This window comes from Streptomyces sp. NBC_00704, assembly GCF_036226605.1.
Classification (GTDB): domain Bacteria; phylum Actinomycetota; class Actinomycetes; order Streptomycetales; family Streptomycetaceae; genus Streptomyces.
In genome coordinates this window covers 2,188,831-2,244,914 of record NZ_CP109000.1, presented here as the reverse complement: position 1 = coordinate 2,244,914, position 56,084 = coordinate 2,188,831, and the positions used below count along the sequence as shown (strand labels likewise).

54 protein-coding genes (2 of these 54 only partly in view) are annotated in these 56,084 nt (G+C 73.3%); 16 read left to right on the top strand and 38 right to left on the bottom strand.

The window, feature by feature from the left end:
- From OG802_RS09945 to OG802_RS09910, 8 genes are all read right to left on the bottom strand, one after another.
- Positions 1-525, bottom strand: the start of a protein-coding gene (locus OG802_RS09945; protein WP_329409196.1) for a DUF1996 domain-containing protein. 1,056 nt of this gene lie to the left of the window's left edge; only the first 525 of its 1,581 coding nucleotides appear in the window; the start codon lies at positions 523-525; its stop codon lies beyond the left edge, outside the window.
- Between the two features lie 176 nt (positions 526-701).
- The gene (locus OG802_RS09940) at positions 702-1,358 is read right to left on the bottom strand and encodes a response regulator transcription factor (RefSeq protein ID WP_329409195.1); all 657 of its coding nucleotides are present in this window, start codon (positions 1,356-1,358) and stop codon (positions 702-704) included.
- Positions 1,343-2,623, bottom strand: coding sequence for a sensor histidine kinase (locus tag OG802_RS09935; RefSeq protein ID WP_329409193.1), 1,281 nt, complete (start codon positions 2,621-2,623; stop codon positions 1,343-1,345). The genes OG802_RS09940 and OG802_RS09935 overlap by 16 nt, the downstream gene beginning before the upstream one ends.
- 52 nt (positions 2,624-2,675) lie before the next feature.
- Positions 2,676-3,719: an NAD-dependent epimerase/dehydratase family protein gene (locus OG802_RS09930; RefSeq protein WP_329409191.1), complete on the bottom strand. Its 1,044-nt coding sequence runs from the start codon at positions 3,717-3,719 to the stop codon at positions 2,676-2,678.
- A gap of 66 nt (positions 3,720-3,785) precedes the next feature.
- Positions 3,786-4,370, bottom strand: a complete 585-nt coding sequence (locus OG802_RS09925) for a winged helix-turn-helix domain-containing protein (RefSeq protein ID WP_329409189.1) — start codon at positions 4,368-4,370, stop codon at positions 3,786-3,788.
- A 116-nt stretch (positions 4,371-4,486) separates the two neighbouring features.
- Entirely contained in the window at positions 4,487-4,609 is a 123-nt protein-coding gene (locus tag OG802_RS09920; protein ID WP_329409187.1) for a hypothetical protein, read from the bottom strand.
- Between the two features lie 144 nt (positions 4,610-4,753).
- Positions 4,754-5,785 (bottom strand): glutamine synthetase, encoded by a 1,032-nt coding sequence (glnII, locus tag OG802_RS09915; protein WP_329409185.1) that lies wholly within the window; start codon positions 5,783-5,785, stop codon positions 4,754-4,756.
- Between the two features lie 213 nt (positions 5,786-5,998).
- Positions 5,999-6,448, bottom strand: a complete 450-nt coding sequence (locus tag OG802_RS09910) for a MarR family winged helix-turn-helix transcriptional regulator (protein ID WP_329409184.1) — start codon at positions 6,446-6,448, stop codon at positions 5,999-6,001.
- A gap of 85 nt (positions 6,449-6,533) precedes the next feature.
- On the opposite strand from OG802_RS09910, the gene OG802_RS09905 reads away from it, so the two are divergent.
- On the top strand, positions 6,534-7,415 hold the full coding sequence (locus OG802_RS09905; protein ID WP_329409182.1) for an alpha/beta fold hydrolase: 882 nt from the start codon (positions 6,534-6,536) through the stop codon (positions 7,413-7,415).
- A gap of 3 nt (positions 7,416-7,418) precedes the next feature.
- On the opposite strand, the gene OG802_RS09900 is transcribed toward OG802_RS09905, so the two are convergent.
- A complete protein-coding gene (locus OG802_RS09900) occupies positions 7,419-8,180 on the bottom strand; it encodes a hypothetical protein (RefSeq protein WP_329409180.1) in 762 nt (253 codons plus the stop codon).
- Positions 8,181-8,385: 205 nt separating this feature from the next.
- On the bottom strand, positions 8,386-8,745 hold the full coding sequence (locus tag OG802_RS09895) for an arsenate reductase family protein (protein WP_329409179.1): 360 nt from the start codon (positions 8,743-8,745) through the stop codon (positions 8,386-8,388).
- A 141-nt stretch (positions 8,746-8,886) separates the two neighbouring features.
- Here OG802_RS09895 and OG802_RS09890 point away from each other — a divergent pair, with 141 nt between their 5' ends.
- Positions 8,887-9,201: a hypothetical protein gene (locus tag OG802_RS09890; protein ID WP_329409177.1), complete on the top strand. Its 315-nt coding sequence runs from the start codon at positions 8,887-8,889 to the stop codon at positions 9,199-9,201.
- A 96-nt stretch (positions 9,202-9,297) separates the two neighbouring features.
- Here the strand turns inward: OG802_RS09890 and OG802_RS09885 are convergent, their stop codons facing one another.
- Entirely contained in the window at positions 9,298-10,482 is a 1,185-nt protein-coding gene (locus tag OG802_RS09885; protein WP_329409176.1) for a winged helix DNA-binding domain-containing protein, read from the bottom strand.
- 365 nt (positions 10,483-10,847) lie between these two features.
- Here OG802_RS09885 and OG802_RS09880 point away from each other — a divergent pair, with 365 nt between their 5' ends.
- Positions 10,848-11,144, top strand: a complete 297-nt coding sequence (locus tag OG802_RS09880) for a hypothetical protein (protein WP_329409175.1) — start codon at positions 10,848-10,850, stop codon at positions 11,142-11,144.
- 69 nt (positions 11,145-11,213) lie between these two features.
- Here the strand turns inward: OG802_RS09880 and pspAB are convergent, their stop codons facing one another.
- From pspAB to OG802_RS09860, 4 genes are all read right to left on the bottom strand, one after another.
- Positions 11,214-11,813, bottom strand: coding sequence for a PspA-associated protein PspAB (pspAB, locus tag OG802_RS09875; RefSeq protein ID WP_329409173.1), 600 nt, complete (start codon positions 11,811-11,813; stop codon positions 11,214-11,216).
- 5 nt (positions 11,814-11,818) lie between these two features.
- Positions 11,819-12,739 carry a zinc metalloprotease HtpX gene (gene htpX, locus OG802_RS09870; RefSeq protein ID WP_329409171.1) on the bottom strand — a complete coding sequence of 307 codons (921 nt, stop codon included), beginning with the start codon at positions 12,737-12,739 and terminating at the stop codon, positions 11,819-11,821.
- 103 nt (positions 12,740-12,842) lie between these two features.
- Entirely contained in the window at positions 12,843-15,953 is a 3,111-nt protein-coding gene (locus tag OG802_RS09865) for a phosphorylase family protein (protein ID WP_329409169.1), read from the bottom strand.
- Positions 15,954-16,098: 145 nt separating this feature from the next.
- Entirely contained in the window at positions 16,099-16,356 is a 258-nt protein-coding gene (locus OG802_RS09860; protein WP_329409167.1) for an SCO2583/SCO2584 N-terminal domain-containing protein, read from the bottom strand.
- A gap of 318 nt (positions 16,357-16,674) precedes the next feature.
- Between OG802_RS09860 and OG802_RS09855 the strand changes: the two genes are divergently transcribed.
- Entirely contained in the window at positions 16,675-17,868 is a 1,194-nt protein-coding gene (locus tag OG802_RS09855) for an IS30 family transposase (protein ID WP_329416962.1), read from the top strand.
- A gap of 79 nt (positions 17,869-17,947) precedes the next feature.
- Here OG802_RS09855 and glnA read toward each other — a convergent pair whose 3' ends face one another.
- Entirely contained in the window at positions 17,948-19,357 is a 1,410-nt protein-coding gene (gene glnA / locus OG802_RS09850; protein WP_329409165.1) for a type I glutamate--ammonia ligase, read from the bottom strand.
- Positions 19,358-19,554: 197 nt separating this feature from the next.
- On the opposite strand from glnA, the gene OG802_RS09845 reads away from it, so the two are divergent.
- Positions 19,555-20,022, top strand: a complete 468-nt coding sequence (locus tag OG802_RS09845; protein WP_329409163.1) for an RDD family protein — start codon at positions 19,555-19,557, stop codon at positions 20,020-20,022.
- 163 nt (positions 20,023-20,185) lie between these two features.
- Here the strand turns inward: OG802_RS09845 and OG802_RS09840 are convergent, their stop codons facing one another.
- From OG802_RS09840 to lipB, 4 genes are all read right to left on the bottom strand, one after another.
- A complete protein-coding gene (locus OG802_RS09840; protein ID WP_329409161.1) occupies positions 20,186-20,890 on the bottom strand; it encodes a DUF4191 domain-containing protein in 705 nt (234 codons plus the stop codon).
- A 109-nt stretch (positions 20,891-20,999) separates the two neighbouring features.
- Entirely contained in the window at positions 21,000-21,200 is a 201-nt protein-coding gene (locus tag OG802_RS09835) for an SCO2195 family GlnR-regulated protein (protein WP_329409160.1), read from the bottom strand.
- Between the two features lie 288 nt (positions 21,201-21,488).
- A complete protein-coding gene (lipA, locus tag OG802_RS09830) occupies positions 21,489-22,454 on the bottom strand; it encodes a lipoyl synthase (RefSeq protein ID WP_329409158.1) in 966 nt (321 codons plus the stop codon).
- 84 nt (positions 22,455-22,538) lie between these two features.
- Complete coding sequence (gene lipB, locus OG802_RS09825; protein WP_329409156.1) at positions 22,539-23,336, bottom strand: lipoyl(octanoyl) transferase LipB; 798 nt, start codon at positions 23,334-23,336, stop codon at positions 22,539-22,541.
- A 243-nt stretch (positions 23,337-23,579) separates the two neighbouring features.
- Between lipB and OG802_RS09820 the strand changes: the two genes are divergently transcribed.
- Positions 23,580-25,139 (top strand): regulator, encoded by a 1,560-nt coding sequence (locus tag OG802_RS09820; protein ID WP_329409154.1) that lies wholly within the window; start codon positions 23,580-23,582, stop codon positions 25,137-25,139.
- A gap of 98 nt (positions 25,140-25,237) precedes the next feature.
- On the opposite strand, the gene OG802_RS09815 is transcribed toward OG802_RS09820, so the two are convergent.
- Entirely contained in the window at positions 25,238-26,653 is a 1,416-nt protein-coding gene (locus OG802_RS09815; protein ID WP_329409152.1) for an NAD(P)/FAD-dependent oxidoreductase, read from the bottom strand.
- Between the two features lie 161 nt (positions 26,654-26,814).
- The gene (locus OG802_RS09810) at positions 26,815-27,708 is read right to left on the bottom strand and encodes a TIGR01777 family oxidoreductase (RefSeq protein WP_329409150.1); all 894 of its coding nucleotides are present in this window, start codon (positions 27,706-27,708) and stop codon (positions 26,815-26,817) included.
- Positions 27,709-27,800: 92 nt separating this feature from the next.
- On the opposite strand from OG802_RS09810, the gene OG802_RS09805 reads away from it, so the two are divergent.
- Entirely contained in the window at positions 27,801-28,301 is a 501-nt protein-coding gene (locus OG802_RS09805; protein WP_329409148.1) for a GNAT family N-acetyltransferase, read from the top strand.
- Between the two features lie 18 nt (positions 28,302-28,319).
- Here OG802_RS09805 and OG802_RS09800 read toward each other — a convergent pair whose 3' ends face one another.
- The gene (locus tag OG802_RS09800; RefSeq protein ID WP_329409146.1) at positions 28,320-29,504 is read right to left on the bottom strand and encodes a MarP family serine protease; all 1,185 of its coding nucleotides are present in this window, start codon (positions 29,502-29,504) and stop codon (positions 28,320-28,322) included.
- A 198-nt stretch (positions 29,505-29,702) separates the two neighbouring features.
- Between OG802_RS09800 and OG802_RS09795 the strand changes: the two genes are divergently transcribed.
- Together OG802_RS09795 and OG802_RS09790 are read left to right on the top strand one after the other, a co-directional pair.
- Positions 29,703-30,554 (top strand): peptidoglycan recognition protein family protein, encoded by an 852-nt coding sequence (locus OG802_RS09795; RefSeq protein ID WP_329409144.1) that lies wholly within the window; start codon positions 29,703-29,705, stop codon positions 30,552-30,554.
- 72 nt (positions 30,555-30,626) lie between these two features.
- Positions 30,627-30,923 (top strand): hypothetical protein, encoded by a 297-nt coding sequence (locus OG802_RS09790; protein WP_329409142.1) that lies wholly within the window; start codon positions 30,627-30,629, stop codon positions 30,921-30,923.
- A gap of 94 nt (positions 30,924-31,017) precedes the next feature.
- Here OG802_RS09790 and OG802_RS09785 read toward each other — a convergent pair whose 3' ends face one another.
- From OG802_RS09785 to OG802_RS09750, 8 genes are all read right to left on the bottom strand, one after another.
- Positions 31,018-31,539: a DUF4240 domain-containing protein gene (locus OG802_RS09785; protein ID WP_329417011.1), complete on the bottom strand. Its 522-nt coding sequence runs from the start codon at positions 31,537-31,539 to the stop codon at positions 31,018-31,020.
- Positions 31,540-31,595: 56 nt separating this feature from the next.
- A complete protein-coding gene (locus OG802_RS09780; RefSeq protein WP_329409140.1) occupies positions 31,596-32,579 on the bottom strand; it encodes a helix-turn-helix transcriptional regulator in 984 nt (327 codons plus the stop codon).
- 161 nt (positions 32,580-32,740) lie between these two features.
- Positions 32,741-35,446, bottom strand: coding sequence for a pyruvate dehydrogenase (acetyl-transferring), homodimeric type (gene aceE / locus OG802_RS09775; protein ID WP_329409138.1), 2,706 nt, complete (start codon positions 35,444-35,446; stop codon positions 32,741-32,743).
- Between the two features lie 585 nt (positions 35,447-36,031).
- Entirely contained in the window at positions 36,032-36,655 is a 624-nt protein-coding gene (locus OG802_RS09770) for a GntR family transcriptional regulator (RefSeq protein WP_329409136.1), read from the bottom strand.
- A 120-nt stretch (positions 36,656-36,775) separates the two neighbouring features.
- The gene (locus tag OG802_RS09765) at positions 36,776-37,036 is read right to left on the bottom strand and encodes a hypothetical protein (protein ID WP_329409134.1); all 261 of its coding nucleotides are present in this window, start codon (positions 37,034-37,036) and stop codon (positions 36,776-36,778) included.
- 97 nt (positions 37,037-37,133) lie between these two features.
- Complete coding sequence (gene sucB, locus OG802_RS09760; protein ID WP_329409132.1) at positions 37,134-38,906, bottom strand: 2-oxoglutarate dehydrogenase, E2 component, dihydrolipoamide succinyltransferase; 1,773 nt, start codon at positions 38,904-38,906, stop codon at positions 37,134-37,136.
- Positions 38,907-38,972: 66 nt separating this feature from the next.
- The gene (gene lpdA, locus OG802_RS09755) at positions 38,973-40,361 is read right to left on the bottom strand and encodes a dihydrolipoyl dehydrogenase (protein WP_329409130.1); all 1,389 of its coding nucleotides are present in this window, start codon (positions 40,359-40,361) and stop codon (positions 38,973-38,975) included.
- A 302-nt stretch (positions 40,362-40,663) separates the two neighbouring features.
- The gene (locus OG802_RS09750) at positions 40,664-42,205 is read right to left on the bottom strand and encodes a leucyl aminopeptidase (RefSeq protein WP_329409128.1); all 1,542 of its coding nucleotides are present in this window, start codon (positions 42,203-42,205) and stop codon (positions 40,664-40,666) included.
- 403 nt (positions 42,206-42,608) lie between these two features.
- Between OG802_RS09750 and OG802_RS09745 the strand changes: the two genes are divergently transcribed.
- Positions 42,609-43,421, top strand: a complete 813-nt coding sequence (locus OG802_RS09745; RefSeq protein WP_329409126.1) for an endo alpha-1,4 polygalactosaminidase — start codon at positions 42,609-42,611, stop codon at positions 43,419-43,421.
- A gap of 16 nt (positions 43,422-43,437) precedes the next feature.
- On the opposite strand, the gene OG802_RS09740 is transcribed toward OG802_RS09745, so the two are convergent.
- Positions 43,438-44,295: an adenosylcobinamide-GDP ribazoletransferase gene (locus OG802_RS09740; RefSeq protein WP_329409124.1), complete on the bottom strand. Its 858-nt coding sequence runs from the start codon at positions 44,293-44,295 to the stop codon at positions 43,438-43,440.
- A 67-nt stretch (positions 44,296-44,362) separates the two neighbouring features.
- On the opposite strand from OG802_RS09740, the gene OG802_RS09735 reads away from it, so the two are divergent.
- On the top strand, positions 44,363-45,127 hold the full coding sequence (locus OG802_RS09735; protein ID WP_329409122.1) for a hypothetical protein: 765 nt from the start codon (positions 44,363-44,365) through the stop codon (positions 45,125-45,127).
- Here the strand turns inward: OG802_RS09735 and OG802_RS09730 are convergent.
- The 3 genes from OG802_RS09730 to cobT all read right to left on the bottom strand — a co-directional run bounded on the left by OG802_RS09730 (position 45,031) and on the right by cobT (position 48,903).
- Positions 45,031-45,771 carry a hypothetical protein gene (locus OG802_RS09730; protein ID WP_329409120.1) on the bottom strand — a complete coding sequence of 247 codons (741 nt, stop codon included), beginning with the start codon at positions 45,769-45,771 and terminating at the stop codon, positions 45,031-45,033. The genes OG802_RS09735 and OG802_RS09730 overlap by 97 nt on opposite strands.
- Positions 45,768-47,660, bottom strand: coding sequence for a phosphatidylglycerol lysyltransferase domain-containing protein (locus OG802_RS09725; protein WP_329409118.1), 1,893 nt, complete (start codon positions 47,658-47,660; stop codon positions 45,768-45,770). Before OG802_RS09725 ends, OG802_RS09730 begins: the two co-directional genes overlap by 4 nt.
- 73 nt (positions 47,661-47,733) lie before the next feature.
- On the bottom strand, positions 47,734-48,903 hold the full coding sequence (gene cobT / locus OG802_RS09720) for a nicotinate-nucleotide--dimethylbenzimidazole phosphoribosyltransferase (protein WP_329409116.1): 1,170 nt from the start codon (positions 48,901-48,903) through the stop codon (positions 47,734-47,736).
- Between the two features lie 164 nt (positions 48,904-49,067).
- Here cobT and OG802_RS09715 point away from each other — a divergent pair, with 164 nt between their 5' ends.
- A complete protein-coding gene (locus OG802_RS09715) occupies positions 49,068-49,967 on the top strand; it encodes a class I SAM-dependent methyltransferase (protein ID WP_329409114.1) in 900 nt (299 codons plus the stop codon).
- 433 nt (positions 49,968-50,400) lie between these two features.
- Here the strand turns inward: OG802_RS09715 and OG802_RS09710 are convergent, their stop codons facing one another.
- A complete protein-coding gene (locus tag OG802_RS09710) occupies positions 50,401-51,609 on the bottom strand; it encodes a bifunctional adenosylcobinamide kinase/adenosylcobinamide-phosphate guanylyltransferase (protein ID WP_329409112.1) in 1,209 nt (402 codons plus the stop codon).
- Positions 51,610-51,723: 114 nt separating this feature from the next.
- Between OG802_RS09710 and OG802_RS09705 the strand changes: the two genes are divergently transcribed.
- Positions 51,724-51,936, top strand: a complete 213-nt coding sequence (locus tag OG802_RS09705) for a hypothetical protein (RefSeq protein ID WP_329409110.1) — start codon at positions 51,724-51,726, stop codon at positions 51,934-51,936.
- A gap of 203 nt (positions 51,937-52,139) precedes the next feature.
- Here the strand turns inward: OG802_RS09705 and OG802_RS09700 are convergent, their stop codons facing one another.
- Positions 52,140-52,841 carry a methyltransferase domain-containing protein gene (locus tag OG802_RS09700; protein ID WP_329409109.1) on the bottom strand — a complete coding sequence of 234 codons (702 nt, stop codon included), beginning with the start codon at positions 52,839-52,841 and terminating at the stop codon, positions 52,140-52,142.
- Positions 52,842-52,924: 83 nt separating this feature from the next.
- Positions 52,925-53,518, bottom strand: a complete 594-nt coding sequence (locus OG802_RS09695; RefSeq protein ID WP_329409106.1) for a DUF3043 domain-containing protein — start codon at positions 53,516-53,518, stop codon at positions 52,925-52,927.
- Positions 53,519-53,818: 300 nt separating this feature from the next.
- On the opposite strand from OG802_RS09695, the gene OG802_RS09690 reads away from it, so the two are divergent.
- The 3 genes from OG802_RS09690 to OG802_RS09680 form a co-directional block, all read left to right on the top strand.
- Positions 53,819-54,616: a PspA/IM30 family protein gene (locus OG802_RS09690; protein ID WP_329409104.1), complete on the top strand. Its 798-nt coding sequence runs from the start codon at positions 53,819-53,821 to the stop codon at positions 54,614-54,616.
- A 34-nt stretch (positions 54,617-54,650) separates the two neighbouring features.
- Positions 54,651-54,929, top strand: coding sequence for a PspA-associated protein PspAA (pspAA, locus tag OG802_RS09685; RefSeq protein WP_329409102.1), 279 nt, complete (start codon positions 54,651-54,653; stop codon positions 54,927-54,929).
- A 104-nt stretch (positions 54,930-55,033) separates the two neighbouring features.
- A protein-coding gene (locus OG802_RS09680) for a sensor histidine kinase (protein ID WP_329409101.1) crosses the window boundary here: on the top strand, positions 55,034-56,084 show its 5' portion. It continues 188 nt past the right edge of the window; only the first 1,051 of its 1,239 coding nucleotides appear in the window; the start codon lies at positions 55,034-55,036; its stop codon lies beyond the right edge, outside the window.

Sequence of the window (56,084 nt, the reverse complement as noted above, 5' to 3'; positions counted from 1 at the left end):
GCCGCCGTTCTGCTGGCCGCCGTTCTGCTGACCGGCGTTCGCGTTGTTCGCCGCCTGCGTGGTGCAGGCCGCGAGCTGGCTCAGCGAGTTGTCGAACTGGCCGCCCGAACGCTGGATGTTGATGCGGATCCGGTCGATCGTCGCGCCCCGCTTCTCCTTGAGGGGGCCGACGATCGCGTTCTGCACGAAGCCGGGGTCACCGGCCTGGGCCTGGCGGGTGGAGGCGAGCCGGGCGTAGGCCTCGGTGATCTGCTTGTCGAGGTTGGCCAGCTCGCTCGCGACGCCCTGCTTGGCCCCGTTGGGCACGCTCGTCAGCTTCTGCCCCACGTCCGGGCAGGAGATGGTGGCGACCTGCACGGCCGCGTTGGCGGCCTTGGTCTCGTTCTGGCCCGAGCTGTTCGACTCGTGCGCCGAAGCGTAGAAGTTCGCCCAGATCAGCCCGCCCCCACCGAGCGCTAGGGCCGCCGATGCTGCCACGGCCTTCGTGGCCATCGACGAACGGCGTTTACGTGTGTTGCGTCCCATGGAACTCCTCTGACTTCCTTGCGGGGCAGCATCGAGGCGCCCGACAGGAGTGAAGCTGAAGCTGCTTCCTCCCTTACGCATCACGCCCCACAGGTGTTCAGCCCGCTCAGAAATTCATGAGAGCCCGCTGCGACAAAACCTCCGCAAACCCCTCACAGCGAGCTGCAGTTGATCACTCACAGACCTCGGTCCAGATAGGCCAGAACCGCCAGCACCCTGCGGTTGTCGTCGTCCGAGACCTCCAGGCCCAGCTTCACGAAAATGTTCGCGGTGTGTTTGGCGACGGCCCGCTCGGTGACCACCAGGCTGCCCGCGATCGCCCCGTTCGACCTGCCCTGCGCCATCAGCTCCAGCACCTCCCGTTCGCGCGGGGTGAGCCGGTCCACCGGCCCGCGGCCGTCGTTGGCCCGCCGCGCCAGCAACTGCTGGATCACCTGCGGGTCCATCGCCGTGCCGCCCGCGGCGACCCGCCGCACCGCGTCCACGAACTGCTCCGCGTCGAAGACCCGGTCCTTCAGCAGGTAGCCGACCCCGCCGCTGCCGTCGGCGAGCAGCTCGCGCGCGTACAGCTGCTCGACGTGCTGGGAGAGCACGAGCACCGGAAGCCCCGGCCGCCTGCGGCGGGCCTCCAGCGCGCACTGAAGCCCCTCGTCCGTGTGCGTGGGCGGGAGCCGGACGTCGACGACGGCGACGTCCGGCTCCAGTTCGGCGAGGGCCCGCTCCAGTTCGGGCCCGGACTCGACGGCGGCGGCGATCTCGAAGTCGTAGGCCTCCAGCAGCCGGACGAGACCGTCCCGCAACAGGAAGAGGTCTTCGGCTAGGACAACACGCAAGGGATCTCCATGGTCACCATGGTGGGACCGCCGGCGGGCGAGCCGACGGCCAGGACACCGTCGAATGTACCGAGCCGCCGTTCGAGTCCGGTCAGGCCCGAGCCCGCCCCGATCACCGCGCCGCCCCTGCCGTTGTCGGTGACCGAGATCCGCAGACTGCCGTCCGAGTGCCGCAGGTCCACCCAGATCCGGTCGGCGCCGGAGTGCTTGACGGCGTTGGTGAGCGCCTCGCTCACCGCGAAGTAGGCGGCCGACTCCACCGGCGCCTGCGCCCGGCCCGGCAGCTCCACCTCGACCTCCGTCGCGATGGGCAGCCGCAGCGCCAGCGCCCGCACCGCGTCGCCCAGTCCGCGCTCGGCCAGCACCGGCGGATGGATGCCGCGCACCAGGTCGCGCAGTTCGCCGAGCGCCTCGGCGGACGACCGGCGGGCCTGCGCGAGGAGTTCCTTGGCCTTCTCGGGGTTCTTGTCGACGAGCATCTCGACGGTTCCGAGATCCATGCCCATCGCCACCAGCCGGGCCTGGGCGCCGTCGTGCAGATCCCGCTCGATGCGACGCAGCTCGGCGGCGGAGGAGTCCACGGCGTCCCGCCGGGTCTCGGTCAACACCCTTACGCGCTCGGTCAGTTCGGCCTGGCTGGGGGCGAGCAAGGACCGGGTGAGGCGGAAGTGGTTCGTCAGCAGGCGCGGGGTGTGGAAGTAGGCGAGCGCCAGGAGCACGCAGGCCAGGGCCGCCGCGCCGAAGGCCGACGCCTGGTCGGTGACCGGCACGAAGCCGTACCAGTAGGTGTCGCCGGTCGCGTTGCGGTACACCCGCCACATCCCCGCCGCCAGCGCGAAGCCCTCCACCGCGTAGAGGGCCAGCGCGGCCGGCAGCAGCGCGGTGAAGTATCCGGCCGTCATGTCGACCAGCAGCCACCGCAGATCACGCCAGGTCGCCGGGTCCCGGAGCATCGCGGACGCGCGCACCCACGGCTTCGCGTCCCGCGGCACCGGCCGGTAGGCGGACGGGATGCGTATGCCGCACCACTTCTCCGCGAGGGCCCGGCGCCGGTCGGCGAAGGACCGCACCCAGGTGAGCGCCCACGGCGTCGTGACCAGCCCGACCCCCACGACCGGGACGAGCGCGATCGAGACGACGGCGACCGTGTAGCACAGGATGGCCTCGGGCAGGCAGACCAGGGCCAGGAGGAGGGACCGGCCGGAGGCGAGCGCCGCCGCCCGGGCCTGCGTGCCCATGCTGCCGCTTTGCGTGTTGGCGTTCATGGCGTCAGTCTCGCGGACCGCCGAGCGGCGGTCACGGGGCCGAGGTCCCCGCTCAGGAGGTGGTGCCAGATACACCCCCCGTGCCCGCGCCGCCGCCCGCCGCGAGGACCTTCGCCTCGACCTCCGGGTCCAGCGTCCTGCGGGGCCGGTCGGGACGCTGGGGCGCGACGCCGCCGATCGACGCCAGCCAGCTCCAGGTGTCGGCGACGGTCTCCCCGACCGGACGGCAGACGAGCCCCGCGGCGACCGCCCGCGAGACGTCGGCCGCGTGCAGGGCGTCGTGCAGGTCGGTGCCCGGCGGCACCCACACGGGCAGCTCGGTCCACGGCTCGATGCCCGCGTCGAGCACGGTCCGCGGCGCCGTCCAGCGCAGTTCGGCGTCCGAGCCGGTGGCCCGCACGCACGCCTCCAGCAGCCCGCCCATCGTCGTGTGGCCCTGCGGGCTCATCAGGTTGTACGGCCCGCTCAGCTCCTGCTCGACCGCGCCCAGGATCCACCCGGCGAGGTCGCGGACGTCGACGTACTGCAGGGGCAGGTCGTGCGGGCCGGGCGCGAGGACCGGGCCGCCGCGGGCGATCCGGGTCAGCCACCAGGGCAGCCGGCCCACGTTCTCGTACGGACCGAGGAGCAGCCCGGCCCGTACGAGGACGCTGTCGCGCTCGCCGAATCCGTCGAGGGCGGCCAGTTCGCCGCCGCGCTTGTCCCGCGCGTAGTCGCTCTGCCCGGCGTCGGGCGCGGCGCCCTCGACGACCGGCGCGTCCTCGGTGTACCCGGCGGGTGGGGCCCACGCGTACACCGAGCAGCTGGAGACGTATACGTACCGGCGGGCGCGGCCGCGCAGCAGCCGCGCCGCCTCGTGCACCGCGCGCGGGGCCGCCGACCACGTGTCGACGACGGCGTCCCAGTCGCCTTCGCCGGGGGCGTCGAGCGCGGCCAGGCCGCCGGGCGCGGTCCGGTCGCCGGTCAGCGACCGGACGCCGGGGGCGGCGGCCTGCCGTCCCCGGTTGAGGACCGTCACGTCCCAGCCGCGTGCGAGGGCCGCCTCCACGACGGCCCGTCCCGCGAACTCCGTTCCGCCCAGCACCAGAAGTCTCATGCCGGTGACTGTGCCCGGTGCGCGCCCGGAAGCCAACCGCCCTCTGCCGTCGGCAGAGGGGGCGGGTCAGCGGGTGACCGGCGGGGTGTACTTGTAGCCGACGCGGCGCACCGTCTGGATGGACTGACGGTGCTGGGCGCCCAGCTTGCGGCGCAGCCGGGCGATGTGGACGTCGACCGTGCGGCCGTCGCCGACGTGGCCGTAGCCCCACACGGTGGTGACGAGCTGGTCGCGGGTGTGCACCCGGTTCGGGTGCGCCACGAGGTGCGCGAGCAGTTCGAACTCCAGGTAGGTGAGGTCGAGTCGGCGCCCGTCCACCTCGGCGGTGCGCTGCACGGTGTCGATCCGCACGAGCGGGTGTCCGTCGGGCCCGGCCTCGTCGGCCGCGGGCCGCTCCGGCACTGCCACGGGCAGGAACGGCGGCTGCCGGTCGGCGGGCACGAGCACCAGGTAGCCGACCATCGGCGGCCGGCCCGGCAGGGCGGGCAGGGTGTGCTGGGGGGCGGGCAGCCAGGTCGCGCCGGGCGGCAGGAAGTCCGCGACGTCGACCACCTCGTCCCGGTCGACGGCGCGCAGCCGGTGACGGGCGGCGCCGGCCGGGGCGGCGGCGGGGAGGGCGGGAGCGGAGGAGAGGGTACGGGTGGTCGCCATGAGACGTCAGCTCTTTCGCGCGAGGAGTTCGTCGGGGAGGACGACGGCCGCGATGCGTGATCGGGCTCGTCGAGGACGTACGTCGTGCGCGCTGGCCGAAGGCCGGGTGTACGGCTTTAGAGGGCCCGCGCGTTCGTCGCGCGGCAACACACCCGGTCGAAGTCGTGGTGCTGACGGGAGGGCCAGAACGGCTCGAGGTCGAGGCGACCCGTCGCGGTGTTCTTCTGGAAGCCGACCATGCCCCCATTGAAGCAGACGCCCGCCCGTCGCAGGAGCCTCCTCTCACAGCGTGGACGCGCCCCCGGCGCGGCGCCGGCCCCGGAGCGACGGCGAGGGGCGCCCGCCGGACAGTCGGCGGGCGCCCCTCGTGACACGTGCGGGGATCAGACCTGGGCGGCCTTCTCCAGCGCGGAGCAGCAGGTGTCCACGATCAGCCGGGTCACCAGGTACGGGTCGACGTTGGCGTTCGGGCGGCGGTCCTCGATGTAGCCCTTGCCGTCCTTCTCGACCTGCCACGGGATGCGCACCGAGGCGCCGCGGTCGGAGACGCCGTAGGAGTACTCGTTCCACGGGGCGGTCTCGTGCAGACCGGTCAGACGGTCGTCGATGCCGGCGCCGTAGTTCTTGACGTGGTCGAGCGGCTTGGAGCCCTCGCCGAGCGACTCGCACGCGGTGATGATCGCGTCGTAGCCCTCGCGCATCGCCTTGGTGGAGAAGTTGGTGTGCGCGCCGGCGCCGTTCCAGTCGCCCTTGACCGGCTTCGGGTCGAGGGTCGCGGCGACGCCGAAGTCCTCGGCGGTGCGGTAGAGCAGCCAGCGGGCCACCCACAGCTGGTCGGAGACCTCCAGCGGGGCCAGCGGACCGACCTGGAACTCCCACTGGCCGGGCATGACCTCGGCGTTGATGCCGGAGATGCCGAGACCGGCGGCGAGGCAGTTGTCGAGGTGCGCCTCGACGACCTCGCGGCCGAAGATCTCGTCCGCGCCCACGCCGCAGTAGTAGCCGCCCTGCGGGGCGGGGAAGCCGCCCTTGGGGAAGCCGAGCGGGTAGCCGTCCTGGAAGAACGTGTACTCCTGCTCGATGCCGAAGATAGGCTCCTGGGCGGCGAACCGCTCGGACACCTCGGCGAGCGCGGCACGGGTGTTGGACTCGTGCGGCGTCATGTCGATGTTGAGGACCTCGCACAGGACGAGGATGTCGTCGCCGCCGCGGACCGGGTCCGGGCAGGTGAAGACCGGCTTGAGGACGCGGTCCGAGGCGTGGCCCTCGGCCTGGTTCGTGGAGGACCCGTCGAAGCCCCAGATCGGCAGCGCGTCGAGACCGGCGGGAGCGCCCTCGATGATCTTCGTCTTGGAACGGAGCTTCGCCGTCGGCTGGGTGCCGTCGATCCAGATGTACTCAGCCTTGAAGGTCACGGGCCACTTCCTTCGGGGTGTGTCTGACGCACGTGCGGGTGCTGCGGCGCTGCGGCACTGGGGCGCCGCCTGTTTGTCCCGAAGCTTGTCAACAGGCGATTTCCCGGTCATTGCTCGAATGTGAACCCCGTGTTACCTGGCGCTGGTGTGGCCGGCCTCACGCGACGGGACGCCGCCGGGGGAGAGGTGGCCCGGGAGAGAACGGTCGGTGTGTCAGCCCGCCTCGGCCGCGGCCCGGCGCACGCCCTCCAGGAAGCCGTGGATCGCGGCCCGCTCGCGCTCGTCGTATTCCTCCAGCAGGCCGGCCACGCGCGCGATGAGCGGACCGAAGAATGCCTGGCCCAGCTCCACCGCGCGCTCGTCGACCTCGACGACGACCCGGCGGCGGTCCGCGGCGCCGCGCACCCGCCGCGCGTGCCCGGCGCGCTCCAGCCGGTCGACGAGGGCCGTCGTGCCCGCCGAGTTCAGGCCGAGCGCGGCCCCGAGCCGCCCCGTCGTCGTCTCCTCGCCGGCCCGGCGCGCGTCCATGAGGACGATCAGCGCGCGCACGTCCGTCGGGTGCATGCCGTTGTGCTGGGCGAACCGGGCGCTGTGCAGCCCGAGTTCGACCGTCGCCGCGCGCAGCAGGTGCACGGTCTCCAGGTGCGGGTCGTCGGACGGCATACCGCGGCGCTCCCTCGGCTATCATCTCGCTCAGCGAGTCTCTCGCTGAGCGAGATGATATCGGAAGGCAGGGGAGCGGGGCTTCATGAACGCGTACGACGACGAGGCTTTCCAGGCGGCCTACGAGACCGTCATGGCCAGATGGCCGGCCGACCGCGAGGCCGTCCGGGTCCCCACCCCGTACGGCGCCGCGTACGTCAACGCCTGTGGCCCGCGCGACGCGCCCCCGGTGCTGCTCCTGCCGGGCGGCGGGGGAGCGACCTCGGCGTCCTGGTACGCCCAGGCGGCCGGTCTCGCGCGGGTGCGGCGGGTGTACGCCCTCGATCTCGTCGGGGCGGCGGGCCGCAGCACCGGCGACGGGGTGCGCACCCTCGCCGACCTCGACGCCTGGCTGGACGCGGTGCTCACCGGCCTCGGCGTCGACCGCGCGGACGTCGGCGGCCACTCCTACGGCGGCTGGCTCGCGCTCCGCCTCGCGCTGCGCGCCCCCGAGCGGGTGCGTCGCCTGTTCCTCCTCGACCCGACCCAGTGCTTCGCCGGGTTCGCGACGACGTACCTGCTGCGCGCCCTGCCGATGCTGGTGCGGCCCACCCCGCGCCGGGTGCGCGCCTTCCTGGAGTGGGAGACCGGCGGGGCGGGACTGGACCCCGACTGTCTGCGGTTGCAGGAGGCGGCCGCCGGATTCCCGGCGCGTCGGCCGGTGACCGGCTCGCGCCCGCGGCCCGAGGCCCTGCGAGGGCTGGACTCGCCGGTCCTGCTGCTCGTGGCCGCGAACAGCAGGACCTCGGCGCGCCCTCGGCTCCTCCCGAGTGGGGCGGACCCCTTCGCATACGGGCCGGCGGCCCGGGCGAGGGCGGCGGTGCGCGATCTGGAGACGGTCGTCGTCCCGGACGTCTCTCACCACGCGCTGCCGTCCGCCCTCCCCGAGGACGCGGCCCGCCGGGTCATCGCCTTCCTCGACGGCTGAGCCTCACCCCACCTTCTCGATCAGGGCCCGCCGGATGAGGAACTTGCCGGGCTCGCGGACCTGTTCGAAGGCCGCGTTGTTGAGCAGGGCGCAACTGCCGGAGACCGAGGTCACCTCGACGGTCGTGGACTTGTTGTTGTCCAGGTTGGTGACCTTCAGCTTGGTCCCGGCCGGGAACTGGTTGCTCGACGCCGCCGGGGCGCCGGCCTCGCCCGACAGGGTGACCGTGGAACCGTTGCAGACCTGGCGGCCGGAGGCGGCGCCACCGTTTCCCGCGGCGCCGTTGTTCCCGGCGTTCCCGGCGTTCCCGGCGTTCCCGGCGTTGCCGCCGTTCCCCGCGGGGGCGGAGGCCGCCTGCGAGGGCTGGGCCTGCCCCCCGCCCTGCTGTGCCCCGCCCTGCTGTGCCCCGCCCGTCTGGGAGCCGCCCGCCTGGGAGTCCTGAGCCGACTCCCCGACGGCGCACCCGGACGCCTTCTGCTGGACCTTGATCTGCGCGATGACCGCCTCGCGGTTGGCGATCCGCGCCTCGGACTGCGCGTCCGGAGCGGCCCGCTGACCGTCGATGAACTTCTGGTTGTTGCCGAGCGCGGTGGCGAGTCCCTGACAGACCGTCGAGTTCGCGGCCGACAGCGGCGTCGCGTTCTGCGGCGTCTGGGCGGCGTTCGAGGTGTTCGCCATCACGAAGGCCCCGGCGCCCGCGACCGCCGCCGCGCTGACGAGCAGCGCGATCTTCTTCTTCGTGGCGACTGTTCTCCTGCGCGACATGCGCGCCTCCTGACGGATAGGGGAGCGTACGCCGCTATGTACGAGATACCGAACGAGGCTGCTCACTTGTCACGAGGGTGTTTCCTGGTGACGTGCGTCACAGCCTCGACTCCCGTCGGACGAGGGGCGGTTGCTCCCGCCGTGAGGGGAAGGCGGTCACTCCGGCCGCTCGGAGGGCGGGTCGGCGCCGGGGCCTCGGGCGGGCTCAGCGGGACAGCGCGTCCCGCACCGCCTCGTCCGTGCGGGCCACGAGTGCGGTGCCGTCGTCCGCCGTGATGATCGGCCGCTGGATGAGCTTCGGGTGCGCGGCCAGGGCGCCGATCCAGCGTCCGCGCGAGCTCGCGTCCCGCGGCCAGTCCTTCAGGCCGAGTTCGCCGGCGGCGGCCTCGCCGGTGCGGACGATGTCCCACGGCTCCAGGCCCAGACGGTCGAGCACCTCCGCGATCTCGGCCTCGCTCGGCACGTCCTCCAGGTAGCGGCGGACGGTGTAGTCGGCGCCCTCCGCGTCGAGGAGCGTGAGGGCGCTGCGGCACTTGGAACAGGCGGGATTGATCCAGATCTCCATGCCCGCCACGGTAGCCCGAAACCGGCCTCAAAGCCCATGTGATCAGGGGCTTTTGTCAGTGGTGGGCAGTAGAATAGAAGCAGTGTTCGAGGGTCCGCCGGAGGCGCCGGACCGGACCCTGACCGCGACAGGAGGATGCCTGTGCCCGCTGCCGCACTGAAGCCGAAGCCGTCCGCGACCCAGTCCACCGCGAAGCGTTCCGTCCCGCTCGACCTGCCCTGCGTGCCCGTCGAGAAGCGGCCGCTGCCCCCCGGCAGGCCTCGCGACTGGTACGTCACGCACAACCGTCGTCTCAAGGCGATGCGTCTCGCCATCGCACTGCTCGACCTCGGCGTCTACATGCCGAACCAGGCCCGCAACGAGAAGATCCGCAGCACGGCGCAACTCATCGGCGTGCACCCGCCGTCGGACACGACCTGCCACATGGTGCGGGCGCTGATGCGCTACAGCCGGTGAGCCGACGGGCCGGCGAGCTGCTGAGCCGTTGAGCGGGGTGCCGGGCGCCGTCGTGCGGACGGCGCCCGGCACTCGGCGCCGCTTACCCGGCGCCTCTCAGCTCGCCAGCTCCTTCTCCAGCGGCGTCCGGAACCTCGGCGTCACCCGGGTCGGGCCGACCCACTGCGCCAGCCGCTCCGCCTCCGCCTCGATCGCCGCCGACGCCTCGCGGCCCACGCCCTCCTGGTCCAGGATCCGCCACACGATCTCCCCGTCGGCGCGCTGAGCCCAGCCGCCGACCACCCGGCCGTCCCACCACACCGTCGGCCCCACGTTGCCGCTGTAGTCGAACAGCGCGGAACGCAACCCGGGCGCCAGATACCAGTCCCGGCCCTGCCAGCCCATCGCCGTCGGGTCCAGCGCCGGCAGCAGGGCCGCCCACGGAGCCGCGGGCGCGGGCGCGTTGTCCGCGTCGCCGTCGACGACGTGTCCCGTGCCCTCGTCGAGGGTCACCGCCTGCGCCCCGATCGCCTTCAGCGCCCGCCGTACGTCCGTCACCCGCCAGCCGGTCCACCATTTCAGGTCGGCCTCCGTGGCCGGGCCGCACGCCGCGAGCCAGCGCCGAAGCAGCTCGGACTGGGCCTGCTCCGGCGGGAGTTCGCGATGCTCGGGGGCGAGGGCCCACCGGAACTGGCTGGACGTCCAGGAGCCCAGCGGACGTCCTCTGACCACCTTGCCCTCGACGCCCAGCACCCTCAGCAGCCGGGACACGACGGTGTGGACGCCCTCGTACGGCTTCCCGGCCGCGTACGCGAACTGCTCGCGCAGCCGCGGCTCCTCGCGGGCCAGTTCGGCGGCCGTCGCCTGTCCGAGCCGGGCCAGGGCGGCCAGCGCGGACTCCTCGACCTCCTTCAGCCAGACCGCGTCCGGGGCCCCCGCCGTCGCCATGTCCTTCACCAGCTTGGCCCGTTCGCGCGCCGCCACCGCGAGGCCCGTCGAGGCGTGCACGACGGCCGTCGACTCCGCCGGGAACACGAAGACCGTGTGCCGCATCCCGTGCATCCGCACCAGGCTGCGGTCCGTGTACAGCGCCCGGTCCGTCTGAGGCACGGTGACCTGCGCGTCGGCGAGGCGGGCGCCGACCGCCAGATAGACCGTCACCGGGTCGGAGCCGTGCAGCGCCACGAGCGAGCCGGCCACCTCCTCGGGCGTCGCGGCCCGCGCCTCGGGGGCGAGCCGGTGCCGCAGGGCCAGCCTCGCCCGCCGTTCCGCCCCGCCGATGTACCGCTGTGCCTCGCCCATCCCGGCCTCCGCCCGCCCTCGCCCGTCGTGTCCAGCCGCCCCGGCGCCCGGCGGGCCCGACCCCGTCGTCCCGTCGTCCGTCATCGGCTCCTGACCGCATCCTCCCCGACCCCGCTGACAACCGCCCTCACGCGCGACGACGTCACCGGCTGCCCAGGGGCCGTACGCGGGGTGCCGCCCGAGCCGCTGCCCGTGCGCCACGGCCGGATGGCCGCCTCGCCCCGCGTCTGAACTCCAGCCGTCGCGCGAACGGGCCCACGGAAAACCAGGTGCACGGTGAGTGACCGTTTCCCTACCCTGGAGGCGCGGCAGCGCCCCTGTCGCAACGCTCGGTCACCGTCCGCCGCCCAGGAAGGAGGCACACCATGGGTACCGTCGTCCTCTCCGCGGCCGTCGTCCTGGTGGTCCTGGGGTTCGGGAACCCGCTGTACTGGCTCGCCGCCGTCGCCGTCCTCTTCCTGTACGTGCGCTACGGCCTCGGGACGTCGGCGACGTCGACGCCGTCCGCCCCGTCCGCGGGACCCGCCCCGAGCGCGGCCCCCGCACCCACCTCGTACAAGGCCTACCGTCAGCGCCGTGACACGCAGGCCAGGTGGGAGCGCCGCTACCGCCGTGAACGCCCCCTGGAGTCCCGCCGCCAGGAGCGCGAACGCGGCACGTGACCCGGCCGCGACCCGCCGGAACCGTCCGCCGGCCCGGTGCGCCCTCAGGGTGCGCCGGGCCCCGGCTGCCTACAGGCCCGGGGCGCCCCACACCGGGAACCAGCGGCTGAGGTCCTGCTCGATCCGCAGGTCGTTCCCGAGCGCCGCCTTCACCTGCAACTCCAGCGCGTTGTCGCGCCGTCGCCCGGTGCCGGGCAGCGGCGCGAACGGGTAGAACGAACCGCGCTTGTACAGGTACACGAGCCCCAGCCGGCGCCCTCCCGCATCGCCCGCGGCCCCGTCCTCGAACCCGGCCAGGGAGCACAGCAGCTGCGGCCCGAAGCCGCCCGCCTCCATCGCGCTGTTCACCGCGTGCAGATCGTTGACCAGCGCCGGCAACTCACCTGGCGCGCGCTGCGAGACGAGCCAGGAGTAGCCGTAGTCGTCCCGCACGAGCCGCACCGCGGGGCCGGTGCGCCCGGTGTCCGCGTCGAGGAGCGCCTGGACCTCGCGGTGCGTCTGCTCGAACGCCGAGCCCTCGACGGTGGCGAAACACACCGCGCCCCGACCGGTCGGCGTGAATCCGGCGGCCGCCTCCAGCGTCACCGCCGCCGACGGCAGCGCGAACAGCCGGTCGAGGTCCGCGGCGACCGGCCTGGTCCGGCCGAGCAGGATGTCCAGCAGCCCCATGCCGTTCAGCCGGCCTTCCCGGGCGCGGCCGGCTCGCCCAGTTCGGCGGAGATCCGCTCCAGCCGGCCGAGGCGCTGCTCCAGGCTCGGGTGGGTCGAGAAGAAGCGCTCGATGCCGGGCTCCCTGCCGGTGGCCGGGGTGAAGTAGAACGCGTTGAAGGCCTGCGCGGTGCGCAGGTCTTCGGTCGGGATGCGGGCGATGTCGCCGGACACCTTGACCAGCGCGGACGCCAGCGCCGACGGCCGTCCGGTGAGCAGGGCGGCGGCGCGGTCGGCGGCCAGCTCCCGGTACCGCGACAGGGACCTGATCAGCAGGAAGCTGAGCGCGTACACGGCGGCCGACACCCCCATCACGGCGGCGAAGACGGCGGCCGTGTTCTGGTCCCGGCGGCCGCCGCCGAAGACCTGCGAGTAGAACGCGAACCGCACGATCAGCCCCGCGATCACCCCCAGGAACGAGGCGACCGTGATCACGGCGACGTCCTTGTGCGCCACGTGCGACAGCTCGTGCGCGAGCACGCCCTCCAGCTCCGCCGGGTCCAGCCGGTCCAGCAGCCCCGTCGTCACGCACACCACGGCCTTGCGAGGACTGCGCCCGGTGGCGAACGCGTTCGGCATGTCCATGGTCGAGACGGCGACGACCGGCCTGGGCATGTCCGACAGGGCGCACAGCCGGTCCACGACGGCGTGCAGCTCGGGATACTCCTCCCGCTCCACGACCCGCCCGCGCATCGCGAACAGGGCGATCCGGTCGGAGAACCAGAACTGCGCCACGAACATGGCGGCGATCAGCACCACGACCAGCAGCCACGACTTCAGCAGCACGATCAGCGCGACGACGAACCCCACGTACAGCAGTCCGAGCAGGAACAGGGTGACCGTCATCCGCACGGTCAGTCCACGGTCGCTCCGGAAACGGCTCCGCATCTGCACCACCCCGCAGTCAGGCACTCGTCCCACCGCCCATTGTGCGCCCGCGCCCGCCATGCGCGGCCCCCGATACCTCCTTCGGGAGGCAAAGGAACACGGGTCAGAAGTTGGAGATCACGCTGGTGATGACCTGGTCGATCGTCTCGGCCCTCTTGGCGTCGTAGTACTTCCCGCCGCCGGCCTTGGCGATCTCCTTCAGCGCGCTGCTGCCCTGCTGGTCCTTGGGGTCGGCCTCGCTGCCGTAGGCGATGGTGAAGACGCGGATCCGCTGCTGCGCCGGATCCTTGATCTCCCGCTCCAGCGCCGCGTCGGACAGGCTGTCGCCGTCCTCGTTGAACCCGTCGGTCAGCAGCACGATCGCGTTGATGGCCCGGGGATCGTAGTGGGCCCGCATGGCCTTGAGCGCGGCGTCGAGGCTGTCGTTGAGACCGGTCGCGCCCTCCGCCGTCAGGTTCTCGACGTTCTCGGCCAGCAGCTCCGCGCGACTGCTCCCCGCCATCCGCGCGCGGTACGGGCCGAGCGGCACCAGTTCCTTGTAGTCGTTGCGGCCGCCGAGCGTGAAGGCGTCCGAGAACTTCCACAGACCCACCCGGTCGGCGGCGGTGAACTCGCCGAACAGCCTGGGCCCGGCCTGCTGGAGGCGCGTCAGCTTGGAGTCGCCGGTCCCCGGGATCACCTTGTTCATCGACTCCGACGTGTCGATGAGGATGCAGACGTTGGCGGGCCGGCGCAGATCGGGCCAGAGCCGCAGCAGACGGGCCAGGACGTCGCCCCTGGGCATCGGCATGTGGGTGAACTCGGCCTCGGGGATGCCGTTGGCCTCCGTGAGCAGCGCGGACTTCGCGGGAACCGCGCCCGTGTGGGTGCGGAAGCCGTAGGGGGCGAACTGCGCGTCGAAGACCGCCGGGCTCTGCAGGTACCGCAGGAAGTCGTCGGCGACCGCCTTGCGGGCCGAGTCCATCCCGTTCAGCTCGATGTACGGGTGGTCGGAGAACGGCACCCCGTCCTTCGGGTAGAAGGAGACCAGCGGGGTGTCCGGCGGCGCCGTCCTGCCGCACTCCTTGTCCGCGCTGAGCGCGCCGCAGGGGTAGCCCGCGTTGTAGGCCGCCACGCTGCTCTCCTCCACCGTGACGGCGGAGATGTACGACATGGCCTTCTGCGGACTGCTCCGGTCCGCCTCACGGAGGTTGGCGAGGAAGGTCAGGGTGGTGTCGCCGTAGTGGACGGCGGCCTGCTCGATGCTCTTGACGAACTTCTGGTTGCCGGCGTTCTCGATGTGCGGGACGCCCAGTTCGCCGCTGGTGCCCGTCTTGGCGTAGAACGCGGCCACGGTCGCGTTGAGCCCCGACGTGGAGTACTTCGGGTTGGTCTTGCCGAGCTTGAACGACCCCCACTCCGGTTTCCCGCGAGCCGCCCAGAACCCGTCGGCGTGCTGCGCCCACTGGGCCAGCTGCCCCCAGGTGAACCGGGCCTCGGGCCAGTTCAGGGCGTCGGCCATGGGCTTGGGCATGGCGACGGTCAGCGGGCTCTGCACGATGGACTGCGCCCGGGCGGGGAACTGCTTCGCGTTCGCCCCCTTCGCGCCGGCCCGCGCCAGCGAGAGCCAGTTGTTCCCGGCGGGCGCCCACACGTCCGGCTTGGTCCCGTCCGACTCGCTCCAGCCGTCGACGAGCGCGCGCATCGCCTCGCCGGAGTTGCGCTCCTCCACCTTCACCGCCAGGCAGGATCCTCCGGCGGCCCGGTTGCCGTAGGTCCGGGCCGCGCGCCGCATGGGCTCCGACTTGTCGGCGGAGGCGGCGACGACCAGCGGAGCGGCGTCCGCCCGCTCACAGGCCGCGAGTGCGGGGACGACGGGCGCGGAGGACTCCTTGCCGTCGTCGGAGCCGGCCGCACCGTTGCCGCACGACTGAAGGACGATCCCGAGCGTGACCGCCACCGCGGCGACCGGGAGCCAGGCGAGCTTCGCCCGCCCCTTGAAACGGCTCGAGCGCGCACCGGACCCCGGCGTCCGAGGCCGGAGCCGGGGCCTCCTCCAGCCGCCCCCGCCCCCGCGGCCCCCCACGCCCCCCACGACAGTGCCCCCGCCCCCGCCACCGGCCTCGCCCCCGCCACCGGCCTCGCCCCCGCCACCGGTCCCGCTGCCGCCACCGGCCTCGCCCCCGCCACCGGTCCTGCTGCCGCCACCGGTCCCGCTGCCGGCTCCGCTTCCGGTGCCGCATCCGTCACCGGTCCCGCTTCCTCCGCCGGTGCCGCTTCCGTCACCGGTTCCGCTTCCTCCGCCGGTGCCGCTTCCGTCACCGGTTCCGCTTCCTCCGCCGGTGCCGCTTCCGTCACCGGTCCCGCTTCCGTCACCGGCTCCGCTCCCGCCACCCGCGCCGCTCCCGCCACCGGCTCCACTTCCGCCCGTGGCGCCGCGGGCGCCTCCGTGTCCGTCGTCGGCATCGCCCCCCGGCGTCGGGCCTCCCCAGGGGGGTGGCGACACCTCGCCGAAGCCCTCCGTCCGGCGCACGCTCTCGGGCTGGTGCTCCAGCAGGACGGCGACGGCCACCTCGGCGGCGCGGGCGGCCGCCGTCTGCTGGCCGCCCCCGGCGTCGGCGGCGCCCTTCCCGCCGTCCGCACGGTCGCTGATCCCGCGGACGACCAGGGCCTCCGTGCGGTGGCGCTGCGCCGCCATGCAGAAACCGAAGCCCTCCATCTCCAGGGCCACGGCGTCCTGGTAGGTGCTCTCGAGCCGGCTGCGGATGTCCCCGTCGCCGGCGTCGAGCACGACGTCCCCCGAGGCGATCGGCTTGAAGTGGCAGACGGCCCCGACCCGCGCGTACAGGGCCGTCTGCTTCAGGGCGTGCGAGGTCTCCACCGCGTCGGGACGCGCGCCTCGGCCCGCCGCCGTCACCTTGGCACCGTGGATCTCGTACACCTTGGTCGCGACCACGACGTCGCCGGGCGGGACGTCCTCCTTGAGGCTGCCGGCTATCCCGACGAGGAGCGCGACGTCCGGGCGCAGCACCTCCAGAAGGCCGTGCGTGCCGAGGGCCGCGACCACGTTCGTCATGCCCACCTGGGCGAGATGCACCGTCCACGAGGCGTAGGCGCCGTCGAGTTCGAACGTCTGCACCACGGTGCTGCCGGCCCTGAGCTGCCCCGTGTGCCGGGCCCCGGCGGCCCCGAGACGGTCCCGCAGCGGGGAGAACTCCACAGGGAGCGCTGTCACGACGACGGCGGTGCGCGCGGGGCGGGCTGTTGTCACCGGACCAACCGTTCTCGATGCCGTCGCGGATACCGACGGTGAGCGAAGGGCCACAAAAATAGCACCGCGCGGCCGACAACCCCGGCGGTATCGGGCATCGCGCGATGTTCTAGTACGGCGCCCGGAAGCGCACCCATCCCAGCAGCACGATCAGCCCCACCACGCACCCCAGCACCAGCGCCGTCGACAGCCACGACGAGCGCCGCCGGGCCACCGGGCCGGGGTCGCCCCGGAAAGGCACCGGCTCAGGCGGGTTCTCCTTCCACCGGGCGGCCAGCATCCGGGCCCGCGCCGAGGGTTCCTTGTGCGGGGCGGAGTCGGCCCACTTGAGGTCGAACTCCCGCTCCGTGTCGTCCTGTTCGGGCATCCCCGTCTCTCCCCGTCACCCGTTCTCGAACAGCCGTGCCCAGAACCATACGACGACGCCCCCGTCCTGAGAAACGGCGGGTTCTATTGATCCCCGCAACACCCTGGAGTTCAGGGAGTTGCGGGGATCGTGGATTTTGAGGTGCTGAAGGCGAAGTTCTTCGAGGCGCTGGATCGGGAGGACGGCGGCATCACCGCTGCCGCTCGCGCAGTCGGAGTGAACCGCAATACGGCGTTCGGATGGGCCCGTCAGGCTGGTGTCCGAGGTCGCGGCAAGCCCGGCACATCCGGGCATCCCGGTCGGGCGGAGTACGAGCGGCTGCGTGCGGCCGGAGTCCATCGCCGCGATGCCGCCGCGCAGGTCGGCGTCCACGAGCGCACCGCTCGGGACTGGGACCAAGGGATCCGGCAGATCGGCCACTCGCGCCTGCATGCAGACGGCCGCCTGATCGACTATACGACCGGTGTGATCACCATCGTTACTGCCGCGTCGAAGCCGTCCGTTGCCGCGGTCGAGGCCGGGCTGCACCCCCGTTTCCTCACCGTGGCCGAGCGGGAGCTGATCGCCGACATGCGCCGTGAGGGCCGCTCGCTGCGCGCGATCGGACGGGCACTCGGCCGGCCGGCCTCCACCGTCAAGCGTGAGATCGACGCCCGTGCGGTCAACGGCGTCTACCGGCCGCACCAAGCCCAGCGGGCATGGGCGAAGAGCCGGTCGCGTCCAAAGGACTCCAAGCTGGCCCGGGAAGGAGCGTTGCGCGACTTCGCTACGGCCAAGCTCCAGGAACGCTGGTCGCCCGAGCAGATCTGCCACGCTCTGCTCATCGAGTTCCCCGACGACGAGAGCATGCGCGTGAGTCCGGAGACGATCTACCAGGCCATCTACGTCCAGGCCCGCGGCGGACTGCGCCGCGAGGTCGCCCTGGCGCTGCGCACCGGACGCACCCGCCGCAAGCCCCACCGCAGCCCGGAGCAGCGCACTCGCCGCTTCGTCGACGAGATGGTGATGATCTCCGAGCGGCCGCCGGAGGTCGAGGACCGGGCTGTTCCTGGCCACTGGGAAGGCGATCTGATCGTCGGCCCCCGCAGCGAGAGCGCGATAGTGACCCTGGTCGAGCGCTCCACCCGCTACGTCCTGCTCGGACATCTGCCCGGCGGGCACACGGCCGAGGAAGTCCGCGATGTGCTGGTGCCGCTGATCCAGACCCTGCCCGAGCACCTGCGTGGCTCGCTGACCTGGGACCAGGGCTGCGAGATGGCCGCGCACAAGCAGTTCACCGTGGCCACCGGCGTGCCAGTCTACTTCTGCGACCCCCACTCGCCCTGGCAGCGCGGATCGAACGAGAACACCAACGGCCTGCTGCGGCAGTACTTCCCCAAAGGCACCGACCTCTCCGCGCACAGTCCCGCAGACCTCGAACACGTTGCCCAGCAACTCAACGGCCGGCCACGCAAAACGCTCGGCTGGAGAACCCCAGCCGAGCGCCTGCGTGATCTACTGACGGCCGCATAAGCCATCAGGTGTTGCGAGGACCCCGAGAATCCGCCAAACAGGACGGGGGCGTCGCGGCGGGCCCGCGGGCCCGGTCCGGTCACACGTCGAAGTACAGCTCGAACTCGTGCGGGTGCGGACGCAGCTGGAGCGGGGCGATCTCGTGCGTGCGCTTGTAGTCGATCCACGTCTCGATCAGGTCGGGCGTGAAGACGTCGCCGGCGAGCAGGAACTCGTGGTCCGCCTCCAGGCGGTCCAGGACGGCCGGGAGCGAGGTCGGGACCTGGGCGACGCCCGCGTGCTCCTCGGGGGCCAGCTCGTAGAGGTCCTTGTCGATCGGCTCGGCCGGCTCGATCTTGTTCTTGATGCCGTCGAGGCCCGCGAGGAGCAGGGCCGAGAAGGCGAGGTACGGGTTGCCGGAGGCGTCGGGCGCGCGGAACTCGACGCGCTTGGCCTTCGGGTTGGAGCCCGTGATCGGGATGCGCATGGCCGCGGAGCGGTTGCGCTGCGAGTACACCAGGTTGACCGGCGCCTCGAAGCCCGGGACCAGGCGGTGGTAGGAGTTCACCGTCGGGTTCGTGAAGGCCAGCAGCGACGGGGCGTGCTTGAGGATGCCGCCGATGTAGTAGCGGGCCGTGTCCGACAGGCCCGCGTAGCCGGCCTCGTCGTAGAACAGCGGGGAGCCGTTGGTCCACAGCGACTGGTGGACGTGCATGCCCGAGCCGTTGTCGCCGAAGATCGGCTTCGGCATGAAGGTGGCGGTCTTGCCGTTGCGCCAGGCGACGTTCTTCACGATGTACTTGAAGAGCTGGAGGTCGTCGGCCGCGGCGAGCAGCGTGTTGAACTTGTAGTTGATCTCGGCCTGGCCGGCGGTGCCCACCTCGTGGTGCTGGCGCTCGACCTGGAGGCCGGACGCGGCCAGCTCCAGGGAGATCTCCGCACGCAGGTCGGCGAAGTGGTCGACCGGCGGGGTCGGGAAGTAGCCGCCCTTGTAGCGGACCTTGTAACCGCGGTTGTCCTCGAGCGCACCGGTGTTCCAGGCGCCGGCCTCGGAGTCGATGTGGTAGAAGGACTCGTTCGCGGACGTCTGGAAGCGCACGCTGTCGAAAACGTAGAACTCGGCCTCGGGGCCGAAGTACGCGGTGTCGGCGATACCGGTCGACGCCAGGTAGGCCTCCGCCTTCTTCGCCACGTTGCGCGGGTCACGGGAGTACTGCTCGCCCGTGATCGGGTCGTGGATGAAGAAGTTGATGTTCAGCGTCTTGTCGCGGCGGAACGGGTCCACGCGCGAGGTCGACAGGTCGGCGCGCAGCGCCATGTCGGACTCGTGGATGGCCTGGAAGCCGCGGATCGACGAGCCGTCGAAGGCCAGCTCCTCGTCCGGGTCGAACGCCTCGACGGGCAGCGTGAAGTGCTGCATGACGCCCGGCAGGTCGCAGAAGCGGACGTCGACGAACTTGACGTCCTCGTCCGCGATGAACTTCTTGGCCTCGTCGGCGTTCTGGAACATCCAGCTCCTCCTACTCCCGGCCGTCGAGCCGGGGTGGTAGTTCGTTCGTGCGGCCAGTGCGGTGGCACACGCTGTCGTCGACCCTAGGGACGGCTGATTTCTCGTGCGTGACCCATTTGTTTCGCACAAGTTAACCGGACCCTGCCCGGTGTACCCCACGTGTCCGTATCGCGAAACGCGCGCAGTACCGTGGACGCGTGGACAACAGGGATGCAATCGGCTCGTGGCTCTCGGGCCCCCGCGCGGCCGCCGAGGACGCCGGTGTCGACTTCGGATACCGGGGTGAACAGCTCGGACTGCCGCAGGAGGGGCCGGGCTCGATCGCCCGTCCCGGCCGGCGGCTGGGCGCGCTCGCCGTGGACTGGGGCCTCAGCGTGCTGATCGCATACAGCTTGATCACCGACGGCTACCGGCCCGCGACCGGCAACTGGGCGCTGCTGGTCTTCCTCGTGATGAGCCTGCTGACCGTCGGCACCATCGGCTTCACTCCGGGCAAGCGCCTGTTCCGGCTGCGGGTGGTCTCCGTCGACACCGGCGCCGTGAGCCCCCTGCGCTGCGCGGTGCGCACGGTCCTGCTGTGCCTGGCTGTGCCGGCCCTCGTCTGGGACCGCGACGGGCGCGGTCTGCACGACCGGCTGGCCCGCACGGTGGAGGTCCGCGGCTGAGCCGCGCGTCGGCCGCCCGCGCGACCCGCACGAGGCCGGGCGGTACGTGGAGGCCGTGAGGCCACCAAGGCCGTAAGGCTTACGCGGAGGCGGTACGCGGAAGGGGCGCCCGGATCACTCCGGGCGCCCCTTCCTGGTGCTGCGTGCTGTGTGCCGCGTCGGCTCAGCGGGCCTTGCCGCCGCCGCCCTTCGGCAGGCGCATGCCCTTGGGCATCGGGCCCTTCGGCAGCGGCATGTTGCTCATCAGGTCGCCCAGGGCGCGCAGCCGGTCGTTGGTGGCGGTGACCTGGGGGCCCGCCAGGACGCGCGGGTACTTCAGCAGGGTGGTGCGCAGCTTCTTCAGCTCGACCTGGCCCTCGCCGGTGCCGACGATCACGTCGTGCACGGGGACGTCCGCGACGATGCGGTTCATCTTCTTCTTCTCGGCGGCCAGCAGGCTCTTCACCCGGTTCGGGTTGCCCTCGGCGACCAGGACGATGCCGGCCTTGCCGACGGCCCGGTGGACGACGTCCTGGCTGCGGTTCATCGCGACCGCGGGGGTGGTCGTCCAGCCCCGGCCGATGTTGTCCAGGACGGCCGCGGCCGCGCCGGGCTGGCCCTCCATCTGACCGAAGGCGGCCCGCTCGGCCCGGCGGCCGAACACGATCGCCGTCGCGAGGAAGGCGAGCAGGACACCGAAGATGCCCAGGTAGACCGGGTGGCCGATCAGGAAGCCGATCGCGAGAAAGACGCCGAAGGTGAGGAGGAAGACACCCGCGAGAACGAAAGCGATCGTCTTGTCGGCCTTGCGGGTCATCTTGAACGTCAGGGCGATCTGCTTCAGTCGCCCGGGGTTAGCGGCGTCCGCCGCGCTGTCACTTCTCGCCATGCCACGAAGTCTACGTGTCCCGGGAAGCGCCTACGACGGCAGGAGGGGAGGGGCGGGGAGGCGGGGCGGAGAGGGTGGGGAGGTGTGGGGAGTTGCGGGGAGGGGTGGGTCAGTGGCGGACGGAGGTGACCGCTTCGAGGACGCGCTGCGCCTCGACCCGGTCCTTGGCGCGACGGCGGTCCTCCAGGACGGAGGTCCAGGCGTTGCGTCGGGCGGTGCGCTGGCCACTGCTCAGGAGCAGCGACTCGACGGCGCGCAGTGCGGTGCTGAAGGTCGGGATCGCGGTGGCGCGAACGGGCGCGGCCTGCATGGCGGGTGTCCCCCTCGGACAAGGTTCGGGCACGGGTGGTTCGGGACGGTTCCTACGTGACGTGATACCAGCGTCACTGTTTGGTGTTACCAGGGCGTGACCGACCGGTCAAACCCGAATGAAACCTCGGTGCGGGGGGCCGAAACGCTGACGCGGCCCCGGCGTACGTCCTCATCTGCGGGGACGGCCGGGACCGCGTCGAATCGGTCACTACTGGCGAGTAGCTGCTTGTGCGCGAGTTCACACACTGGGCTTGCGGCCGTACGGCGCAAGAGAGGTGACGTCGCGTCAGACGGCCTGGGTGGCGACGAAGGAACCGCGCTTCTCGACCGCCATCTGGTACAGGCGCCCGGCACGGTAGGAGGACCGTACCAGCGGGCCCGACATCACGCCGGAGAAGCCGATCTGCTCGGCCTCCTCCTTCAGCTCCACGAACTCGTGCGGCTTCACCCAGCGCTCCACCGGGTGGTGGCGCACCGAGGGGCGCAGATACTGCGTGATGGTGACGAGCTCGCAGCCGGCCTCGTGCAGCTGGCGCAGCGCCTCGCTCACCTCCTCGCGGGTCTCGCCCATGCCGAGGATCAGGTTCGACTTGGTGACCAGGCCGTGGTCGCGGGCCGCCGTGATGACGCCCAGCGAACGCTCGTAGCGGAAGCCGGGGCGGATCCGCTTGAAGATCCGCGGCACGGTCTCGACGTTGTGCGCGAAGACCTCGGGCCGCGCGGAGAAGACCTCCGCGAGCTGCTCGGGCACGGCGTTGAAGTCCGGGGCGAGCAGCTCCACCTTGGTGCGCCCGGCCTCGCGCCCGGCCGTCTGCGCGTGGATCTGGCGCACGGTCTCGGCGTACAGCCACGCGCCGCCGTCCGCGAGGTCGTCGCGGGCGACGCCGGTGATGGTGGCGTAGTTCAGGTCCATCGTGACGACGGACTCGCCCACGCGCCGCGGCTCGTCCCGGTCGAGCGCCTCGGGCTTGCCGGTGTCGATCTGGCAGAAGTCGCACCGCCGGGTGCACTGGTCGCCGCCGATGAGGAAGGTCGCCTCGCGGTCCTCCCAGCACTCGTAGATGTTGGGACAGCCGGCTTCCTGGCAGACCGTGTGCAGGCCCTCGCTCTTCACGAGCTTCTGCATGGCGGTGTACTCGGGACCCATTTTCGCCCGGGTCTTGATCCACTCGGGCTTGCGCTCGATGGGGGTCTGGCTGTTGCGGACCTCCAGGCGCAGCATCTTGCGTCCGTCGGGTGCGACTGCGGACACGACCGGCTCCCTAGCGATTGATTCTTCGGCGTGCTCAAGCGTACGCCCGTGGATTTGAAAGTCCGGCGGCGGTGCCGACCGCGATCAGGCCGAGGCCCGCTCGATCTCGCGCGGCTTCGGCTCCGCGTTCTCCAGGACGTCCGCCAGGTGCCGCTCCACGAGGGGCAGGACCTCCTCGATCGTGACGTCCCGGCCCAGCTCGTTCGCCAGCGAGGCGACGCCCGCGTCCCGGATCCCGCACGGGATGATCCGGTCGAACCACTTGTTGTCGGGGTTCACGTTGAGCGCGAAGCCGTGCATGGTGACGCCCTTGGCGACCCGGATGCCGATCGCGGCGATCTTCCGGTCCTCGCGCCGCTGGCCCGCGTTGGACGGGGCGTACTCGGGGCCGTTGAGCCGCGGGTCGAACTCCTCGTCGGTGAGCCGGGGGTCGAAGTCCAGCGACAGCCCGCCGAGCGAGGGGCGCCGTTCCACGGGGTCGCCGAGCACCCACACCCCGCTGCGGCCCTCGACCCGGGACGTCTCCAGGCCGAACTCCGCGCACACCCGGATCAGGGCGTCCTCCAGGCGCCGCACGTGCGCGACGACGTCGACCGGGCGCGGCAGCTTCAGGATCGGGTAGCCGACCAGCTGTCCGGGGCCGTGCCAGGTGATCTTGCCGCCGCGGTCCACGTCGACGACCGGCGTGCCGTCCAGGGGGCGCTCGTCGGGGGTCGTGCGCCGGCCGGCCGTGTAGACGGGGGGATGCTCCAGGAGCAGCACGGTGTCCGGGACCTCGTCGGCGAACCGCGCCGCGTGCACCCGGCGCTGCTCGTCCCACGCCTCCTGGTAGTCGACGGCGTTCTCGCCGAACCCCATCCGGACGAACCGCAACTCGCTCACGGCAAGCGCCTCCCTGAAAGTCGTCAGGCGCGTGGCGCGCCCAAGCCACTGTACGTCCGTGCGCTCCGCGTCAGCCCCACGGCCAATCCTCACACGATCGGATGAATGAAAGCGGAGATTTGCGACCGGGTGCTTACTCTCCGCTACATTCGCGCCGTTCAGAGGCCAAAAGGGCTGATCACCGCATCAGCGCACTTCATCCGGGCACGTCACAGGCCCGGGAGGCAGGAGACCGCACCGCAGATGACGGAACGACCCGCGCAGCGCACTCCCAACCGCCAGCTCGCCGCGCTCATCGCCGAAGCGGGCTTCTCCAACGCGGGACTGGCCCGTCGCGTCGATCAGCTCGGCCTCGAGCACGGGCTGGACCTCAGATACGACAAGACGTCCGTCACCCGGTGGCTGCGCGGGCAGCAGCCCCGCGGCACCACCCCCGCCCTGATCGCCGAGGTCTTCACCCGGCGACTTGGCCGTCGCCTGACCGCCCAGGACCTCGGCCTGGACGCCTGCGCCCCCGTCTACGCCGGCCTGGAGTTCGCCGGCACCCCCGAGGAGGCCATCGACATCGTCGGCGGCCTGTGGCGCAAGGACTCCGGCAGCCACGCCGAGCTGCGCAAGATCGCCTTCACCCCGGCGGGGCTCGTCGTGCCCAGCCGGGACTGGCTCATCGGGCGGCCCGACGACAAGGTCGCCCGCACCGAGCCGCCGGCCCGGGTCCCCCTCCAGGGCCGTCCGGGCGGCCGGCCCGCCGTGCCCGCGCACCCGCTCGCCGCCCCCCACCCGGCCGCGCCCCAGCACCCCTCCGGCGCGCAGCCCCCGGCGGCCGCCCCCGCCCGGACGGGGGCCGGGCCGACGGCCGTGCCCCGGCAGCGCGGCCAGGGCGCCGAGCGCGGTCCCGGCCAGCGGGTCACCGGCGGCGACATCGCCGCGCTCCGCTCGGTCGGCGAACTCTTCCGGACGCTGGACGACCGGTACGGCGGCGGCCACGCCCGCCAGGCCCTCGTGCGGTACCTGGAGCACGAGTGCGAGCCGATGCTGCGCGGGACGTACGGGGAGCAGACCGGCCGCCGGCTCTTCGGCGCGGCCGCCGATCTGACCCGCCTCGCGGGCTGGACGTCCTTCGACATCGCCGCGCACGGCCTGGCCCAGCGCTACTTCGTCCAGGCCCTGCGGCTGTCCCAGGCGGCCGCGGACCGGGCGTACGGGTCGTTCGTGCTCGTCACCATGAGCCGTCAGGCCGTCTACCTGGGGCACGGGCGCGAGGCGGTGCAGCTCGCGCGGGTGGCCCAGCAGGGCGTCGGTTCGGGCGCCCCGCCCGTCGTGCAGGCGCTGCTGCACTCGGCGGAGGCGCGCGGGCACGGGGTGCTCGGCGAGGTGCGCGCCTCCACCGCGGCCCTGGTGCGCGCCGAACGGGCGCTGGAGGCGGCCAAGTCCGGCGACGAGGCGCCGCACTGGGCCCGCTTCTTCGACGAGGCGCAGCTGGCCGACGAGTTCGGGCACTGCCACCGCGACCTCCAGCAGTTCCGGGCGGCGGCACAGCACGCCGAACGCTCGTTGCAGCTGCGTCCCGCCGCCCATGCCCGCAGCCGGGTGTTCTGCCGGGTCGTCCTGGCCTCGGCCCGGCTGGGCCTGGGCGAACTCGACCAGGCCTGCCAGCTCGCCGCGGAGGCCGCCGGACAGGCCGCCGAGATGCGCTCCGTACGGGCCCTGGAGTACGTCAGGGACTTCGAACGCAGGCTGGAGCCGTACAAGGACGCGGCGCCGGCCCGCGTCTACCGGGAAAAGGTGGCGACGCTGGGCTGAGGGCTGAGGGCTGAGGGCTGAGGGCTGAGGGCTGAGGGCTGAGGGCTGAGAGGCGGGTGCGGGCCGGGTCCGGGGGAGGTGTTCCGGGCCCGTGGCGTTCAGGCCGCCGCCGGTTCCTGGCGTGTCGTGGGGCGGGGGTCGGCCGCGTTCAGGGAGCCGGCGGCGCCGAGGTCGGAGACGATCGCCGAGGCGGCCCGGCGCGCCGAGTGCAGCGCGCCCTGCACGGTGCTGGTGTCCCGGTGGTCGCCGCACACGTACAGGCCCGCCAGCAGCCGCACCGCGCGCCGCAGATCGTGCGGCGGGCGCATCGCCGGGACGGCCTCGGCCGTGTGGTGCACGGCCAGCGTCTCCCAGCGCGCGGTGGAGACGCCGTACAGGCGCGACAGATGCATGCGGACGGCGGTGTCGACGCCCGGCGCGGGCGCGCCCAGGACCGTGGACGAGATCAGCGTGCGGCCGCCGGGCGCGCGGCTCGGGTCGACCTGGCTGAGCACCGCGGTGTGCGCGACCGGACCGCTCCGGTCGGCGTCCAGGAGCAGCGAGGCGCCGGTCGGGGGCGGCTCGTCCGTCGTGTGGTGGACGACCGTCACCGGATGGAAGTCCGGCACGCGCAGCCCGGGCAGCAGCTCGGCCGCCGTGCGCGCGTCGGTGGCCACCAGGACGGCGCGGCAGCGGAACTCGCCGTGCTCGGCGGTGGTCACCGAGGTCGTGGAGACGGCGGTGACCCGCACCCCGGTGTGCACGACGCCCGCCGGCAGCGTCCGGGCGAGCAGTTCCGGCAGGACCTCGGCCCCGCCCTCCGGCACCGCCAGCCGGCCCGCGGCGAAGGCGCGCAGCGCGAGGTCGGCGCAGCGGCTGGAGGTGGCGAGATCCGGATCGCACAGCAGGGCGGCGAGCAGCGGGCGCAGAAAGCCGTCCACCGTGCGGGCGGGCAGACCGCGGGCCGCGAGGGCCTGCGCGGCCGGTGACTCGGGGCGGCGCAGCAGCCGCTCCACAGGGGTGACGGCGAGCCGGGTCAGCGCGGCGCCCAGCCGGGCCTGGTCCACGGCGCTGCCCAGTGGCGCGCCCGCCCGGACCCGGGGCGGGGCCGGGCGGCCCTGCGCGGGCAGGGAGCCGCCGGCGCGCGGCCGGGGCAGTCCGCCCGGCCGCGGAGCGCTCGCCAGGGCGCGTACGGCATGGAGTGCGCCCCTTGCGCTCCCCGCCCCCGTCTGCGCGCCGGCGCGATGGTGGCGCCCGTCGCTGTGCAGCAGGACCCCCGGTGCGAAGGGACGCAGGACGAGTGCGTCGAGCCCCGGTGTGGAGGCCAGTTCGGGATACGCCGTGGACAGCAGCTGCCCGATGCGGTCGAGCCGGAACCCGTCGATCTTCTCCGTCGACATGCGGCCGCCCACGTAAGGGGCTGCCTCCAGGACCGCGGTCGTTACTCCTGCGCTGTTCAGCCGGTGCGCGGCGGAGAGGCCGGCGACTCCGGCCCCCACCACGACGACGTCTGCCTGATACGCGGGCTCAAGCACGTGCCCCTCCTCGAGGTTGCGCGGCGGCTGGAGACGTCATGCCCCCAACGGCCGTCCCGGATACCCGAGTTCGGGTCGAGGTTAGGGCCGGTATCGGTCAGGAACAGTCGCGCATGGACAGGGCACGGTCGCACGGCGGTCGCATCCGGTCACGAAGCGGATCAGGCGGCTCGGATCGCGTCCTCGATCCCGGGAAACGCGAAGACGAACCCTGACTCCAGCAGCCGCTTCGGCACCACCCGCGCACTGCCCAGCACGTCCCCGGCCATCTCGCCCAGCACCGTGCGCAGCACCGGCGCCGGAACCGGGAACAGCGCCGGCCGGTGCAGCACCCGCCCCATCGCCTCGGTGATCTCCCGGTTGGTCCGCGGCTCGGGAGCGGTCAGGTTGAACGGCCCCGACAGGTCGTCACGGTCGACGAGATGCCGGATCGCCGCCACCTCGTCGTGCAGGGCGATGTACGACCAGTACTGCCGGCCGTCGCCCAGCCGCCCGCCCAGTCCGGCCGTGAACAGCGGGAACAGCTTGCCCCAGGCCCCGCCGCCACGCGCCACCACCAGGCCGGTGCGCACGAGGACGGTCCGCACGCCCGCGTCCCGCGCCGGCGCCGCGGCCGCCTCCCACTCCACGCACAGCTCCGGCAGGAAGCCGCTCCCGGCCGGCGCGCCCTCGTCCACGATCCGCTCGCCGGTCTCGCCGTAGTAGCCCATCGCGCTGCCGTTGACGAACACCCGCGGCGGGGCGTCGAGCGCGGCGACCGCCTTCGCCAGCGCGGCCGTGCCGTGCACCCGGCTGTCGTGCATCCGCCGCTTGTACGCCTCGCTCCAGCGCCGCTCGCCGACGCCGGCCCCGGCCAGGTTGACCACGACGTCGCATCCGGCGAGCCCGGCCGCGTCCACCCGGCCCCGCTCCGGGTCCCAGCGGACCTCGTCCGCGCCCCGCGGCGCACGGCGGACCAGGCGCCGCACCTCGTGGCCGTCCGAGGCCAGGGAGCGCACCAGGGCGCTGCCGATCAGACCGGACGCCCCGGCCACCGCGATTCGCGTACGTTCCATGCGTCCATCCTGCCCGCGGACCGCGGAAATCCTCCGGCAGACCGCCGCCCGCACCTCACTGCCCGCCGGCCGCCCGCATTAGGGTGACCGCCATGCCAGAGACCTCCGAGCCGCCTCGCATACGCGCCGCCCTGCCCGCCGACGACGACGCGCTGGCCGCCCTCGACCGGGCCACCTGGTCCACCCTGCACGCGGTGATGCCGCGGCCCGAGCCGCCCTACGAGCCCTTCTTCGACGAACGGCACGCCCCCCGGGACTACCTGGTCGCCGAAGTGGACGGCCGCATCGTCGGGTACCTCCGGCTGGTGCCGCCCACCCCGCTGGCCTGCAACGCCCACGTCCGGCAGATCCAGGGCCTCGCCGTCCTGGACGAGGCGCGCGGCCGGGGCGTCGCACGGGCGCTGCTGCGCGAAGCCGTCGAGGAGACCCGCCGCCAGGGCGCCCGCCGTCTCACCCTGCGCGTCCTCGGCCACAACGCCCCCGCGCGCGGGCTCTACGAGTCCGAGGGGTTCACGGTCGAGGGGGTGCTCCCCGGGGAGTTCCTGCTCGACGGGCGGTACGTGGACGACGTGTTCATGGGCCGGCCCGTCTGACGCCGCCGGGCACGCGGCTCACGACGTCGTCAGGCTGCCCGTGTCCACCGCGCGCGTCGCCGTCGCCGCCCGCTCGGCGTCGTCGGCCACCTCGGCAGCCGTCAGCACGTACCCCGTCTCGTCGTCGGAGGTGGAGCGCGCGAAGACCACGCCGTAGACCCGGCCCGTCGTGGTCAGCAGCGGGCCGCCGGAGTTCCCCGGGCGCACCGTGGAGCGGATCGAGTAGATCTCGCGGGTGACGATGCCGTCGTTGTAGATGTTCCGGCCGGTCGCCTTCACCCGGCCCGCGACCGTGGCCGCCTGAAGGTTCAGGTCGCCGTCCTGCGGATAGCCCGCGACCACCGCCGAGTCGCCCCGCGAGGCGGCGTCGTCGAAGCTCAGGACGGGCGCCCGCAGCTCCGGCACGTACAGCACGGCCACGTCCCGGTCCGGGTCGAAGAGCACCACGCGCGCGGGGTAGGACCGCCCCACGCCGCCGATCCGCACCGTCGGGCGGTCGATGCCCGCCACCACGTGCGCGTTGGTCATCACGTGCTCGCCGGCGTAGACGAAGCCGCTGCCCTCGCGGCCCTGGTCGCCCGACGACCCCTCGATCTTCACCGTGCTCCGCTGGGCCGCCAGCGTCGCGCGCGCCGTCACGCTGTCGCCGGTGGGCTTGGCGACCTCGGCCGTCGACTCGTTCTCGAAGGGGTTGAAGACCTGCGGGAAACCCGCCTCGGTCAGCGCCGACGTGGCCCGCGAGAACCAGTTCGGCGTGGTGTCCGGCATCACGTCCTGCACGGCCCCCAGCAGCCGGGAGTCCCGTATCGACGACGTGACCACCGGCGACGAGGACGCGCCCAGCACACTCGCCGCCACCCAGGCCACGACCAGCACCGCGACCGTGTTCGCCGCCGCCCCGCCGACCCCGTCGGCCAGCCGCAGCGGCCCCCGGTCCAGCTCGCGGCGCAGCCGCAGCCCCAGCCGGCCCGCCAGCTCGTGCCCCACCACCGCCGGCACCAGGACCGCGAACACCGCCGTCGCCGTCGCCGCCGTGGTGCCCGGCGTCACCAGCTCCATCAGCCACGGCAGGACCCACACGCCGATAACCGCGCCGCCGACGAACCCGGCCAGCGAGACGCAGCCGGCCACCAGCCCGCGCCGGTAGCCGGAAGCGGCGTAGGCCAGGATCACCAGCGCCAGCAGGATGTCGAGCAGGTCCACACGGCCCCCCTTCCCTCGAATCCCCTAGTACGTGCGGCAGACGCCCGCTGATCAGTACCCGTCGACCACACGCGCGTGACGGCCGACACCCCGCCACGCGTGCGTGCACCCCGTAAAACGGCGCGCACCGGGAGGATGGTTCCACCAGGTGGCACAGCACACATCGCGGACGGACCGGAACCGGCCGACAGTGGAACCATGTGTGCCCTCCGACCGGCATCGCGCACCGCGCGCGGCCGACGCGGACGGCGCCCGGCGCGGATACCGGGCCCGGTCCTCGTCCTGCTCGGCTGTCTGCCGGGCCTCGCCGCCGTGGCCGCGCTGTGCCTGTGCGCGGGCGGCGTCCAGCACGCCGCCCGCGTCGAAGCGCCCGCCCGGACGGCCGACGCGCGCGCCGCCGGCGCGCACCGGGCCGCCCGGCCGCCCATCGTGCCCCGCTCCGCCTGGCTGGACGCCCTCGCCCGCCACGCGCAACCGCCCCCGCGCTACGACGACAAGGTCGTCGCCGTCTTCGTCCACCACACCGACTCGCCCAACGGCTACGACTGCGCCGACGCGCCCCGCATCATCCGCTACCTGTACGCGGGCCAGACCGGCGCCAGGGACTGGGACGACATCGGCTACAACTTCCTCGTCGACCGCTGCGGCACCATCTACGAGGGCCGCGCGGGCGGGGTGGACCGTCCCGTCACCGGCGCCCACACCCAGGGCTTCAACCACCGCACGGCCGGCATCGCCGCGCTCGGCACGTTCACGTCCGGCGTCCCCGTCCCGCAGGCGATGGTGGACGCGATCGCCGCCCTGACCGCCTGGAAGCTCGGCCTCTCCGGCGTCGACCCGAGGGCGCAGGCCCGGCTCACCTCCAGCAACAGCCACAGCCGGTACGCGGCCGGGGTCACCGTCGTCCTGCCCGCCCTGGCCGGCCACCGCGACGCCTACATGACCAGCTGCCCCGGCGCGGCGCTCAACGCCCGGCTCCCGGAGATCCGGCGGACGGCGGCGCGCATCCAGGGCAGAACGGCCGCGCCCGCTCTCACAGGAACGCCTTAGCCGCCGTTCAGGGTCCTCCCATCCCCGCGGCCTAACGTCGTGCCCACCACGAACCGACCGGAGGCGGGGACCATGAACGGCAGCCGCGAGCAGTGCGCCCGATCCACCCAGTCCGCCCGATCCACCCGGGCCGCTCAAGACGCTCAGGCCGCCCAAGACGCTCAGGCCGCCGAATCCCCTGGGGCCGGGCGGCTCACCCGCCCCTGGGCCGTCCTGTGCGCCGTCGCCGCGGTCGTCCTCGGCCCCGCCGCGGCCACGGCGTCGGCCCTCGAGCAGGCCAACGGGGCGCCGCCGCACCACGCGGTGCGCGTCGGCGAGGCGCAGGCGTACCTCCCGGCGGACGGCGCCCGCCGCAGGTTCGCCGCGTGAACCACGACGGGCAGGACGGGGAGGCAGGGCAGGACGGGGGGAGGGCAGGACGGGCAGGACCGGCACGGCGGAAGGTGCTCCTCCCTCCCGCGGGTCACTCCTTGAAGCGCTGCCAGAGCCGGGGATACCGCTCGGCCAGCGCCGACTCGTTCTCGAAGTCCACCGGAGTGCCCTCGGGTTCGGCGGGCGCGGGCGGGATGCCGAGGTCCGGGGCGACGTTACCGGTGAGCTGCTCGTAGGCCTCGTCGGCCGCGTACCCCAGTTCCTCGCCGTCCCCGTCGATCTCCTCGTCGAAGTCGTCCAGCAGGTCGGCGAGCGAGTCGGGGTCGCCGTGCAGGGCGCCCTCGAAGACCTCGCGGCCCTGCCCGATCAGCCAGCACCGGAAGAAGTCGAACGCGTCGTCGCTCGCCCCGTCCAGCAGCAGCCACGCGGCGCCCCACAGGTCCCAGCGGTAGGCGCGGTTGTAGCGGGACTCGAAATGCCGGGCGAAGTCGAGCACGGAGTCCGGGTCCAGCCCCAGCAGCCGCTCCACGAGCAGGTCGGCCTGCTCCTCGGGATCACCCTCGGCGGCCTCGCGGGAGGCGTCCACCAGCTCCCAGAACTCCGTCTCGTCCATCACGCGTCCAGCATCGTGCCTGATCGTGCCGGACGCACCCGGAGTGCCGGGGATTCTCACACCGGCCGATACAACTCCGCCAATCGTGCCGCGTCCTCGGCGAACCGTTTCCGCAGGGACTCCGGGGCGATCACCTCGGCCTCCGCCCCCAGCGCCGTGAGCTGCGCGTGCGCCACGTCCTGCGACTCCACGCCCAGTGTGACCGTCACCCGCCCCCGGTCGTCCGCCTCCCCGGCGGTCGCCAGCGCGTCCCTCGCCGCCACCGGGTCCACGACGTGCGGCAGCGCGCGCACGCCCGCCTCCGACAGCCGCACGACCACCTCGGTCCGCAGGATCGACCGTGCGAAGCGCTCGGCCTGCCCGGCCCAGAAGCCGGGGAGGTCGAACTCCTCGTCGCGGCCGAAACGGTCCCCCAAGTCCTCGGCGCCGACGAACCGGTCGATCCGGTACGTCCGCCACGCGCCGCCGCCGTCGCCCCGCACCCGGGCGCACAGATACCAGACGCCCGCCTTGAGCACGAGCCCGTAGGGCTCCAGCTCCCGCTCGACCTCACGCTCCCCGCGCCGGTAGCGGGCCCGGACGCGGCGGTCGTCCCGCACCGCGTCCGCGATCACCGGCAGCAGCGCCGGGGTCCGCGGCTCCCGGAACCACGCGGGGGCGTCGAGATGGAACCGCTGCGCCACCGCTCTCGGGGCGTCCCGCAGGGACGGCGTCAGCGCCGCCGAGACCTTCAGCCGCGCGGCCGAGGCGACGTCCGCGAGCCCCATCTCGCGCAGCGCCTCCGGCACCCCGCTGAGGAACAGCGCCTCCGCCTCACCCCGCCCCAGCCCCGTCAGCCGCGTCCGGTACCCGCCGACCAGCCGGTACCCGCCGGCCCGGCCCCGCTCCGCGTACACCGGCACACCGGCCTCCGACAAGGCCTGCGCGTCCCGCGTGACCGTACGCTCCGACACTTCCAGCTCCCGCGCCAGCTCGGCGGCGGTCATGGCGGGCCGGGACTGGAGGAGCAGCACCATCTTGATGAGCCGGGCAGCACGCATGCGCCCATGATGCAGGCCCCCACCGACAACGCGGCCGGGACGGCCCCGGCCCGTGCCCACGACGACGGCGAGGAGGGGTACGGTCCGCGCCGTACCCCTCCTCGCCGTCTCACGGCACCTCACCCCGCCCGGGTCACGTCGCTCCGCGACCGGGCGACGGCCTACAGGCCGTACCGTTCGCGGGCTTCCTTCACCGCCGTCGCCTTGACCTCGCCGCGCCGGGCGAGCTGGGCCAGCGCGGCCACCACGACCGACTCCGCGTCCACGCCGAAGTGGCGGCGGGCCGCCTCGCGGGTGTCGGACAGGCCGAAGCCGTCCGCGCCCAGCGAGGACCAGTCCTGCTCGACCCACTGCGCGATCTGGTCCGGCACCTGGCGCATGTAGTCGGAGACCGCGAGCACCGGGCCCTCGGCGCCGTGCAGCGCCCGGCGGACGTACGGCGTCCGCTCCTCGCCGCGCAACAGGGCCGCGTCGGCCTCCAGCGCGTCGCGGCGCAGCTCGGTCCAGGAGGTCGCGGACCACACGTCGGCGGCCACGCCCCACTCCTCGGCGAGCATCTTCTGCGCCTTCAGCGTCCAGTGGATCGCCGTGCCCGAGGCCAGCAGCTGGATGCGCGGGGCGTTGGCCGCCGCGACCTCCACGCCGGCCGACTCCGCCGTGTTGAAGCGGTACAGGCCCTTGAGGATGCCCTCGTCGACGCCGGGCGCGGCCGGTTTGGCCGGCTGCGGCATCGGCTCGTTGTAGACGGTGAGGTAGTAGAAGACGTTCGGGTCCTCGCCCGGGGCCGCCTCGCCGTACATCCGGCGCAGGCCGTCCTTGACGATCGCCGCGATCTCGTAGGCGAACGCCGGGTCGTAGCTGAGCGCGGCCGGGTTGGTCGCGGCGATCACCGGCGAGTGGCCGTCGGCGTGCTGGAGGCCCTCGCCCGTCAGGGTCGTGCGGCCGGCCGTCGCGCCGACGAGGAAGCCGCGGCCGAGCTGGTCGCCGAGCTGCCACATCTGGTCGGCCGTGCGCTGCCAGCCGAACATCGAGTAGAAGATGTAGAACGGGATCATCGCCTCGCCGTGCGTCGCGTACGACGTCGATGCGGCGATGAAGTCGGCCATCGAACCGGCCTCGGTGATCCCCTCGTTGAGGATCTGGCCGTTCTCGGCCTCCTTGTAGTACATCAGCTGGTCGCGGTCGACCGGCTCGTACGTCTGGCCCTTGGGGGAGTAGATCCCGAGCGACGGGAACAAGCTCTCCATGCCGAAGGTGCGCGCCTCGTCGGGGACGATGGGCACCCAGCGCTTCCCGGTCTCCTTGTCGCGGACCAGGTCCTTGACGAGGCGGACGAACGCCATGGTGGTCGCCACGTTCTGCGTGCCGGAGCCCTTGTCGAAGGAGGCGAACGTCTTGTCGGCGGGGGCGGGCAGCGGGGCGAGCGCGTGCGTGCGGCGGGCCGGGGCCGGGCCGCCGAGGGCCGCGCGGCGCTCCTGGAGGTAGCGGACCTCGGGGGAGTCGGCGCCGGGGTGCCCGTAGGGGACGATCCCGTCGACGAACTGCGCGTCGGAGATCGGCAGCTCCAGCAGGTCGCGCATGGTCTTGAACTCGTCCACCGAGAGCTTCTTCATCTGGTGGTTGGCGTTCTTCGACGCGAAGCCCTCGCCGAGGGTGTGGCCCTTGACCGTCTGGGCCAGGATGACCGTCGGGGCGCCCTTGAACTCCACGGCCGCCTTGTAGGCCGCGTAGACCTTGCCGGCCTCGTGGCCGCCGCGGGAGAGGTGGAAGCACTCCAGGATCTTGTCGTCGCTCAGCAGCTTCGCCATCTCGGCGAGCGCCGGGTCCTTGCCGAAGAAGTCCTGGCGGATGTAGGCCGCGTCGCGCGTCTGGTAGGTCTGCACCTGCGCGTCGGGCACCTCGCGCAGCCGGCGGACCAGCGCGCCCGTCGTGTCGAGCTGGAACAGCTCGTCCCAGGCCGAGCCCCACAGCGACTTGATCACGTTCCAGCCGGCGCCGCGGAACTGGGCCTCCAGCTCCTGCACGATCTTGAAGTTGGCGCGGACCGGTCCGTCGAGGCGCTGGAGGTTGCAGTTGATGACGAAGGTCAGGTTGTCCAGGCCCTCGCGGGAGGCGAGCGCGAGTGCCGCGGTCGACTCCGGCTCGTCCATCTCGCCGTCGCCGAGGAACGCCCACACGTGGGAGGCGGAGACGTCCTTGATCGCGCGGTTGGTGAGGTACCGGTTGAAGCGCGCCTGGTAGATGGCGGAGAGCGGACCGAGTCCCATGGAGACGGTCGGGAACTCCCACAGCCAGGGCAGCCGCCGCGGGTGCGGGTAGGACGGGAGGCCCTGGCCGCCCGCCTCCTGGCGGAAGTTGTCCAGGTGCCGCTCGGTCAGCCGGCCGTCGAGGAAGGCGCGGGCGTAGATGCCGGGGGAGGCGTGGCCCTGGATGTAGAGCTGGTCGCCCGAGCCGTCGGCCTCCTTGCCCCGGAAGAAGTGGTTGAAGCCGGTCTCGTAGAGCCAGGCCGCGGAGGCGAAGGTGGCGATGTGGCCGCCGACGCCGTGCTTGGCGCCGCGGGTCACCATGGCGGCCGCGTTCCAGCGGTTCCACGCGGTGATCTTCCGCTCCATCTCCGGGTCGCCGGGGGCGGTGGGCTCCGCGGCCGTCGGGATGGTGTTGACGTAGTCGGTCTCGAGCAGCTTCGGCAGCGCGATGCCGTTGCCCTCGGCCCGCTCCAGCGTGCGGCGCATCAGGTATGCGGCACGGTGCGGCCCGGCCGCCTTGGCGACCGCGTCCAGGGAGGCCTGCCATTCGGCGGTCTCCTCCGGGTCCCGGTCGGGGAGCTGGTCGAGCGCGCTCGGCTGGATGGCCTGGGGGTCGGTCATGTCGCCGCCTTCCTCAGTCGAAGGGGGTTCCCTCATCGGTAGGGGTTCGGGGTGCCCTTGGTCTTTGGCAGGACAGGGCATGAGGGTCTGCCACGGCGTCGTTGTACGACTCCGCGGCGCGGCCCGTCGGTGACTGTAACTCCCTGATCGATGATCGATCAAAGGGTTGATGGGAAAAAACTCTCGATTGCGAGAAAGTAGGCACGCGGTGCCTTTCGGTCAGGCACCCCGTGCCGCGAATTCGCCTTGTTTTCGCAGGTGAGCGTCGGTCTGCTCGGCTGTTTCGGCCCCGCTCCGCCGTCCCGGCCGAGCCCGGTGCGCCCTGCGTGCGGCCGCGACCGGCACGGGGCCCGTCATGGCCGGTTCCGGTGGGTCGTGGCCGGTTCCGGTCGGTCAGGGGCGGCCTGGCTCGGGGGAGTGCCACGGGCCTGTTCCCGCGCCTGTGGCCTGCGTCTGTTCCGGTCTGTCCCGGTCCGGGCCAGTCTGTTCCGGTCCGGACTGTTCCGGTGTGGTGCGGTGCGGTGCGGTGCGGTGCAGGCCGGTGCGGGCCGGTGCGGGCCGGACCGGCTTCCGGCTCCGGCTGCGTCAGGGGCGGGGCGCGCAGCCCAGGACGTGCGCCTTCACCAGCTCCGCGATCCGCGGGTCACGCCGCCGGAACGCCTGCACCAGTTCCTCGTGCTCCTCGGCGTACGACTGCTGGACGGTCCCGAGCCAGCGGATGGACAGCGCCGTGAACACCTCGATGCCGAGGCCCTCCCAGGTGTGCAGCAGCACCGAGTTCCCGGCGGCCCGCACCAGCTCCCGGTGGAAGCCGACGGTGTGCCGCACCTGGGCGGTGCCGTCGGAGGCGCGGTCGGCCTCGTAGAGGGCGGCGACGTGGGGTTCGAGCACCGAGCAGTCCTCGGCCAGCTTCCGGGCCGCCAGCTCCGCGGCGATCGCCTCCAGGCCCGCCCGCACCGGATAGCTCTCCTCCAGGTCGGCCGCCGTCAGGTTGCGCACCCGGACGCCCTTGTTGGGCGCGGACTCGATCAGCCGCAGCGACTCCAGCTCGCGCAGCGCCTCGCGCACCGGCGTCTGGCTGACCTCCAGCTCGGTGGCGATCCGCCGCTCGACGATCCGCTCGCCCGGCTGCCAGCGCCCGCTGACGATCCCTTCCACGATGTGCTCGCGGATCTGTTCGCGCAGCGAGTGGACGACGGGCGCGGTCATGAGAGCTCCTTTGAGGAGAGGCCGCACGGGCCCCCGGGGGCGTTTGACGTTTAGACAATACGGCCGTGAGCGCTTTCCAGAAGGGCACGCGGGGGTGCTTTTACGCAGGTGAGACGAGACTTACACGAGCGGGGACGGGGCCTCCCGGCGCTGCGGGCGGCGTCGGCCCCGGCCCGGCTCAGAGGTGAGCACCGCGCGCAGCGCGTCGTCGACGAGGGCCGGCTGCCGAAGGCCGATGTTGCCGTGCGGGGTGCCGGTGCCGAAGCGGGATGCGCTGAGCCGGAGCAGGTCGACGGCGACGACGGACGCCTCGATGGGCGAGGTCAGGCGGACGCTCATCGCCGTGTCGGGGCGCACTCGTGACGTCAGAAGTAGTGGCACAGCCGGCTTCCTGGGAGGTTTCGTCGGAGCCGGGAGAAACAGAGCGCCCCCGCCCGGAGGACCGGGCGGGGGCGCTCTGTGCTGCTGGACCGACGGGTCAGAGGCCGAGCTCGACCTCGAACTCGCCGGCCTCCAGGATCGCCTTGACCGCGGTCAGGTAGCGGGCCGCGTCGGCGCCGTCCACCAGACGGTGGTCGTAGGACAGGGTCAGGTACGTCATGTCGCGGACGCCGATGACCGTGCCCTCCTCCGTCTCGATGACGGCGGGACGCTTGACCGTCGCGCCGATGCCGAGGATCGCGACCTGGTTCGGCGGCACGATGATCGTGTCGAACAGCGCGCCGCGCGAGCCGGTGTTGCTGATGGTAAAGGTCGCGCCGGACAGCTCGTCCGGGGTGATCTTGTTCGCGCGGACCTTGCCGGCCAGGTCGGCCGTGGCCTTCGCGATGCCGGCGATGTTCAGGTCGCCCGCGTGCTTGATGACCGGGGTCATCAGGCCCTTCTCCGAGTCCACCGCGATACCGATGCTCTCGGTGTCGAAGTAGGTGATCGTGCCCTCGTCCACGTTGATCCGGGCGTTGACGGCCGGGTGGGCCTTCAGCGCCTGGGCCGCCGCCTTCACGAAGAACGGCATCGGGGACAGCTTGACGCCCTCACGGGCGGCGAAGGAGTCCTTCGCCTGCGCGCGGAGCTTCATCAGGCGGGTGATGTCGACCTCGACGACCGAGGACAGCTGCGCCTGCTCGTGCAGCGCCTTGACCATGTTGTCGCCGATGACCTTGCGGATGCGGGGCATCTTCACGGTCTGGCCGCGCAGCGGGGAGGCCTCCAGCGCGGGGGCCTTCTTCGCGGCGGCCGGCGCCGCGGCCGGGGCCGGGGCGGAGGCGGCGGCCTTGGCGGCCTCCGCGGCGGCGAGCACGTCCTGCTTGCGGATGCGGCCGCCGACGCCGGTGCCCTTGACGGAGCCCAGGTCGACGCCGTTCTCCGCGGCGAGCTTGCGCACCAGCGGGGTCACGTACGCGCCCTCGTCGCTCGCCTGTGCGGCCGGAGCCGGGGCGGCGGCGGGAGCCGGGGTGACCGGAGCCGGAGCGGCGGGCGCGGGAGCCTGCGCGGCCGGAGCCGGGGCCGGGGTAGGCGCCGGAGCGGCCGGAGCCGGGGTGGGTGCCGGAGCGGCCGGAGTCGGAGCCGGAGCGGCCGGGGCGGGAGCCTCGGCGGCGGGGGCCGGGGCGGCGGCCGGAGCCGCGCCCGGGGCGCCGATGACGGCCAGCTTGGCGCCGACCTCGGCGGTCTCGTCCTCGGCGACGGTGATCTCCAGCAGTACACCGGAGGCGGGCGCCGGGATCTCGGTGTCGACCTTGTCGGTGGAGACCTCGAGCAGCGGCTCGTCGGCCTCGACCGAGTCGCCGACCGACTTCAGCCAGCGGGTGACGGTGCCCTCGGTGACGGACTCGCCGAGCGCGGGCAGGACGACGTCCGTGCCCTCGGCGGAGCCGCCGCCGGCGGCGGCCTCGGGGGTGGGAGCCGGGGCCGGGGCCTCCTGCTCGGTGGAGGGCTGGGCGGCCGGGGCCGGCTCGGGGGCCGGCGGAGCGACCTCCTCGGCGGCCGGAGCCGGGGCGGCGGCCGGGGCGCCGGTGCCGTCGTCGATCACGGCCAGCTCGGCGCCGACCTCGACGGTCTCGTCCTCGGCGACCTTGATGGAGGCCAGGACGCCGGAGGCGGGGGAGGGGATCTCGGTGTCGACCTTGTCGGTCGACACCTCGAGCAGGGGCTCGTCGGCCTCGACGCGCTCACCCTCGGCCTTCAGCCAGCGGGTGACGGTGCCCTCGGTGACGCTCTCGCCGAGCGCCGGAAGGGTTACGGAAACCGCCATGGTTTCGGTTGCTCCTTACGAGTTGCGGAAGTCTGGGTCGTCGCTTCGACGTGTCTCGACCGAGGGTCAGTCGTGCGAGTGCAGCGGCTTGCCCGCCAGGGCCAGGTGGGCCTCGCCGAGCGCCTCGTTCTGCGTCGGGTGGGCGTGGACGAGCTGCGCGACCTCGGCCGGCAGCGCCTCCCAGTTGTAGATCAGCTGGGCTTCGCCGACCTGCTCGCCCATGCGGTCGCCGACCATGTGGACGCCGACCACCGCGCCGTCCTTCACCTGGACGAGCTTGATCTCGCCCGAGGTGTTGAGGATCTTGCTCTTGCCGTTGCCCGCCAGGTTGTACTTCAGAGCGACGACCTTGTCCGCGCCGTAGATCTCCTTGGCCTTGGCCTCGGTGATGCCCACGGAGGCGACCTCGGGGTGGCAGTACGTCACCCGGGGGACGCCGTCGTAGTCGATCGGAACGGTCTTCAGGCCGGCCAGGCGCTCCGCCACCAGCATGCCCTCGGCGAAGCCGACGTGCGCGAGCTGGAGCGTCGGCACCAGGTCGCCGACGGCGGAGATCGTCGGGACGTTGGTGCGCATGTACTCGTCGACCAGGACGTAGCCGCGGTCCATCGCGACGCCCTGCTCCTCGTAGCCCAGACCGGCGGAGACGGGCCCGCGGCCCACCGCGACCAGCAGGACCTCGGCCTCGAACACCTTGCCGTCGGCCAGCGTGACCTTGACGCCGTCGGCGGTGTACTCGGCCTTGGAGAAGAAGGTGCCCAGGTTGAACTTGATGCCGCGCTTGCGGAACGCGCGCTCGAGGAGCTTGGAGGAGTTCTCGTCCTCGACCGGGACGAGGTGCTTGAGGCCCTCGACGACCGTCACGTCGGCGCCGAACGACTTCCACGCCGAGGCGAACTCGACGCCGATGACGCCGCCGCCCAGGATGATCGCGGACTTCGGCACGCGGTCCAGGACGAGGGCGTGGTCCGAGGAGATGATCCGGTCGCCGTCGATCTCCAGGCCCGGCAGCGACTTCGGCACGGAGCCGGTCGCCAGGAGCACGTGGCGGCCCTGGACGCGCTGCCCGTTCACGTCGACGGAGGTCGGGGAGGACAGGCGGCCCTCACCCTCGATGTAGGTCACCTTGCGGGAGGCGATGAGTCCCTGGAGGCCCTTGTACAGGCCGGAGACGACGCCGTCCTTGTACTTGTGGACGGCGGGGACGTCGATGCCCTCGAAGGTGGCCTTGACGCCGAACTGCTCGCTCTCGCGGGCCTGGTCGGCGATCTCGCCCGCGTGCAGCAGGGCCTTGGTGGGGATGCAGCCCCGGTGCAGGCAGGTGCCGCCGACCTTGTCCTTCTCGATCAGGGCGACGTCCAGTCCCAGCTGCGCCCCGCGCAGGGCCGCGGCGTACCCACCGCTGCCACCGCCGAGGATCACTAGGTCGAAAACGGTGCTGGCGTCGTTCGCCACGTCACGTCCTCCATGCATGTGCGCCACGCCGGTCTCCAGTGACCGGTCGGCGGCTGGTGTCCGGCCGCTGAAGTCTCGGCCCTGTGGTGGGGGCCCTGTCCTGCCGAGCCCCATCCTCGCACTTGTCGGAGCACGACGAGACACGGGGCCGGGGTGTGAGCACCCCACGCCCCCTTGCGACAGAGGTGAGGAGGGTGCTCAGGGGCGCGGGGAACCGCGCGACCGGCCACGTACGGCCCGCGCCCGCCGGTACGACGGACGCGGTCGAGTGATCAGCCGCACAGCTCCCCTCCCCGGAGGAACTAGCCCAGGTCGCCGGCGGCGGTCAGCTCGGCCAGCCGCACCAACGTCCGCACCGCGGTGCCCGTGCCGCCCTTCGGCGTGTACCCGAACGGGGCGCCCTCGTTGAACGCGGGCCCGGCGATGTCCAGGTGCGCCCAGGTGATGCCCTCGCCCACGAACTCGCGCAGGAAGAGGCCGGCCACCAGCCCGCCGCCCATCCGCTCGCCCATGTTCGCGATGTCGGCGACCGTGGAGTCCATGCCCTTGCGCAGGTGCTCGGGCAGCGGCATCGGCCACGCCGGCTCGCCGACCTCCTCGGCGGCCTCGTGCACCGCCGTGCGGAACGCGTCGTCGTTGGCCATGATCCCGAAGGTGCGGCTGCCGAGCGCCAGCATCATCGCGCCGGTCAGGGTGGCGACGTCGACGATCGCGTCCGGCTTCTCCGCGGAGGCCGCCCACAGCGCGTCCGCGAGGACCAGCCGGCCCTCGGCGTCGGTGTTGAGGACCTCGACGGTCTTGCCGCTGTACATGCGCAGCACGTCGCCGGGGCGGGTGGCGGAGCCGGACGGCATGTTCTCGGCGAGCGCCAGCCATCCGGTGACGTTCACCTCCAGGCCGAGCCGCGCGGCGGCGACGACCGCGGCGAAGACCGCCGCCGCGCCGCTCATGTCGCACTTCATCGTCTCGTTGTGCCCGGCGGGCTTCAGCGAGATACCGCCCGAGTCGTAGGTGATGCCCTTGCCGACGAAGGCGAGGTGCTTCTTCGCCTTGGAGGAGGTGTACGACAGCTTCACCAGGCGCGGGGCCGAGGCGGAGCCGGCGCCGACGCCGAGGATGCCGCCGTAGCCGCCCTTGACGAGAGCCTTCTCGTCGAGGATCTGGATCTTGATGCCGTGCTCCTTGGCCGCCGTCTGGGCGAGAGCGGCGAACGCCTGGGGGTCGAGGTCGTTCGGCGGCATGTTGATCAGGTCGCGGGCGCGGTTGAGCTCCTCGCCCACGGCGGCGGCGCGGGCGAGCGCGGCCTTGTGGGCGGCGTCGCGCGGCTTGCCGCCGAGGAGGACGGCCTCGGCGAGGGGCGCCTTGTCGTTCTTGGCCTTGGCGTCGGCGGCCGCCGTCTGCTTGTAGGCGTCGAAGGAGTACGCGCCGAGCACCACGCCCTCGCCGATCGCGCCGAGGTCGGCGGCGTCGGTCACCGGCAGGGCGAAGGCGGCCTTCTTGGCGCCGGTGAGGGTGCGGGCTGCGGCGCCGGCGGCCCGGCGCAGGACCTCGGCGTCGTAGGCGGCGTCCTTCTCGGGCTCGGAGCCGAGCCCCACCGCGAGCACGAGAGGCGCCTTGAAGCCGGCCGGGGCGGGCAGCTTGGTCACCTCGCCCTCGGAGCCGGAGGCCCCGAGGGTCTCCAGAACGCCGGCGAGCCGGCCGTCGAACGCCGTGTCGACGGCTTCGGCGCCCGGGGCGACGGTCAGGTTCCCGGACGGGGAGGCCGCGCCCTTGGCGACACCGATCACGATCGCGTCGGCCCGCAGGCCGGGCGCCGCGGCGGTGCTGAGAGTGAGAGCAGTCACGGTGGTGAAATCTCGCTTCCGATGTGTTGTTGCTGTGGCCGGAGGGTGTGGGTCGACCGGGCCCAGGGCCGACCCTAGATCCGGGCCGCGGGCGCGGTCGCTCCGGGGTGCGTCTCACCGGCGCGGCGGACCGGCGGGGCGAACCCGGAACGAGCGTACGCGTGCGGGTGCGTTCGCTCATGCACGCGAGTGGCCACCCGCCGGGGCGTCGTGGCCATTTCCCGCCCCGGGGTCCAGGTGAAGCGGGGTGAACCGTCGTCATGCCGTCATTTCGGGCGGCCGCCGTCGCCGTGCGGGCACGGCAGCGGGGCCGTGCCGCCGCCACGACGGCCGCCGTACGGCCCGGCGCGGACATGGACGATCATGGTCCGGGTACGTTGCCGCCGACCCTGGAGCCCGTCCGGTGAGACGCCCGACCGTCCTGCTGCCCCTGCTCGCCCTGCTGCTCGCGGGCTGCTCCGCCGCCCCGGACGACGGTCCGCGCCCCGGCCCGTCCGCCACGGCCGGCGGGGGCGGCGCGTGGTGGCGGCCGGCCCCCGGCCTCGACTGGCAGTGGCAGCTCAGCGGCCCGCTGGACACCTCCGTCGACGTGCCGGTCTACGACATCGACGGCTTCGACCACGACGCGGCCACCGTGGCCGGCCTGCACGACGACGGCCGCCGGGTCGTCTGCTACCTCTCCACCGGGGCCTGGGAGGACTGGCGGCCCGACGCGAAGAAGTTCCCCGCCTCGGTGATCGGCGAGGGCAACGGCTGGAAGGGTGAGCGCTGGCTCGACATCCGCCGGACGGACGTCCTCGAACCGCTGCTCGCGGCCCGCCTCGACATGTGCCGCGACAAGGGGTTCGACGCCGTCGAGCCGGACAACATGGACGGCTACCGCAACACCACCGGCTTCCCCCTCGGAGCCGACGACCAACTGCGCTACAACCGCCTCGTCGCCCGCCTCGCCCATCAGCGCGGCATGGCCGTCGGCCTGAAGAACGACCTCGGCCAGATCCCCGCCCTCGTCGGCGACTTCGACTTCGCGGTGAACGAACAGTGCGCCCAGTACGACGAGTGCGCGGACCTGACGCCGTTCGTCGAGGCGGGCAAGGCCGTCTTCCACGTCGAGTACGAACTGCCCACGAGCGCCTTCTGCGCCGACTCCAGCCGCCTGAAGCTGAGTTCGCTGCGGAAGAAGTACGCACTGGGCGTCTGGCGCGAGGCCTGCTGACGCACGGTCAGGGTCTTCAGCGTCCCAGGCAGAGCACGATCAGGGCGGTCGTCGCCGCGGTCTCCGCCAGAGCGCCGAAGACGTCCCCGGTGACCCCGCCGAACCGGCGCGTGCAGTGCCGCAGGAGCAACTCGGCCGCGACGAGTGCGGCCAGGACCGCCACAACCGGCCCCACGGCGTCGTACGGCTCGAAGGGCGCGCCGCCCGCCGCCTCCGCCGGACCGATCATGACGACGGCGTCGCCGCCGCCCCCGTACGGCCCCCACCACGCTCCCGCGCCCGCCGCCGCCGGCGCGACGGCGCCGGCCGCGAGGAGGGCGCCGCGCACCGGGACCACCCCCGCGACCGCCGCGCCGAGCCCCTCCGGACGCGCGGGCGGCACCCCGTCGCGGGCGGCCAGGGTCAGCGCGAGGCGGGCGGCGACGGCCGAGACCACGGCGGCCAGCGCGCCCAGCGCCCACGAGGCGCCGTAGAGCTGGGCCAGCGCGGCCGCCTGCGCCAGCAGCACCAGGACGAGCGTGAGCACGCCGAAGGGGCCGATGTCCGACTGCTTCATGATCCGCAGCGCGTCCTCGGCGGGCTTCCCGCTGCCCAGGCCGTCCGCGGTGTCGGCCAGCCCGTCCAGATGCAGCCCGCGCGTGAGGACGGCGGGCACGGCGGCGGAGGCGACGGCGGCCAGCGGCGGGCTCGCGCCCAGCCGCAGCAGCAGCAGCCCGAGGCCGGCCGCGCAGCCGCCGACCACCAGGCCGACCGCCGGGGCGGCCAGCATGCCCCCGCGGGCGGCCGCCCGGTCCCAGCGGGACACCCTGACCGGCAGCGCGGTCAGGGTGCCGAAGGCGAAGCGGAGGCCGTCGAGGGGCGAGGTCGTGGACACGGCCGCAGCGTAGCCCGGACGCCCCGCCCGCGAGGCAGCCCGTCCTGCCGCCCGTGAGACTGACGGCATGGGCCCATGGCTGCACCGCAACGTCGTCGAACCGGGCAAGCTCCCGCTGCTGCTCGCGCTGGCCGCGTTCGTGCTCACCTTCCTGATCACCCGGGTCGTCACCCGGCTGATCCGGGCCGGCAAGGGCCCCTTCGGCAACATCAGCTCCGGCGGCGTGCACATCCACCATGTGGTGCCGGGCGTCGTCCTGACCGTCGCGGGCGGCTTCGGCGCGGTGGCCAGCGGGCGGCACGGCTTCGGCTCGGGCGCCTGCGCGGTGGTCTTCGGCATCGGGACCGGGCTGGTCCTCGACGAGTTCGCGCTGATCCTGCACCTGGACGACGTGTACTGGACGGAGGCGGGCCGCAAGAGCGTGGAGGCCGTGGTCCTCACGGCGGCGCTCGGCGGACTGCTGCTGGTGGGCTTCGCGCCGTTCGGCGTCAACGACATGAGCCAGGAGGAGTTGCAGGACCGCGGCAGCGTCCTCGCGACCGTCGCCGTCAACATCCTCTTCTCGCTGGCCGTGCTGACCAAGGGCAAGGTCATGACGGCCGTCTTCAGCGTGTTCGTGCCCTTCGTCGGCCTGATCGGCCTCGTCCGGCTGGCCCGCCCGGGCTCGCCCTGGGCCCGCAGGTTCTACCGGCGCCGCCCCCGCGCGCGGGCGCGGTCGACGCTGCGGGCCTACCGTCACGACCGGCGCTGGGCCCGCCCGCGCCGGCTGGTGGGGGACTGGCTGGGCGGCAAGACGGACGCGGAGCTGACCGGTTCCGCGGAGCGGCGCTGACGGCGGCGGGCCTGAGCGGCTCCGCACAGCGCCAGGACGGCCGCGATCGCCGCCAGATGCTCCTTGCCCGCGAGGTTGCCCTTCAGGGCCACCTCGACGGCCATCGCGACGATCACCGCGGCCGCCGTCGCGTACGCGCGGTAGCGCCAGCCCAGGAACACCGCGAGCCCCACCACGGCCGCGGAGGGCCCGGTGTCCACCACGAGGGCGTCCGAGACGGGCAGCCCGAGCGGGCCGTGCGGACCGAGCGCGATGCCCACGCGCGCGTACAGCGTCCCGGCGAGGGTGGCGGCGTAGGCGATGACGAGGGTGCGCCACCAGCCCAGGCACAGCTCGGCGATCCCGAACACCAGCAGGACCTGCGCCAGCGCGCCCCACACCGGCAGGTCCAGCGCCGGGACGAACAGCGACAGCGGGGTCCGCAGCAGGGCGAGCCACAGGGGGTCGACGGCCCGCACCGCCCCGAGGTCCTGCACCGGCTGATAGCCCCAGGGCTGGTTCTGCACCACCTGGGTCGCCGACGTCAGGCACACCGCCCCCAGCGTCAGCGGCGCCGCCCGCCACCACGGGGCCGCCCGCGGTCCGCGCACGGCCGCGTACAACGGCCCCCACTCGGCCCGGGCCCAGCGGACGGCCCGCCTCACCGGCGGGTCCCCAGGCGCCTGCGGTGCAGCCACTTCGGCAGCCCCGGCGCCTCCAGGAACCCCTCCGCCCGCGCCGCCGCGACGGCGATCCGGGGCAGGTCCGCGCTCTTCTCGAAGAGCAGGAACCTCGGCTCCCAGACGGGCCGGTACTTCGCGTTGGCGCGGTACAGCGACTCGATCTGCCACCAGCGGGAGAAGAAGCCGAGCAGCGACCGCCACAGCCTGAGCACCGGCCCGGCGCCGAGCCGCGAACCCCGCTCGAACACGGAGCGGAACACGGCGAAGTTCAACGAGACCTGCGTGACCGGGATCCCCCCGCCCTCCGGCCCCGCCCCGCCCGCCGCTCCCTGTCCGTGCTCCCCACGGTGTCCGCCCGCCCCGCCGTGTCCGTCCTCCCCGCCGTGTCCGTCCTCCCCGCCGTGCCCGGCCGCGCGGGCCCCCGCGGTCTCCCGGACCTCGCCCGTCACCCGGCCGTCCCGCGACGACAGGCGGGCCCGCCGCAGCAGTTCGATGACCATGAACTCGATCAGTCCGTTGTCGCAGTCGCGGTCCCTGCGCATCAGGTCCAGGGACAGGCCGTGCGGCCCCCACGGCACGAACGAGAGCAGCGCCCGCAGCTCGCCCCCGGCGTCGGCGCACTCCAGCATCACGCAGCGCCCGTCCCGCGGGTCCCCGAGGCGGCCGAGCGCCATGCTGAACCCGCGCTCGGTGGCGCCGTCCCGCCAGTCGTCGGCACGGCGTACGAGGGCCGCCATCTCCTCGGCCGGGATGTCCTCGTGGCGGCGGACGCGCACCGTGTAGCCGGCCCGCCGCACCCGGTTGCAGGCCTGCCGGACGGTCCGCATGGCCCGCCCCTCCAGGGTGAACTCGGCGACGTCGACGACGGCCTCGTCGCCCAGCTCCAGCGCGTCCAGCCCGTGCCGGGCGTAGACCGTCCCGGCCTCCTCGCCCGCGCCCATCACCGCCGGGATCCAGCCGTGCGCCCGCGCCTCGGCGAGCCACGGCTCGATCGCGCCGGGCCAGGCCTCCGGATCGCCCAGCGGGTCGCCGGAGGCCAGCGACACCCCGCCCAGCACGCGGTAGGCGACGGCCGCCTTCCCGGTCGGCGACCAGCGCACGCTCTTCTCCCGCCGCAGCGCGAAGTACCCCAGCGAGTCCCGCTCGCCGTGCCGGTCGAGCAGTTCCCGCAGCCGCTTCTCGTCGTCCTCGGTGAGCGGGTCCACGGCCCGCCGGGAACGGAACGCCGCGTACAGGACGGCCAGGACGAGCGCCGTGCTCAGGACGTTGACGGCGACGTCGACCCAGGTCGGAGTGAGGATCCCGGCGGCGCGGTGGTCGTCGGCGGAGACGGAGACCAGCCGCAGCGCGCCGTAGCGCCAGCGTTCGAGGAACGTGGACGGCGCGGACGACCGGTCGGTGACCGTCACCAGCAGCGCGGCCGTCAGCGACGCCGCCAGCAGCCCGCCGGCCCCGACGGCCGCGGCCAGCCCGGGGTTGGCCCGGTCGCCCTTCGCGTAGAACTCGCGCCGCCCGGCGACCAGCGCGGCGACGAAGACGGCGGTCAGCGCGAGCGACACCCAGTTCTGGGGCCGCTCCCGGATCTCCGGGAAGGCCATCGCCCACGCGAACAGGCCCAGGAACGCCCCGCTCAGACAGAGGTTCAGGATCCACGCGGCCCGTTTGCGCCGCCCCATGGTGACGGCCAGGAACGCGGTGAAGGCCCCGGACGCGAATCCCGCCGTGAGCAGGTACGGCGTGAAGAGGTTCTCCTGGTTGTGCCGCCGCACGTCCTGCCCCAGGGAGACCCACACCGCACTGAGGAAGTTGACGAACGCGACGGCCCGCAGGTACCAGACGGCGAAGGCGGCGGAGCCCCGGGTGTTGCCCATGATCGGTGATCATATGGGTGCACTTCCGGGAAACCGCTCTTTTGCCGCCGCCTGTCCCTTATGGACCGTGGTGCTACTCCGCCGGGGACTCCGCCGCGAGCCCGCCGACCCTCCCGTCGGCCGCCCCGGCCGCCTCGGTGGCTTCGACAGCCCCGGACGTCCCAGCGGCCTCGACAGCCTCGGCGGCCTCGGGCTTTTCGGGCCTCTCCGGCAGCTCCGCGGCCAGCGCGGCCGCCGCCTGCACCAGCGGCAGCGCGAGCAGCGCGCCGGCGCCCTCGCCGACCTTCACGCGCTGGTCCAGCAGCGGTTCCAGGGCCATCCGGTCGAGGGCCTTGGCCTGCCCCGGTTCACCGCTGCGGTGACCGGCCAGCCACCAGTCGGGCGCCCGGAAGGCGATCCGCTGCCCCACCAGCGCGCACGCGGCCGTCACGACCCCGTCCAGCACCACCGGCAACTTCCGTACCGCGCACTGGAGCAGAAAGCCCGTCATGGCCGCCAGGTCGGCGCCGCCCACCGTCGCCAGCAGCTGCAACTGCTCGCCCAGCACCGGCCGCGCCCGCCGCAGCGCGTCCCGGACGGCGGCGCACTTGCGCATCCACGCCAGGTCGTCGATCGCCTCGCCGCCGCGCCCGGTCACCACCGACGCGTCGGTCCCGCACAGCGCGGCGACCAGCACGCCCGCGGCCGTCGTCCCGCCCACGCTCACGTCGCCGAGCACGACCAGATCGGTGCCGGAGTCCGCCTCCTCGTCCGCGACGGCCACGCCCGCCAGGAACGCCGCCTCGGCCTCCTCGATCGTCAGCGCGTCCTCGACGTCGATACGCCCGCTGCCGCGCCGCACCCGGTGCCGTACGACGTCCGCGGGGAACGCCTCCGGGTCGCAGTCCAGCGCCATGTCGACGACCCGGACCGGCACGCCGAGCCGGCGGGCCAGCACGGACACCGGACGGCCGCCGTCGAGGACCTGCCGCACCAACTCCGCGGCGCTGCCCGCGGGCCGGGCCGAGACGTCGAGCCCGGCGACGCCGTGGTCGCCGGCGAACAGCACCACCCGCGGCCGCTCGATGGGCCGCACCGGCGACGAGCCCTGTGCCGCCGTCAGCCACTCGCCCAGATCGTCCAGCCGCCCCAGCGATCCGGGCGGCACGATCTGACGCTCCCTGCGCGCCTCCGCGTCACGGCGCGTCCCGCCGTCGGGGCGCTCGATCAGATCGGTGAAGTCGTCGAGATTAAGCGAGCTCATTCGCCGAACAGTACCGGCACCGATCGAACTGTTCGGCGTCACGCCGCCACCACACCGGCGCGACGTCGTTGCACCCCGCACCGGTATCCCATACGTTCCGTTTCGCCGCATATAGCCGCTTGCCCCTGCCCCCTCCCTCTCCCCTCCTCCTCCCGGAGCCGCGCATGCCTCTCAGGCCCGTTCACGAGCCGCGCCGCGACGACTGCCCCTGGTGCGGCTCCAAGCGCCTGCACACCCGGCTGCGCGCCCCGGACCTGCGGCTGCGCCGACCCGGCACGTTCGTCCTCGACGAGTGCCAGGACTGCGCGCACGCCTTCCAGAACCCGCGCCTGACCCCCGAAGGACTGGAGCTGTACGCCGCCGAGGAGAACGGGCCCGTCGACCACGCACGCCTGCGGGCCACGGCCCGCACGATGCTGCGCTTCGGCGAGCCCGAGAGCTGGCTGGACGTCGGCACGGGCGACGCGCCCTTTCCCGCGGCGGCCAGGGAGCTGTTCGCCTACACGGCCTTCGACGGGACCGACCCGACCCCGAGGGCCGAGCGGGCGAGGGCCGCGGGGCGGCTCGACGAGGCCCACGTGGGCCAGTTGACGGCCCCGCGGATCCTGGCCCGCCTGCGGGGCCGCTACGACGTGGTCAGCATGCTCCACCACCTGGAACACGTCCCCGACCCGCGCCGGGAGCTGGCGGCGGCGCTGACGGCCCTGCGGCCGGGGGGCCATCTGCTCCTCGAAGTCCCCGACCCCGCCAGCGCGTTCGCGCGCGTCCTGGGCAAGTGGTGGCACTCCTACGACCAGCCCCGCCACCTCCAGCTGATCCCGCCCGCCAACCTCCGGTCCGAACTGGAAAGACGCGGCTGCGAGATCGTCGTCACCGACCGCTGCGCCGCCCACGTCCCACGGGACCTGGCGGCCGCCACCGCCCTCTACGCCCGGCGCACCCGCCTGCCGCGGGCGGCAGGATCCCTGACGGCCGCGGCCGCGGCCCTCGACCACCTCCTGGCCCCGGCCCTGCGCCGCACCCGCTTCTCCAACACCTGCCGCATCATCGCCCGCCGCCCCTGAACGCCCCCTTTCCCGACCGCTCGGCTCGCGCGCGGGCCGACCGGTTCCCCGACCCGCCCCGCGTGTGGGCCGACCGGCTCCCCGCCCCGCACCCCGCGTGTGGGCCGAGTGGCTTCGCGGCTCGTGTCCCGCGTGGGGGGCCGAGCGACCGTCCTTCCTGCGCCGCGCGTGTGTGGGACGAGCTGCTTCCCGGCCAGCGCCCGCGTGTGGGCCGACCGGCTCCCGGCCCGCCCCGCGTGTGGGCCGACCGGCTTCGCGGCCCGCACCCCGCGCGCGGGCCGACCGGCTCCCCGGCTCGTGTCCCGCGAGGGGGCCGAGCGACCGTTCGTCCTGCGCCCTGCGCCCGAGTGGGGCGGTTTCCTTCCCGCGTCTCACGCCCGAGCGGGCTCGAGTCCCCGCACGCGCCCCGCGCCGGAGCCGGCCGGTCTCCGGGTCACCCGCGGAGGACGAGCGCCTGGCCCGCGACCACCAGGACGACCTGTTCGCACTCGTTCGCGACCGCCGCGTTCAGCCGGCCGAGCTCGTCGCGGTAGCGCCGGCCGGACGCCGTCGCCGGGACGATCCCGGAACCCACCTCGTTGGACACCAGGACCACCGTGCGCCGCGTCGAGCGGACCGCCTCGGCCAACTCCGCGACGCGGGACCGCAGCGCCCGCTCGCCGCCGTCCGCCCACACCGCGTCGTCCCACGCGCCGACGGCGTCCATGGCGTCCGTCAGCCACAGCGACAGGCAGTCGACGAGCAGCGGCGGCCCCTCCTCGGCCAGCAGCGGCGCCACGTCGCAGGTCTCCTTCGTCCGCCACGACCCCGGGCGCCGCTCGCGGTGCGCGGCCACCCGCGAGCCCCACTCGGTGTCGCCGCCCCGGGCGCCCCCGGTGGCCACGTACAGCACGTCGGGGAAGGACTCCAGCCGCCGCTCGGCCTCCACCGACTTCCCCGACCGGGCGCCGCCCAGCACCATCGTCCGACGGGGCACGTCGGGCACGTCCTCGTACACCCCCACCGTCAGCGTCGAGCCGTCCGGCACCGCACGCGCGCCCGCCGCCGCGAGCCGCCGCCGCAGTTCCGCGCCCGGCGCCACGTCGTGGTCCAGGTGGACGGCGACCACGTCCGTGGTGGGGCCCACCGCGCCGACCGCCCGCAGCTTCGCCAGCCCGTCGGGCCGCCCGACCACGTCCGTGAGGACCATGTCGTAGCGCTCGGCTCGCTCCGAGCCCTCCTCCAGACCGGCCGGCGCGCCGCCGGGCGGCAGGTACAGCAGCCGCTGCCCGTCCGGGCCCGTCACCGCGTACCCGGTGCCCGGCGCGTCGATCGCCACCGCCCGCACCCGATACCCCGTCAGCAGGGCCAGGTCCCGCCCGTCCGACGCGCGCGCGGGCTGCGGCAGCCCCGCCGGCACCTCCACGGGCGGACCGTCGTGCGGGTGCGTCAGCAGGACCTGGCCCACCCCGCCCAGCGAACGCCCGGCCCGCGCGGCCGCGAACGCCGCACCCGGCGTCAGGTCGAGCAACAGGGCGCCGTCCACGAGCAACGAGGTCGCCGCCCGCGCGTGCCCGCCGAGCGAGGTCGCGCACACGGCGCAGGAGCAGCCGGGGCGGGGCAGGCCCGCCGGGGCGCCGGTACCGAGCAAAGTGACTTCCACGGAGCTGATTTTCGCGCGTCCTCCCCGGTCTTGCGCATCCGGCTAGGCTGCGGAGCAGAAGCCGGACCTCGATCCGGCTTCTGCTCTGCACGTGGTCACAGCTGGGAGGCGTACATGGCGGCATGGACGTGGCGGTTCGAGAAGTCCGACGGGACGGAGGTCCAACCCGCGGTGCAGCCCGAGGAGTTCACCACGCAGGGGGACGCCGAGTCCTGGATCGGGGAGGTCTGGAAGGACCTGCTCGAAGGCGGCGCCGACCAGGTCCGGCTCTTCGAGGACTCCACCGAGATCTACGGTCCGATGAGCCTTCAGGCCGACGAGGCGTAGGGCGTCGCATCCGGACCGGGCCCACGGGTCCGGTCCGGCCCCGGCCGTGCACGGGGCGGCCCGCCGCTCGCCCCGCCGCCGTTCGCCCCGGCCCTGTTCACTTCTTCGTCCCCGTTCACCCGAACGAGCGCGCAACGCACCCGGACGGGCGATGCGTCAGGCGGGCGAGGCGGGTGTGACGCACCCGCCGGCCTCCGGGACGTTCAGCCGCGCACGCCGCACAGGTGCAGCAGCGCCGCCACCTGCCGGTAGGGGTCCGTGCGCCCGGCGCGTTCCTCGGCGGCCAGCAGGACCTCGACGTCGTCGGGGATCTCCGCCGCGTCCGCGGCCGTGTCCGTGAAGATCCGGACGCCGTACCAGGCCTGCAACGGCGCCCCGATCCCGGCGAGCGTGCCCGTCAGCGTCGCCAGCCGGTCCGCCCGCACGTCCAGCCCGAGCCGGTTGCGGTAGGAGACGGTGTCGAACGCGTCCAGCGCGCCCGCCCAGTTCCCGGACAGGCCCGGCCGCATCGCCAGCGCGTCCGCGTTGCGCACCAGCAGCGACAGCAGCCCGCCGGGGGCCAGCATCCGGGCGAGCCCCGCGAGCAGCGCGTCCGGCTCCTCGACGTACATGAGGACGCCGTGGCACAGCACCACGTCGAAGCTGCCCGGCAGGAAGTGGACGCCGGTGTCCCGGCCGTCGCCCTCGATGATCCGCATCCGCTCCCGGATGCCCTCGGGCTCCCCGGACAGCGCCTCCCGGGCCGCGGCGATCATCGTCGCGTCCTGTTCGAGGCCGGTCACCTCGTGGCCGAGCCGGGCCAGCCGCAGCGCCTGCGTGCCCTGGCCCATGCCCACGTCGAGCACCCGCAGCCGCCGGCCGACCGGGTACCGCCCGGCTATCTGCTCGTCGAGCTGCCGGGCCACCAGCTCCTGACGTACGACGTCACGCAGCCCACCCAGCCTGCTCAGCCAGGCCTTGGCCGCCCCCCCGGAGAAAGCCGCAGTGCTCAGAGCCGCGCTCCACGCTTGACCTGCGGCTTCGGCAGCCGGAGCCGGCGCATCTGGAGCGAGCGCATGAGCGCGTACGCCACCGCGCCGCGGCGGCTCTGCCCCTCGAAGCGCTCGGTCAGCCGCTTGCGCAGCCGGAAGGCGGTGACGGCCGAGTCCAGCACGATCAGCACGATCACGACCAGCCACAGCAGCAGCGCGACTGTCTGCATCGAGCCCACCCGCACCACGCTCAGCACGAGGATCACCACGGCCATCGGCAGGAAGAACTCCGCCACGTTGAACCGGGAGTCGATGAAGTCGCGCGCGAACTTGCGGACCGGACCCTTGTCACGGGCCGGCAGATACCGCTCGTCCCCGCCGGCCAGCGCCTGGCGCTGGCGGTCCATCTGGGCGCGGCGCTCGTCGCGCTGGCGCTTGGCCGCGTCCTTGCGCGACATCGAGGTGTTGGCGACGCTGCGGCGCTGGGACTGGGCCTCACTGCGCTTGGGCGTGGGCCGACCCTTCTTCGCCTGGGGGTCGCGGGTCTGCTTGGAGTCGGTCACCACCGCGTCGGCGGGGGCCTTCTCTTCCTTGGCACGGCTACGGAACACAAAACCCAAGGGTAAGGGCTCGCGGGCATGGACCCCAGCCCGCAGGGGAACGATCCGGCAACACCAGTCGTCTGTAGAAGGGACAGACCGGGCGCCGGGGAGGAAGAGGGGGCACAGGGTGATCTACCGCTCACCCTGAGGGTCACCTACTCCTCACGCCGGATCACGGGTCCGGCCAGTCGTCCTTGGGGAGGAGCACATCCGTCCCCGAACAGTGCGTCAATGGACGCAGGGCCCGTACTGTGGGTTCTGTCGCAGACCTGAGAGCCGGAGTCCGTCAGAAGGGGGCGCGCGAAGCCCATGAGCGGTGTCATGAAGCGTATGGGGATGATCTTCCGCGCGAAGGCGAACAAGGCCCTTGACCGGGCCGAGGACCCGCGCGAAACCCTCGACTACTCGTACCAGAAGCAGCTGGAGCTCCTCCAGAAGGTCCGTCGCGGCGTCGCCGACGTCGCGACCTCGCGCAAGCGCCTGGAGCTCCAGTTGAACCAGTTGCAGTCGCAGTCCGCCAAACTGGAGGACCAGGGCCGCAAGGCGCTCGCCCTCGGCCGCGAGGACCTCGCCCGCGAGGCGCTCTCCCGCCGGGCCGCGCTCCAGCAGCAGGTCACCGACCTGGAGACGCAGCACTCCACGCTCCAGGGCGAGGAGGAGAAGCTCACCCTCGCGGCCCAGCGCCTCCAGGCCAAGGTGGACGCCTTCCGCACGAAGAAGGAGACCATCAAGGCCACCTACACCGCCGCCCAGGCCCAGACCCGCATCGGCGAGGCCTTCTCCGGCATCTCCGAGGAGATGGGCGACGTCGGCCTGGCCATCCAGCGCGCCGAGGACAAGACCGCCCAGCTCCAGGCAAGGGCCGGCGCGCTCGACGAGCTGATGGCGTCCGGCGCCCTCGACGACCCGACCGGCATCGCCAAGGACGACCTCCAGGCCGAGCTGGACCGGCTGTCGGGTGGTACGGATGTGGAGCTGGAACTGCAGCGCATGAAGGCCGAGCTCGCCGGAGGCCCGTCCTCCGGACAGCAGGCCATCGAGGGCGGCACGAGCCCGTCGCAGTCCCGGCAGCAGCCGCAGGACACCCCGCGCTTCGACAAGCAGTAGCCCGGCGCCGGGGCCCGGAGCCGAGGAGGACGACGTGATCGTACGGATCATGGGAGAGGGCCAGTGGAAGCTGACCGACTCCCACTTCGTCGAACTGAGCAAGCTGGACGACGAGCTGCTCGCGGAGATGGAGAGCGGCGACGAGGCGGGCTTCCACCGCACCCTCGGCGCCCTCCTGGACGCCGTGCGCCGGCTCGGCGAGCCCCTGGCGGACGACGCCCTGGAACCGTCCGAACTCATCCTCCCGTCCCCCGACGCGAGCCTGGAGGAAGTCCGGGAGATGCTGAGCGACGACGGCCTGATCCCCGGGTGAGCGGACGGTCCGGGGCCTTCCGCTGAGGAGCCGCGTGGGCTCGGGGGCGCCGCCGTCCCCGGCCACGGCAAGGAAAGCGACGGCAACTGAACAGTGACACCTCGGTGACCCCCCTCGCCCGGGCCCAGCACCAGCTGAAGGCCCACCCGCTGGCACTGGACGCCTTCCTCGCGGCGGGCGTGCTGGTGTGCATGCTCGCGGGTTCCTTCGTCGATCCGCACGGGGAGCAGGGCGTCAGCTGGAGCGTCCGCAGCCCCGACCCGCTCAGCCTGCTGCTGATCACCCTCAGCGCCGTCGCCCTCGTCTTCCGCCGCAGCGCCCCGATGACGGTGCTGGTGCTCACCGGCGCCGCCTCCGTGACCGAGTCCGTCACCGGCGACCCCCGTGCCCCCGTCGCCATGTCCGCCGTCGTCGCCCTGTTCACCGTCGCGGCGGCCACCGACCGGCCCACCACCGTGCGCGCCGGCCTGGTCACCATGACGGTGCTCACCGGCGCCGCCATGATCGCCGGACCGCTGCCCTGGTACGCCCAGGAAAACCTCGGCATCCTCGCCTGGACCGGCATCGGCGCCACCGCCGGCGACGCGGTCCGCAGCCGCCGCGCCGTCGTCCAGGCCATCCGGGACCGCGCCGAGCGCGCGGAACGCACCCGCGAGGAGGAGGCCCGCCGCAGGGTCGCCGAGGAGCGCCTGCGCATCGCCCGCGACCTGCACGACGTCGTCGCCCACCACATCGCCCTGGTCAACGTGCAGGCCGGAGTGGCCGCGCACGTCATGGACAAGCGGCCCGACCAGGCCAAGGAGGCCCTCGCGCACGTCCGCGAGGCCAGCCGCTCCGCGCTCAACGAACTGCGCGCCACCGTCGGCCTGCTGCGCCAGTCCGGCGACCCCGAGGCCCCCACCGAGCCCGCCCCCGGCCTGGACCGCCTCGACGAGCTGGTCGGCACCTTCCGCAGCGCCGGCCTCCGGGTCGAGGTGGCCCGCACCGACGAGGGCGCCGAACTCCCCGCGGCCGTCGGACTGGCCGCCTACCGGGTCGTCCAGGAAGCCCTCACCAACGTCCAAAAACACGCGGGGCCCGAGGCGAAGGCCGAGGTCAGCGTGGTGCGCGTGGGGCCGAACATCGAGGTCACGGTCCTGGACGACGGGCGGGCGG

Coding starts and splice junctions, on each gene's coding strand:
- OG802_RS09715 (WP_329409114.1), top strand. CDS start 49,068: ATGCCTCTCAGGCCCGTTCACGAGCCGCGCCGCGACGACTGCCCCTGG.
- OG802_RS09690 (WP_329409104.1), top strand. CDS start 53,819: ATGAGCGGTGTCATGAAGCGTATGGGGATGATCTTCCGCGCGAAGGCG.
- OG802_RS09780 (WP_329409140.1), bottom strand. CDS start 32,579: ATGCGTGCTGCCCGGCTCATCAAGATGGTGCTGCTCCTCCAGTCCCGG.
- OG802_RS09880 (WP_329409175.1), top strand. CDS start 10,848: ATGGGTACCGTCGTCCTCTCCGCGGCCGTCGTCCTGGTGGTCCTGGGG.
- OG802_RS09735 (WP_329409122.1), top strand. CDS start 44,363: ATGGGCCCATGGCTGCACCGCAACGTCGTCGAACCGGGCAAGCTCCCG.
- OG802_RS09920 (WP_329409187.1), bottom strand. CDS start 4,609: ATGGTCGGCTTCCAGAAGAACACCGCGACGGGTCGCCTCGACCTCGAG.
- OG802_RS09905 (WP_329409182.1), top strand. CDS start 6,534: ATGAACGCGTACGACGACGAGGCTTTCCAGGCGGCCTACGAGACCGTC.
- OG802_RS09900 (WP_329409180.1), bottom strand. CDS start 8,180: ATGTCGCGCAGGAGAACAGTCGCCACGAAGAAGAAGATCGCGCTGCTC.
- glnA (WP_329409165.1), bottom strand. CDS start 19,357: ATGTTCCAGAACGCCGACGAGGCCAAGAAGTTCATCGCGGACGAGGAC.
- OG802_RS09835 (WP_329409160.1), bottom strand. CDS start 21,200: ATGCAGGCCGCGCCCGTTCGCGCCACCGCGATCCCGACCTTCAGCACC.
- OG802_RS09860 (WP_329409167.1), bottom strand. CDS start 16,356: ATGCCCGAACAGGACGACACGGAGCGGGAGTTCGACCTCAAGTGGGCC.
- OG802_RS09930 (WP_329409191.1), bottom strand. CDS start 3,719: ATGAGACTTCTGGTGCTGGGCGGAACGGAGTTCGCGGGACGGGCCGTC.
- cobT (WP_329409116.1), bottom strand. CDS start 48,903: ATGAGCTCGCTTAATCTCGACGACTTCACCGATCTGATCGAGCGCCCC.
- pspAB (WP_329409173.1), bottom strand. CDS start 11,813: ATGGGGCTGCTGGACATCCTGCTCGGCCGGACCAGGCCGGTCGCCGCG.
- OG802_RS09910 (WP_329409184.1), bottom strand. CDS start 6,448: ATGCCGTCCGACGACCCGCACCTGGAGACCGTGCACCTGCTGCGCGCG.
- OG802_RS09925 (WP_329409189.1), bottom strand. CDS start 4,370: ATGGCGACCACCCGTACCCTCTCCTCCGCTCCCGCCCTCCCCGCCGCC.
- OG802_RS09705 (WP_329409110.1), top strand. CDS start 51,724: ATGGCGGCATGGACGTGGCGGTTCGAGAAGTCCGACGGGACGGAGGTC.
- OG802_RS09885 (WP_329409176.1), bottom strand. CDS start 10,482: ATGGGCGAGGCACAGCGGTACATCGGCGGGGCGGAACGGCGGGCGAGG.
- OG802_RS09895 (WP_329409179.1), bottom strand. CDS start 8,745: ATGGAGATCTGGATCAATCCCGCCTGTTCCAAGTGCCGCAGCGCCCTC.
- OG802_RS09785 (WP_329417011.1), bottom strand. CDS start 31,539: ATGGACGAGACGGAGTTCTGGGAGCTGGTGGACGCCTCCCGCGAGGCC.
- aceE (WP_329409138.1), bottom strand. CDS start 35,446: ATGACCGACCCCCAGGCCATCCAGCCGAGCGCGCTCGACCAGCTCCCC.
- OG802_RS09725 (WP_329409118.1), bottom strand. CDS start 47,660: ATGGGCAACACCCGGGGCTCCGCCGCCTTCGCCGTCTGGTACCTGCGG.
- OG802_RS09820 (WP_329409154.1), top strand. CDS start 23,580: ATGACGGAACGACCCGCGCAGCGCACTCCCAACCGCCAGCTCGCCGCG.
- OG802_RS09790 (WP_329409142.1), top strand. CDS start 30,627: ATGAACGGCAGCCGCGAGCAGTGCGCCCGATCCACCCAGTCCGCCCGA.
- sucB (WP_329409132.1), bottom strand. CDS start 38,906: ATGGCGGTTTCCGTAACCCTTCCGGCGCTCGGCGAGAGCGTCACCGAG.
- OG802_RS09810 (WP_329409150.1), bottom strand. CDS start 27,708: ATGGAACGTACGCGAATCGCGGTGGCCGGGGCGTCCGGTCTGATCGGC.
- OG802_RS09840 (WP_329409161.1), bottom strand. CDS start 20,890: ATGGCGAGAAGTGACAGCGCGGCGGACGCCGCTAACCCCGGGCGACTG.
- OG802_RS09795 (WP_329409144.1), top strand. CDS start 29,703: ATGTGTGCCCTCCGACCGGCATCGCGCACCGCGCGCGGCCGACGCGGA.
- OG802_RS09805 (WP_329409148.1), top strand. CDS start 27,801: ATGCCAGAGACCTCCGAGCCGCCTCGCATACGCGCCGCCCTGCCCGCC.
- OG802_RS09770 (WP_329409136.1), bottom strand. CDS start 36,655: ATGACCGCGCCCGTCGTCCACTCGCTGCGCGAACAGATCCGCGAGCAC.
- htpX (WP_329409171.1), bottom strand. CDS start 12,739: ATGCGGAGCCGTTTCCGGAGCGACCGTGGACTGACCGTGCGGATGACG.
- OG802_RS09935 (WP_329409193.1), bottom strand. CDS start 2,623: ATGAACGCCAACACGCAAAGCGGCAGCATGGGCACGCAGGCCCGGGCG.